This is a genomic window from Embleya scabrispora DSM 41855 (genome assembly GCF_000372745.1).
Classification (GTDB): Bacteria; Actinomycetota; Actinomycetes; order Streptomycetales; family Streptomycetaceae; genus Embleya; species Embleya scabrispora.
The window spans coordinates 1-42,769 of record NZ_KB889714.1 but is presented as its reverse complement, the minus strand read 5'-3'; the positions used below and the strand labels follow the sequence as shown (position 1 = coordinate 42,769).

Annotated in this window: 34 protein-coding genes and 1 pseudogene; 14 read left to right on the top strand and 21 right to left on the bottom strand. The window is 70.7% G+C overall.

The annotated features are described in order from the left end of the window. Positions 1–79 precede the first annotated feature (79 nt). The 8 genes and pseudogenes from A3IC_RS0143410 to A3IC_RS0143375 form a co-directional block, all read right to left on the bottom strand. Positions 80–2,236 carry a DUF6571 family protein gene (locus A3IC_RS0143410; RefSeq protein ID WP_020556338.1) on the bottom strand — a complete coding sequence of 719 codons (2,157 nt, stop codon included), beginning with the start codon at positions 2,234–2,236 and terminating at the stop codon, positions 80–82. A 2-nt stretch (positions 2,237–2,238) separates the two neighbouring features. Next, positions 2,239–2,616 carry a WXG100 family type VII secretion target gene (locus A3IC_RS0143405; RefSeq protein WP_020556337.1) on the bottom strand — a complete coding sequence of 126 codons (378 nt, stop codon included), beginning with the start codon at positions 2,614–2,616 and terminating at the stop codon, positions 2,239–2,241. 150 nt (positions 2,617–2,766) lie between these two features. Then, positions 2,767–3,765 carry a ketol-acid reductoisomerase gene (ilvC, locus tag A3IC_RS0143400; RefSeq protein ID WP_026219406.1) on the bottom strand — a complete coding sequence of 333 codons (999 nt, stop codon included), beginning with the start codon at positions 3,763–3,765 and terminating at the stop codon, positions 2,767–2,769. 140 nt (positions 3,766–3,905) lie between these two features. Then, positions 3,906–4,433, bottom strand: coding sequence for an acetolactate synthase small subunit (gene ilvN / locus A3IC_RS0143395; protein ID WP_020556335.1), 528 nt, complete (start codon positions 4,431–4,433; stop codon positions 3,906–3,908). A 42-nt stretch (positions 4,434–4,475) separates the two neighbouring features. Further along, positions 4,476–6,248: pseudogene (locus tag A3IC_RS0143390) on the bottom strand (acetolactate synthase large subunit); the annotation flags it as partial. Between the two features lie 274 nt (positions 6,249–6,522). Continuing rightward, a complete protein-coding gene (locus A3IC_RS59930) occupies positions 6,523–9,276 on the bottom strand; it encodes a putative bifunctional diguanylate cyclase/phosphodiesterase (RefSeq protein WP_020556333.1) in 2,754 nt (917 codons plus the stop codon). Between the two features lie 529 nt (positions 9,277–9,805). Further along, positions 9,806–11,377 (bottom strand): DUF2079 domain-containing protein, encoded by a 1,572-nt coding sequence (locus A3IC_RS59925; RefSeq protein WP_020556332.1) that lies wholly within the window; start codon positions 11,375–11,377, stop codon positions 9,806–9,808. Between the two features lie 87 nt (positions 11,378–11,464). Next, complete coding sequence (locus A3IC_RS0143375; protein WP_020556331.1) at positions 11,465–12,415, bottom strand: 2-hydroxyacid dehydrogenase; 951 nt, start codon at positions 12,413–12,415, stop codon at positions 11,465–11,467. A gap of 89 nt (positions 12,416–12,504) precedes the next feature. On the opposite strand from A3IC_RS0143375, the gene A3IC_RS0143370 reads away from it, so the two are divergent. Together A3IC_RS0143370 and A3IC_RS0143365 are read left to right on the top strand one after the other, a co-directional pair. Continuing rightward, entirely contained in the window at positions 12,505–13,665 is a 1,161-nt protein-coding gene (locus A3IC_RS0143370) for a PQQ-dependent sugar dehydrogenase (protein WP_245599825.1), read from the top strand. An 81-nt stretch (positions 13,666–13,746) separates the two neighbouring features. Beyond that, positions 13,747–15,534, top strand: a complete 1,788-nt coding sequence (locus tag A3IC_RS0143365) for a hypothetical protein (protein WP_020556329.1) — start codon at positions 13,747–13,749, stop codon at positions 15,532–15,534. A gap of 97 nt (positions 15,535–15,631) precedes the next feature. On the opposite strand, the gene A3IC_RS72785 is transcribed toward A3IC_RS0143365, so the two are convergent. From A3IC_RS72785 to gatC, 6 genes are all read right to left on the bottom strand, one after another. Continuing rightward, the gene (locus tag A3IC_RS72785) at positions 15,632–18,577 is read right to left on the bottom strand and encodes a helix-turn-helix transcriptional regulator (protein WP_026219404.1); all 2,946 of its coding nucleotides are present in this window, start codon (positions 18,575–18,577) and stop codon (positions 15,632–15,634) included. Between the two features lie 101 nt (positions 18,578–18,678). Then, the gene (locus A3IC_RS59920; protein ID WP_020556327.1) at positions 18,679–18,903 is read right to left on the bottom strand and encodes a hypothetical protein; all 225 of its coding nucleotides are present in this window, start codon (positions 18,901–18,903) and stop codon (positions 18,679–18,681) included. A 293-nt stretch (positions 18,904–19,196) separates the two neighbouring features. After that, positions 19,197–20,681 (bottom strand): Asp-tRNA(Asn)/Glu-tRNA(Gln) amidotransferase subunit GatB, encoded by a 1,485-nt coding sequence (gatB, locus tag A3IC_RS0143350; protein WP_191864094.1) that lies wholly within the window; start codon positions 20,679–20,681, stop codon positions 19,197–19,199. Between the two features lie 14 nt (positions 20,682–20,695). Next, positions 20,696–20,932, bottom strand: a complete 237-nt coding sequence (locus tag A3IC_RS0143345) for a hypothetical protein (RefSeq protein ID WP_020556325.1) — start codon at positions 20,930–20,932, stop codon at positions 20,696–20,698. 17 nt (positions 20,933–20,949) lie between these two features. Then, positions 20,950–22,443, bottom strand: coding sequence for an Asp-tRNA(Asn)/Glu-tRNA(Gln) amidotransferase subunit GatA (gene gatA, locus A3IC_RS0143340; protein ID WP_020556324.1), 1,494 nt, complete (start codon positions 22,441–22,443; stop codon positions 20,950–20,952). Positions 22,444–22,448: 5 nt separating this feature from the next. Continuing rightward, positions 22,449–22,745, bottom strand: coding sequence for an Asp-tRNA(Asn)/Glu-tRNA(Gln) amidotransferase subunit GatC (gatC, locus tag A3IC_RS0143335; protein WP_020556323.1), 297 nt, complete (start codon positions 22,743–22,745; stop codon positions 22,449–22,451). Between the two features lie 360 nt (positions 22,746–23,105). Here gatC and A3IC_RS0143330 point away from each other — a divergent pair, with 360 nt between their 5' ends. Beyond that, on the top strand, positions 23,106–24,026 hold the full coding sequence (locus A3IC_RS0143330; protein WP_020556322.1) for an alpha/beta fold hydrolase: 921 nt from the start codon (positions 23,106–23,108) through the stop codon (positions 24,024–24,026). Positions 24,027–24,114: 88 nt separating this feature from the next. Here the strand turns inward: A3IC_RS0143330 and A3IC_RS0143325 are convergent, their stop codons facing one another. Next, positions 24,115–24,447 carry a hypothetical protein gene (locus A3IC_RS0143325; RefSeq protein WP_020556321.1) on the bottom strand — a complete coding sequence of 111 codons (333 nt, stop codon included), beginning with the start codon at positions 24,445–24,447 and terminating at the stop codon, positions 24,115–24,117. Between the two features lie 35 nt (positions 24,448–24,482). Continuing rightward, a complete protein-coding gene (locus A3IC_RS0143320) occupies positions 24,483–25,328 on the bottom strand; it encodes a TetR/AcrR family transcriptional regulator (RefSeq protein WP_020556320.1) in 846 nt (281 codons plus the stop codon). A 140-nt stretch (positions 25,329–25,468) separates the two neighbouring features. Between A3IC_RS0143320 and A3IC_RS0143315 the strand changes: the two genes are divergently transcribed. From A3IC_RS0143315 to A3IC_RS63435, 8 genes are all read left to right on the top strand, one after another. Next, the gene (locus A3IC_RS0143315) at positions 25,469–26,068 is read left to right on the top strand and encodes an NADPH-dependent FMN reductase (protein WP_020556319.1); all 600 of its coding nucleotides are present in this window, start codon (positions 25,469–25,471) and stop codon (positions 26,066–26,068) included. A gap of 50 nt (positions 26,069–26,118) precedes the next feature. Beyond that, the gene (locus A3IC_RS0143310) at positions 26,119–27,771 is read left to right on the top strand and encodes an MDR family MFS transporter (protein WP_020556318.1); all 1,653 of its coding nucleotides are present in this window, start codon (positions 26,119–26,121) and stop codon (positions 27,769–27,771) included. Between the two features lie 70 nt (positions 27,772–27,841). Then, complete coding sequence (locus A3IC_RS0143305) at positions 27,842–28,846, top strand: uroporphyrinogen decarboxylase/cobalamine-independent methonine synthase family protein (RefSeq protein ID WP_020556317.1); 1,005 nt, start codon at positions 27,842–27,844, stop codon at positions 28,844–28,846. An 83-nt stretch (positions 28,847–28,929) separates the two neighbouring features. After that, positions 28,930–31,191, top strand: a complete 2,262-nt coding sequence (gene ligA / locus A3IC_RS0143300) for an NAD-dependent DNA ligase LigA (protein ID WP_026219403.1) — start codon at positions 28,930–28,932, stop codon at positions 31,189–31,191. 132 nt (positions 31,192–31,323) lie between these two features. Further along, positions 31,324–33,432, top strand: coding sequence for a putative bifunctional diguanylate cyclase/phosphodiesterase (locus tag A3IC_RS59915; protein ID WP_020556315.1), 2,109 nt, complete (start codon positions 31,324–31,326; stop codon positions 33,430–33,432). A 177-nt stretch (positions 33,433–33,609) separates the two neighbouring features. Beyond that, the gene (locus A3IC_RS0143290; RefSeq protein WP_020556314.1) at positions 33,610–34,227 is read left to right on the top strand and encodes a hypothetical protein; all 618 of its coding nucleotides are present in this window, start codon (positions 33,610–33,612) and stop codon (positions 34,225–34,227) included. A gap of 125 nt (positions 34,228–34,352) precedes the next feature. Next, positions 34,353–34,889 carry a SigE family RNA polymerase sigma factor gene (locus tag A3IC_RS0143285; RefSeq protein WP_020556313.1) on the top strand — a complete coding sequence of 179 codons (537 nt, stop codon included), beginning with the start codon at positions 34,353–34,355 and terminating at the stop codon, positions 34,887–34,889. Further along, positions 34,886–35,593 carry a hypothetical protein gene (locus tag A3IC_RS63435; RefSeq protein WP_020556312.1) on the top strand — a complete coding sequence of 236 codons (708 nt, stop codon included), beginning with the start codon at positions 34,886–34,888 and terminating at the stop codon, positions 35,591–35,593. The genes A3IC_RS0143285 and A3IC_RS63435 overlap by 4 nt, the downstream gene beginning before the upstream one ends. Before the next feature lie 31 nt (positions 35,594–35,624). Here A3IC_RS63435 and A3IC_RS0143275 read toward each other — a convergent pair whose 3' ends face one another. From A3IC_RS0143275 to A3IC_RS0143260, 4 genes are all read right to left on the bottom strand, one after another. Then, positions 35,625–36,047: a VOC family protein gene (locus A3IC_RS0143275; protein WP_020556311.1), complete on the bottom strand. Its 423-nt coding sequence runs from the start codon at positions 36,045–36,047 to the stop codon at positions 35,625–35,627. A gap of 182 nt (positions 36,048–36,229) precedes the next feature. Continuing rightward, positions 36,230–36,490, bottom strand: a complete 261-nt coding sequence (locus tag A3IC_RS0143270; protein WP_020556310.1) for a DUF397 domain-containing protein — start codon at positions 36,488–36,490, stop codon at positions 36,230–36,232. A gap of 73 nt (positions 36,491–36,563) precedes the next feature. Next, the gene (locus A3IC_RS0143265; protein WP_020556309.1) at positions 36,564–36,758 is read right to left on the bottom strand and encodes a DUF397 domain-containing protein; all 195 of its coding nucleotides are present in this window, start codon (positions 36,756–36,758) and stop codon (positions 36,564–36,566) included. Between the two features lie 4 nt (positions 36,759–36,762). Then, positions 36,763–37,578: a Scr1 family TA system antitoxin-like transcriptional regulator gene (locus tag A3IC_RS0143260; RefSeq protein WP_020556308.1), complete on the bottom strand. Its 816-nt coding sequence runs from the start codon at positions 37,576–37,578 to the stop codon at positions 36,763–36,765. Positions 37,579–37,707: 129 nt separating this feature from the next. Here A3IC_RS0143260 and A3IC_RS0143255 point away from each other — a divergent pair, with 129 nt between their 5' ends. From A3IC_RS0143255 to A3IC_RS0143245, 3 genes are all read left to right on the top strand, one after another. Further along, complete coding sequence (locus tag A3IC_RS0143255; protein WP_020556307.1) at positions 37,708–37,932, top strand: hypothetical protein; 225 nt, start codon at positions 37,708–37,710, stop codon at positions 37,930–37,932. A 188-nt stretch (positions 37,933–38,120) separates the two neighbouring features. After that, positions 38,121–39,311, top strand: coding sequence for an amidohydrolase family protein (locus A3IC_RS0143250; protein WP_020556306.1), 1,191 nt, complete (start codon positions 38,121–38,123; stop codon positions 39,309–39,311). Between the two features lie 44 nt (positions 39,312–39,355). After that, on the top strand, positions 39,356–40,006 hold the full coding sequence (locus tag A3IC_RS0143245) for an HAD family hydrolase (protein WP_026219402.1): 651 nt from the start codon (positions 39,356–39,358) through the stop codon (positions 40,004–40,006). A gap of 365 nt (positions 40,007–40,371) precedes the next feature. Here the strand turns inward: A3IC_RS0143245 and A3IC_RS0143240 are convergent, their stop codons facing one another. Further along, positions 40,372–41,562 carry a DUF2330 domain-containing protein gene (locus tag A3IC_RS0143240; protein WP_020556304.1) on the bottom strand — a complete coding sequence of 397 codons (1,191 nt, stop codon included), beginning with the start codon at positions 41,560–41,562 and terminating at the stop codon, positions 40,372–40,374. Positions 41,563–42,769 lie beyond the last annotated feature (1,207 nt).

The window sequence follows — 42,769 nt, the reverse complement described above, 5'->3', positions numbered from 1 at the left end:
GCCCCACCCCCACCGCGCACGCTCCCCACCCACGGCCCCGACTCCCCGCGCCCGCACCCGCACCCACACCCACACCCCCTCACTCGTGCCCCATAGCCTCCTGTGCCTTCCGTTGCCCCGTGGTGAAGTTGTTGTCCACCGTCAGGTCGTACCCCGGGATCTCGCTCTCTCGGCCGTGTTGACCGGCCCAGTCCGCGGCGATGGTCTGCATGTAGCCGCGTCCCCACGCGTGTTGGTCGGCGATCGTGCGGTCGGCCGCTGCGGAGGTGTCCACCGAGGCCTGCTGTGCGCTGTAGTCGGTGGTCAGTGCGACGATGCGGGACAGCGGTTCGGCCACCATCGTGGGCAGGGGGCTCATCTTGACCGCGCCGCCGACCACCGCGTTGGCGATCTTGCCGTTCCAGGCGACCTGGTCGTTGTACTCCTTGTCGCTGAGCACCTGTTGGTTGCGGATCGCCTCGGTACGGACCGCGTCCAACGCGCCGACCACCTGGGCCGACTGGGCCAGGTGCTGGTCGGCGGTCAGGCCGGCCGGCGGGTCGCCCTTGGCGATGCGTTCCAGGCCCACCGCGATGTAGGAGTGCTCGGCGTCGGACATCGCCTTGAACGCCTTGGGGTCCTCGGCGACCACGGCCATCGTGCGCAGCAGGTCGTGGTCGGGGGTGCCGCCGAGGAAGGTGGCCCGGGCCTCCCCCGAGTTCGGGAACAGCGGGTCCGGGCCCGCCGATCCGCCCGCGCGCTCGTTGCGCAACTCGTTGTGGATGTCCGGCATGTACGAGGCCATCGCATCGCCGAAGCTGTCCCGGTAGTCCTCGAAGTGGCCGCCGGGGCCCTCCTGCCCGATGATGTGCACCGCCTCGGCCATGATCCGGGCGCCGCCCTCGGTGTGTGGGCCGCCGCTCGTGGCGCCGGCCGGATGCCCGGTGGTGGCCGCCTCGAATGCCTTGCCGAACGCGTCGGCGGGCGAGCCCGCGCCGGTGTCCCGGCCCCAGTCGCGCTCCTTGAGCAGGTAGTGCAGATTCCCGCCGCTGGGGTCGAGCACCGTCTCGGCGGCGCCCGGGTTGCGGCCGAGCGCGTCCATCAGGCCCTCCAGCGCGTCGTAGCCGCGCCCCTCCCGGCCCTGTGCGTCGTCCATCAGCGGGAAGCGCTCGCGGATCACCGGGACCGCCTCGTGCAGATCCGGCTTGGACCGGTCGAAGGCGACCATGTCCTTGCCGATGTCACCGAGGAACTGCTTGTCGTAGTCGCCCTGGTGCAGCATGTTGCCGAGCAACTGGTAGCCGTACAGGTAGTGCTTGGGCATGTCGTTGAGCACGAACGTGCGGCTGCGGCCGGCCTCCTTGAGGCCCTCCACCCAGGTCTGGGTGACGTGCGGCTCGCCCTTGGGCTGTGTCGCGGTGGCCAGGTTGGTGCCCAGCGCGTCCTGGATCGCGCGCAGGTCGTCCATGGTGGTGCCGTCGGCGTCGTGGCCGGTCCACTTCTGGCCCCGGTTGACCACGCCCGCCTGGAGTTCGAGCAGGCCGTTGGGGCCGAGCGTGTTCATCAGGTTGGTGGCGAAGATCGACGACTTCTCGTTCCCGTGCAGCAGGTTGCGCAGTTCCTCCAACTCGGCCGGGCTCAGCGTGTCGATCCGCTTGGCCAGCGCCGCCGCCCGGACGGAGTCCGGCAGTTCACCGCCGCCGATCGCCTTCGCGTTGAACGCGGTCGCGCTCGCGCCGATGTCGCCCTTGAGCGCGGACGCGGCGCGGGCGTCCGCGTCGGTCGCGTCCACCAGGGCGCTCTTGAACTTGCCCTGGAAGTCCTCGGACAGTTGCTGCATGCGTGTGGTGTGCGCCTTGATGTCCTCGGGATCCGGCTGGTGTCCCTGCGGCTTGAGCGGGCCCCAGCTCAGCGATCCGTCGTCGTGCACCGCGAGTTCGTGCGCCTGTGCGTCGGCGATCGCGTCGGTGAGCTTCTTCTTCGCGGCGCCGATGTCGTCGGCGGCATCGCGCAGGATCGCGCAGATCGCCCGGTACTCGGTCTTGCCGCCCTCGAACACGTCGTCCAAGCCCCGGTATCGGGTCAACGTGGCCTGCGCGGCAGGGCCGTCCCACTGTCCGGTCACCGTCAGCGACCGCGAATCGGCCCGGATCAACTGCTGTTTGCGATCCAGCCAGGACGCGAAGTCGTAGAACTCCTGGGCGGAATCGCGCAGGGCCTCGGTCTTGAGATCGCGCAGCTGGGCGAAGCCGACCACGCTCAGATCACCTTCCCGCCGGCGAAGGAGGTGGTGACCGCGTGCTCGGTGTGGTCGTAGTTGTCCGCCATCGTGTACAGGCCGTCGGAGATCTCGGACAGATCGCGCCGCAGCCGGGCGGTCTGGTCCTTCCATCGGCCCTCGTTCAGCGGGCCGACCAACTGCCAGCCGCCGAAGGCGGCCTTGGTGTCGAGGGCGTCCGGGACCGGCAGTTCGGTGTTGATCTCGCCGCCGGTGGTCACCAACGTCTTGGCCGAGGTGCGCAGTTGCTGCGACTCGACCTTGGTGTGATCCACCGGGCCGCCGCCGTTCCCGGGCGGTATCACGCTCCGGGGCAGGTCCGGGTTGAGAATCGCGTAGATCCGTGAGGGGTCGCTCATGATCGCCGAGTCAAGCGATCCTGCGATGGCGATCGATACCGACGCGTGGTGAATCCCGCGTTAACGGCGGTGGCCCGATCCGGAAAGTGCCCCGGACCGATCCGGTCCGGGGCACTCACACCGCTGTGAAGGCGGGCAACTCGTCGAGGATCAGCCCTCGTTGGTCACCCAGCTCATCATCTTGCGGAGCTCCTTGCCGGTGGTCTCCAGCTTGTGCTCGGAGTCCGCCTTCACGTACTCCTTGTACTTGGGCAGACCCGCCTCGTACTCCGCCATCCACGCGGTCGCGAACGAGCCGTCCTGGATCTCGGCGAGCACCTTCTTCATCTCGGCCTTGGTGTCGGCCGTGATGATCCGCGGGCCGGTGATGTAGTCGCCCCACTCGGCGGTCTCCGAGATGGACCAGCGCATCTTCTCCAGGCCGCCCTCGTACATGAGGTCGACGATGAGCTTGAGCTCGTGCATGCACTCGAAGTAGGCGATCTCCGGCTGGTAGCCGGCCTCGACCAGGGTCTCGAAGCCCGCCTTGACCAGCGCCGAGGCGCCGCCACAGAGCACGGCCTGCTCACCGAACAGGTCGGTCTCGGTCTCCTCGGTGAAGGTGGTCTTGATGACGCCGGCGCGGGTGCCGCCGATGCCCTTCGCGTAGGAGAGCGCGAGCGCGAGGCCCTGACCCGACGCGTCCTGCTCGACCGCGACGATGCACGGCACGCCGCGACCTTCTTCGTACTGCCGGCGGACCAGGTGACCCGGGCCCTTGGGCGCGACCATGCACACGTCGACGTTGGCCGGCGGCTTGATGAAGCCGAACCGGATGTTGAAGCCGTGCCCGAAGAACAGCGCGTCGCCGTCCTTCAGGTTGGGCTCCACGGCCTCGGCGTAGACCTTCGCCTGGACCGGGTCGGGGGTGAGGATCATGATGACGCTGGCCTCGGCCGCGGCCTCGGCGGGAGTGACGACCCGCAGACCGGCCTCCTCGGCCTTGGCGCGGCTCTTCGAGCCCTCCAGCAGACCGACCCGCACGTCGACGCCGGAGTCCCGCAGCGACAGCGCGTGGGCGTGGCCCTGGCTGCCGTAGCCGAGCACCGCGACCTTGCGGTTCTGGATGATGGACAGGTCGGCGTCGTCGTCGTAGAACAGCTCGGCCACTTCGGGGTTCTCCTTCAAGACAGGGTGTTTCAGGGGCCACGCCCCGCTCGTCATCTTCGCAAATCACGAGCGTGGCGCGTGCCGCTGGTTTGAAATGTGGACCGTGACGGTCCGTCAGGACCGAAGTCCGGACATATCCGTCAGGCCGAGCGCTCGACCGACCGCAGGGAACGGTCGGTGATCGAGCGGCCGCCGCGACCGATCGCCACGACGCCGGACTGGACGAGTTCCTTGATGCCGAACGGCTCCAACATGCGCAGCATCGCGGCCAGCTTGTCGGGGCCGCCGGTGGCCTCGACGGTGACCGCCTCGGGCGAGACGTCGACCGTCTTGGCGCGGAAGAGCTGGACGATCTCCACCACCTGGGACCGCGTCTCGTGATCGGCGCGCACCTTGACCAGCAGCAGCTGGCGCTGCACCGACGCGGGCGGGTCGAGCTCGACGATCTTGAGCACGTTGACCAGCTTGTTCAGCTGCTTGGTGACCTGCTCCAACGGCAGTTCCTCGACCACGCTGACCACGATGGTGATCCGCGAGATGTCCGGATGCTCGGTGGTGCCGACGGCGAGCGAGTCGATGTTGAAGCCCCGACGCGAGAACAGCGCGGTGATCCGGGCGAGGACACCGGGCTTGTTCTCGACGAGGACCGAGAGGGTGTGCTTGGACATGATCGCTGGACTCCTATGCCTTCCTGATGCCCTGTCGGCCTGTCAGTCGTCCGAGTCGCCGAAGTCCGGACGCACGTCGCGTGCGGCCATCACCTCGTCGTTGGACGAGCCCGCCGCGACCATCGGCCACACCATCGCGTCCTGGTGCACGACGAAGTCGATGACCACGGGCGCGTCGTTGATCGACATCGCCTTGTGGATGATCTCGTCCAACTGGTCCGGGCTCTCGCAGCGCAGCCCGACGCAGCCCATCGCCTCGGCGAGCTTGACGAAGTCCGGCAGCCGGCGGCTCTGCAGGTCGGTGTTGGAGTAGCGCTCGTTGTAGAAGAGCGTCTGCCACTGGCGGACCATGCCCAGGGTGCCGTTGTTGATGATGGCGACCTTGATCGGGATGTCGTTGACCGCGCAGGTGACCAGCTCCTGGTTGGTCATCTGGAAACAGCCGTCACCGTCGATCGCCCACACCGTGGTGTCCGGCATGCCGGCCTTGGCACCCATCGCGGCCGGCACCGAGTAGCCCATCGTCCCGGCGCCGCCGGAGTTGAGCCAGGTGTAGGGCTTCTCGTAGCGGATGAACTGCGAGGCCCACATCTGGTGCTGGCCGACGCCGGAGGCGAAGATCGTGTCCGGGCCCGAGATCGCGCCGAGCCGCTCGATCACCAGTTGCGGCGACAGTGAGCCGTCCGCCGGCACGTCGTAGCCCAGCGGGTAGGTGTCGCGCCAGCGGTTGAGCGCGGTCCACCACTCCTGGTAGTCGCCGAACCGGCCGGCCTCGTGCTCGGCCTGGACCGCGACCACCAGGTCGGCGATCACCTCGCGGGCGTCGCCGACGATCGGCACGTCCGCGACGCGGTTCTTGGAGATCTCGGCGGGGTCGATGTCCGCGTGCACGATCTTGGCGTGCGGCGCGAACGTGTCCAGCCTGCCGGTGACCCGGTCGTCGAAGCGGGCGCCGAGCGCGAAGATCAGGTCCGACTTCTGCAGCGCGGTGACCGCGGCCACCGTGCCGTGCATGCCCGGCATGCCCAGGTGCTGCGGGTGGCTGTCCGGGAACGCGCCCAGCGCCATCAGCGTGGTGACCACCGGCGCGCCGGTCAGCTCGGCGAGGATCTTCAGCTCGGCCGACGCGTGCGCCTTGAGCACCCCGCCGCCGACGTACAGGACCGGACGCTTGGCCTCGCTGAGCAGCCGGGCGGCCTCGCGGATCTGCTTCGCGTGCGGCCGGGTGACCGGACGGTAGCCGGGCAGCTCGGGGGTGCCGTTCCAGACGAAGTCGGTGGTCGCCTGGAGCGCGTCCTTGGAGATGTCGACCAGGACCGGGCCGGGACGGCCGGTGGAGGCGATGTGGAACGCCGCGGCGATCGTGGGCGCGATCTCGGCCGGGTCGGTGACCAGGAAGTTGTGCTTGGTGATCGGCATCGTGATGCCGCAGATGTCCGCCTCCTGGAAGGCGTCGGTGCCGATCGCGGCACTGGCCACCTGGCCGGTGATCGCGACGATCGGCACCGAGTCCATGTGCGCGTCGGCGATCGGCGTCACCAGGTTGGTCGCGCCGGGGCCGGAAGTGGCCATGCACACCCCGACCTTGCCGGTGGCCTGCGCGTATCCCTCCGCCGCGTGACCCGCGCCCTGCTCGTGCCGGACGAGGATGTGGCGCACCTTCGTCGAGTCCATCATCGGATCGTAGGCGGGAAGAATCGCGCCCCCGGGGATGCCGAAGACCGTGTCCACCCCTGCGGCTTCCAGGGAGCGGATCAGCGCTTGGGCTCCTGTCACCTGATCGGTCATGCTTTCGTCTCTTCTCGATCTGAAGTCGGCATATCGAGTGGGGCGCGAGGCCCGGACCCGTCGGACTGCAACAAAAAACCCCCCGTGCCGTTAGGCAAGCGAGGGGGGCGCGCGAACCGACTCGGTGGTCAGTTCACGCGCTTCTCAAGTACGAGGATTCGGGTCTGCATGCCCGCGACTCTCCCTCCGCGCCCGTGTACGTGTCAAGCCGGCCCTTCGCACGTCTCAGTATTCGGGATTGTTTGTCCAGGACTGACGGGACGTCATGGTTTCGGCCGGCCCGCGTCCGGGCCCGAAAGCATCACACCTGCGGCCTGGACGCCTGGATCGGCAGCGCCGGGCGGACCTCCGGAAGCGGCTCGGGCCGCGGACCGCGGACCGCGCTGTTGCCCGGCGGCGTCTGGCCGAGCACGTCGAAGATCGCGTCCCCGGAGACCGCCGGATGGAACCAACTGCCCTGCCCGCGCTGGCACCCCATCTCCCGGAGTATGTCCACCTGCGCGTGGCTGTCGATGCCCGCCGCCACCAGGGTCAGCCCGGAATCCAGGCCGAGACGGACGATGGTCGAGGTGAGCACGGTCAGATGCGGACACGTGCCGACCTCGGCCACGAAGGAGCGGTCGATCTTGAGCGCGTCCACCGGCAGTCGGCGCAGGTACGTGAGCGAGGAGTGCCCGGTGCCGAAGTCGTCCAGGGACAACCGCACACCCCGTCGGCGCAGCACCGCGATCCGGCCCAGCAGCAGTTCGTCGCCGTCCGGCAGCACGTTGTCGGTGATCTCCAGGGTCAGTGCCGTGGCGGGCAGGTCGGCTACCCGCAGGGTCTCCTCCAGCACGTCCAAAAAGCCCGGCCCGGTGAGTTGGCGCGCGGCCAGGCCGACCGTGACGCCGATGTCGTGGCCGGCCGCGCGCCAGGTCGCGGCGGCCAGCGCGCTCTCCTCCAGCAGCCTGCGGCCCACCGGCGAGAGTCGGCCCTCGACGCCCGCGGTCAGTCGCACGTGGTCCGCCCGACCGGGCACGGCGCCGTCCTCGACCCGGCACAGCGCCGCCTCCACGTCGCGCACCCGGCCGGTGTCCAGGTCCACCACCGGCTGGTACGAAATGGCCAATCGCCCGTCCCGGTCCATCCGGCGCCGGCCCGCGGCCCGGGCGGCGCGGCGCTCCACGTCCGCGTCCATGTCCGGGGTGTACACCTCGACCCGGCCCTTGCCGCCGTCCTTGGCCCGGTACATCGCGGCGTCCGCGTGCCGCATCAGGTCGGCCGGGGCGATCCCGGGCGCGGAGAAGGCGATGCCGATGCTGGCCGCGACCCGCACCTCGCCGTCCGCGATCCGATACGGCGCGGACAGCGTGGACAGCAGCCGCTCGGCGATCTCCCGGATCGCGCGCGGGCCCGGATCGCCGACCAGGAGCGCGGCGAACTCGTCGCCGCCGAAGCGGGCCACGGTGTCGCCGATCCGGACCGCGTGTTCGAGCCGGCGCGCGGCCTGCACGAGCAGTTCGTCGCCCGCGGTGTGCCCGTAGTTGTCGTTGACCGCCTTGAACCCGTCCAGGTCCACGAACAACACCGCGACCGTGGGGGTGACCCCGCGCCGCTGGGCCAGCGCGTGCTGGATCCGGTCCTCGAACAGGGCCCGATTGGGCAGGTCGGTGAGCCGGTCGTGGAACGCGTCGTGCTCCAACTGGGTCTGTAGTTTGATCCGGTCGGTGACGTCGCGGCTGTTGAAGATCAGCCCGTCGCCGTAGCGGTTGACCGCCGATTCGGTGTGCAGCCAGGTGCCGCCGGCCGAGCGGATCCGACACTCCACCCGCACCATCGCGGGGTCCGCCTCGCCCACCGGCACCGCGCCGTCCAGGAACGCGCGTAGTTCGCGCTGCACACGCGCGCTCTCCTCGGGATGGATGAGCAACTCCAGCCGGGTGCCGACCAACTCCTCCGGCTCGAAGCCGTACACCCGGCGCACCGCGTGGCTGACGTACTGGAGCACGCCGTCGCCGGCCGCGATCATGATCACATCGCTGGAGCCCTGCACCAGGGACCGGAAGTGGCTTTCCTTGGCGGACAGTTCCTGGGCCATGAAGACGTTGTCGACGAGCGTGATGCCCTGCCGCAGGACCAGCGTGACCAGTACGGTCGCGCCGACTCCGAGCACCACCTTGTCCGGGGCGTGCCCGGCCACCGCGCCGCCGAGCACGCCCGCGGTACACACCGCGGCGGCGATGTAGGGGGTGAGCGCGGACAACATCGAGATGGTGCGATGCCGGGGTCGCTGGTGCGCCTCGACCCGCTCGCCGGTCCACGGCGCGATGGCGAGCAGCAGACTGCCCGCGAACCAACCCGCGTCCAACAGCCCGCCGGAGCGATATCCGCTGTTCAACCCGGGTGTGGTCCACAGCGCATCGCTCATCACGGTGACCGCGAGGCCCACCAGCGCCAGATTCAGTGCCGCGCGATCTCCCGAACCGGCCCGAAAGCGCAAGCCGAGGACCATGCTGATCATCAGGATGTCGAGCACCGGGTAGGCGAGGGTGAGCACGATCTTGATGACGTCCGAGCGGTCCCCGTTGGTGTTGCGGGCCAGCGCGAGACTCCAGCCGAGCGTGAACAGCGAGCCCGCGATCAGCCAGCCGTCCAGCGCCATGCAGGTCCATGCCGCGATGCCCCGCGGGCGCTGGGCCACCAGGACCAGGCCGACGATGGTGGGCGGCGCGAACAGCAGGAAGATCACGTCGGTGGGACCGGGCGTGGGCACCGGGACGTCGAGGACGACCTCGTACCAACCCCAGATCCCGTTGCCGAGCGAGACCATCGTGGCCGAGAAGGCGAACAGGGCCCAGGACAGCCGGGCCCTGCCGAATTCGTGCACGGACTTGAGTGCGCACGAGATCGCCGCGACGGCCGCGGCGGCCGCCAGGCCGAAGTCGCCCATGGCGAGCGACAGCGTCGGATTGCCCCAGCCCTGGAGCGCACCGATCGCGTACACGAGACACAGCGGCGCGATCAGGTACTTCAGCTGCCGCTGGGTAGGGGTGTCGGCCAAGATCAGCAGCCGCACCGGGTCGTCGTGGCTCGGCCACTCCGGCAGTGGTCCCCCGGCATTTCGCACTCCCCTCTGCCCGAAGTCGCCCTCACGACGCTTCATGGCACTGCACCGGCCCTCATACCCCGGCCGTGAAGCGGGGCGGTCGGCGCCGGCGCGACGGGGGTGCGACACCCGACCGTGCGCGTCTCTCAACGCCCCACGACTCGGACGATACACCAACCCGTCACTGTGAGCTTGTCTTTCTCAACACAGAGTAACTAATGATGCTCGGCATGGGAGTCCCTTCCCGCGCATTTGTGACAAACTCCCGACACCGGACGGAAAAAGGGGCGCTGATCAGGGCAAACCTGGGAGTTTCAGCGGTGGTCGGGCGGCCTTGCGGAAGGCTCGGAGGCATCCCGGAGCCCCACCGGGGCTCGGCGAGGGCTCGCCGCAGACCTCGACGGGCCGGGCCGGACGGCACCCCCCGGCGGCGGCTCGATCCGGTCGCGGCGAGCGAAGCGGGGCGGGCCGAGCCGGGCCGAGCCGGGGAAAACGGGCTTCAGCTGCGCTTGAGCAGGACCGCGCCCGGTTCGCGCGCGACCTCGGTGAAGCCCTGCCCGATCAGATGCTCGACCCAGTAGCGGGCCCAGTCCTTGTTGTCGCCCCACACCTCGATCGCCGCGTAGCCGGGGCCGGGCAGGATGGTCGGGAAGTCGGTCACCCGTCGTACCCGCGCGACCAGTTGCGGCGAGAAGCTCATGGTGGCCGACACCGTCGCATCGTCCGGAACCCGGTCGAGCACCTTGTGCGCCGAGTGCACCCGGTCCTGAACCGTCCAGGTGCGCTTGTGCAGCAGGTCCATCAGCGGGAAGTCGCGCGCGAACGCCAGCGACACCGCGAGCGGGACGATGGCGGCCTTGGCGGCGTACCGGCGCAACCAGTCCGCCCGCGACGCGCGCAACCGGACCACGCCGTCCACGAAGGCCGCGAACACGATCGGCATCAGCACCGCGCTGTAGTGGAAGTAGGTGCCCCAGTAGAACTCGTTGCCGGAGGTGAACCGCCACAACATGGTGGGCACGATCATCGCCAGGATCGGCGAGCGCAGCGCGATGAACCCGGTGGGCAGCAGCAGGGTGAACAGCGTCATCCACTTCGCGCTGGGCAACACCATCGACTTGGGCAGTTCGATGATCAGCTCGGTGATCGGCACCCGGCTCAGCGGTGTGCTGGGATCCGCGTTGCCGGAGCGCTGGGACGAGTCGAGGTTGCCCCAGAACGCGTACGTGTCGTTCGGGTTCATCGCAGGCAGCAGGACGAAGATCGCCAGCGCGAACGCGGAGACCCCGATCAGCACGTGAGCGGCGGCCAGTTTCCAGCGACGCAGCAGCACCAGCGGCACGGCCGCGGCGGCCAGGGTGAGCCCGAGGTCCTCCTTGACCAGGATCAGCGGCAGCCACCAGGCCAGCGCCTGAAGATGCCGGCCGAGCAGGAAACGATCCAGGCCGAAGGCCAGCAGCGGTACGGCGAACGCGATCTCGTGGAAGTCGAACGAGATGGCCGACTGAATGCCCCAGGACAACCCGTACGCGATGCCGAGCCCGGCGGCCCCGAGCGTGCCGAACGCGCGTGCGGCGATCCGGGTGATCGGTATCACCGAGGCGGCGACCAGGAACGCCTGGGCGACCAGCAGGGTGCTCGGGCCGGGGAAGATCCGGTAGATCGGGCCGAGCAGGGCCAGGATCGGGTGGAAGTGCTCGCCGAGCACGTTGAAGCCGGGCGCCCGGATGTCCGATACCGGCGCCTCGAAATTCGAGTACGCCTTGACCACCTGTTCGAACAGACCCAGGTCGTAGGCATGCGTCTCCATCCGGCGATGCCGGAGTACGGAGTGTGCGGTGTAGATCAGGAAGAAGCACGCCGCGAGCAGGTAGGGCAGTACGCCTGGACCGACTCGCAGGCGGGCCCGCTCGACCACTGCGCGCAGGCCGAGGTCGTGTTCACCCGTTCGGGGAGCGACCACGGGCCGTTCGACGACCGCCGATGCGGTCGGCGCGCCGACCGCATCGGCGCTGTGCGAGGCATCGAACCGCTCGTGAACAGCGCCGGACGCCGTCCCCCTGTCTTCCATGTCTCTCCATCCGGGTCGGCGTGCGCGGGCACACCGTACCGGTGTCGGCCCTGCCCGAGCAGAGCGCGATCGCACGGTTTCGGTTGCTCAGTCACGCACGATGTTCGCCGGAGCCATCCCTTCGGACCAGCGTTCGAGCTGCTCGCGGATCAGCCGCAGGGCGCGCGGCAGGAAAGCGGACGAGCTGCCACCGACGTGCGGGCTGATCAACACACCGGGAGCGAAGCGCAGTGGATGGTCGGCCGGCAGCGGCTCGGGTTCGGTGACATCCAGCGCCGCGCGGACCCGACCCGTACGCAGTTCGGTGAGCAGCGCGTCGGTGTCCACGACCGCGCCGCGCGCGACGTTGACCACGAGTGCGCCGTCGGGCAGCCGGCTCAGGAAGTCCGCGTCGACGAGACCGCGGGTGTCCGCGGTGAGCGGGATGGTGAGGATCACCACATCGGCGTGCGGGAGCAGCTCGGGCAAATCGGCCATCGCTCGGACCGGTCCGTGCGGGCCGAAGCGGGCGCTGCGGGCCACTCGGACCACGTCCACCTCGAAGCCCTGGAGCCGGCGGTCCACCGCCTCGCCGATCGCCCCGTAGCCGACGATCAGCACCCGCTTGTCGGCCAGCGCGGGATAGAACCCCGATCGCCACTCCCCCGCGTCCTGGCCGCGCACGAACGCCGGGATGTCGCGCAGCGCGGCGAGGGTCAGGGCGAGCGCGAGTTCGGCGGTGCTCGTCTCGTGGATGCCGCGGCCGTTGCACAGCGTCACGCCGGGCGGCAGGTAGGGCAGTACGTGTTCGTAGCCGGCGGTCAGCGTCTGGATCACCCGCAGCCGGGGCATCTCCGCGATCCGGTCCAGCGGAGGGCGGTCGAACATGTACGGCAGGACGTAGAACTCGACGTCGGCGGCGGTGTCGGGAACCGGGCCGCCGACGCCGTCGTAGACATCGACGATCGAGCCGGTGCCGTCGCCTTTGTCGAGTTTGCCGGGGAGGGGGGCGAGTTGCTCCAGGGGGTACGGGACCCAGATCCTGCCGTCGGTGACCATGGCACGAACTCTAAATGTCGTGTCGGCCCCCTCCCTCGCGGCCTCGATCCGCTTAGGGTCGAGGCATCTCGAGAAGGTGGTGTTTTCCGGTGCGCGCACGCCGTCCGAAGCCCCGTTGGCCCTGTGTGGCGCTCGCCGTCGCGGTCGCGGCCGGGCTCACCGCGTGCGGTTCCGACGACGACTCGTCGCACGGCGAGGCCACGGCTCGGCCCACCGCGCCGGTGGCCGCGACGCAGGCGCCGAACGTGCCGGCGGGGCCGACCGCGACCGGGGTCGTCGAGCCGATCGTCACCGGGGAGATCGCCCGGGATCTGAACACGCCGTGGGGCGTGGCACTGCTGCCGGATCGGGACGCGCTGGTGTCCTCGCGCGACACGGGCACGATCACCCGCCTCGGCCCGGGCACCGCGACGCCGGTGGTGGTGGGCACGGTGCCGGGTTCGGCGCATCGCGGGGAGGGCGGGCTGCTCGGGATCGCGGTGGCTCCGACGTTCGCGACCGACCACTTCCTGTACGCGTATCTCACCACCGCGCAGGACAACCGGATCGTTCGGATGACCTATGTACCGGGGCAGCCGTTGGGGCAACCCGAGGTGCTGCTCGCCGGGATCCCGGCGGCCTCGAACCACAACGGCGGCCGAATCGCGTTCGGCCCGGACGGCATGCTGTACGCGGGCACCGGCGAGGCCGGGCAGAAGGCGTTGGCCCAGGACGAATCCTCGCTCGGCGGCAAGATCCTGCGGCTCACCCCGGAGGGCCGACCGGCGCCCGGCAACCCGTTCCCGAACTCCCCGGTGTGGAGCCTGGGCCACCGCAACGTCCAGGGGCTCGCGTGGGATTCGACCGGCCGGCTGTGGGCGAGCGAGTTCGGCCAGGACACCTGGGACGAGCTGAATCTGATCCGCTCCGGCGCCAACTACGGCTGGCCGGTGGTCGAGGGCACGAGCGACAAACCCGAGTACGTGAACCCGGTCGCCCAGTGGGCCACGGACGACGCCTCGCCGAGCGGCATCGCCATCCTGGGCGACGTGGTGTACCTGGCGGGCCTCAAGGGCGAACGCCTGTGGCAGGCACCGATCCTGGGCTCCACCGTGGCCGAACCCAAGGCCTGGTTCCAGGGCAGGTACGGCCGGCTGCGCACGGTCGTGGCGGTCGGTCCGGGCGAACTGTGGCTGGTCACCGGCATGACGGACGGCCGGGGGACGCCCCGTAAGGGGGATGATCGGATCCTGCGCCTGGTAACAGGCTGAGCCTTGACGCGAGCCCTCTCCCGTCCGCCTCGGACGACGTCCGAGGCGGACGTTAGCGTGGGGACGTGAGGGAGGGGATCCATGGACCAGGGCCTGCTGTTGGTGCTGAGTGAGCTTGCCGAAGCCGACGTGGAGGGCGTGTTCGTACGGTTGGCGGGATTGCGCGGGCTCCACGCGATGGTGGCCGACGAGATGCGCGTGTCGGACGCGTTGGTCGAGACGATCGCCGCCCACGGCAGCGTCGGAGCGATCGTTCGGGCCGCGGCCAATCCGCGGCTGACGCCCGATCAACTGTGCCTTTTGATCGAGGCCGGCGGCGACCCGGTGGTGGCGGGGGCGTTCGTACCGGACGAGGAGGCCGAGGCCGGCCTTTGCGAGGAGGCCGCCGGCGACGCGGACGAAATTCTCGATCGCGGGCGACGGGAGTTGCGGCGGACGGGGGTTACGGCCGAGCGGGCGCTCGCGCTGCTGCGCGCACATCCCGTGCTCGCGCACACCGCCCGACGGGGCGGCTCCGCACGTGTGTTGCATGCCCCGGACGCGCCGGTGACCCGGACCGAGGCACTGGACCAGGTGGGCCCCGCGCTGCGGGCCGGGGTGCTGGCGCCACGCGAGATCCTGACCCGGATGCGGCCCGCGCGGGTCGCCGCCCAGGTGCTCGCGGTGGTCTCGCGCGAACACGCCTACGTCACCGGTGAAGTGGCGATCCACGAGTTGCTCAGGCCGGGGATCGTGACGACACTCGGCGCGAATCCGGCGGCATGGGCACACGTGGCCCGCACACTCGGGCGCTTCGCCGGCACCCTGCCGGAGTTGTTCGCGGCCGCCGCGGCGCACTCGGGTGAGGCCGCGATCGAGGTTCCCGCCGCCGTCCGCCCGTCCGTGGTCTTTTTGCTCCGCAGGCTGAACGCGGACGAACTGACCGCCCTGATACCGCATCTCGACCACGCGGCGGCGGCCGCACTGCTCCCGGGCAACGTTCCACCGCTGCCCAACGTCACCGAGGCGGCGCTGCGTTGTGGACATCCCGCGCTGCTCGAAGTGCTCGCCCAGCACCAAAGCCTCGGGCGGCACTACGCCGGACGTCTCAAGGACCTGGGCGACGACCACCTGGACCGTCTCCTGGTGGACAACCGCTCCGGCGTCACCGCCGAGTTGCGGCGCGAGATCTACGCCGGCCGGCGGGCCGACCGGCCCCGCGAGCCGATGCACCCCGACCTGCGGAGCCGGTTGATCGACGAACCGCACTTCGGGAGCGAGCCCGAGGCCTACGCGCTGTCCGGCGACCCGGCGCTGGTGGACCACGCGCTGCCGCAGTGCGAGGCGCGCAAACTGCGCCGGATCGACTGGATCGACATCGTGCTGAGCCTGTGGGAACGGGCCGATCCGACGGTGGCCGGCGACATCCTCGACCGGCACGGCGCACTGTTCCCGGACCGGATCCGCAGCACCGCCCGGGCCGCGCTGGCCGCCGAGGACCCCACCCCGCTGCGGGAGTTGCGGGCCCGCTGGGACCGTGGTCCGCGCGCCGAACCGCCCGTTCCCGAACATCGCCGGCCGCCCGCCGACCGCGTCCGCGACACTCCCCTGGACCAGTGGCACTCCTGGCTCTCCGCCGCGGTCACCGCCGGCGAATTGCCCACCGAGGAGGTCGTCCGGCACGCGCGCCCGGCCCGGCACGCGTTCGAGGCGCTGGTCTCGATCGACGCCTACCACTGGGCACCCGGCAATCCCCGCCCGGCGCTCGCGCGACTCGCGAAGCGGATCGGCGCGAATCCCGAGGCATGGGTCGTTCTCGCGGGGCTGACCGCCGACTTCTCCGGCACACTCGGTGAACTCGCCGACCTGTCCTGCGCGGCTGCCGGCTAGCGGCGGTTTGTTATCGGTCGGCGCCGGCCGTACCCCACCCGTTGCCTTGGCTGCGGAGGTCGGGTTTCACCGGCATCGGGTGGGCTGCTCCGGCCCTCTAGCCGTCGACCAGGTGCAGTCGGTGGGCCACGGCGGCGGCTTCGCCTCGGCCGGTGACTTCGAGCTTGGCCAGGATGTTGGACACGTGGACGCTGGCCGTCTTGACGCTGATGTAGAGCTCTTCGGCGATCTGTCGGTTGCTGCGGCCGTCGGCGACCAGCCGCAGCACGTCGATCTCGCGTGGCGTCAGGGTCGGCAGCGGCGTGCCCGGGTCGCCCTGGGCGGTGGGGGCCATCCGGGCGCGGCGGGTGAGCAGGTCGATGAGTTCGCGCAGGGTCTTGGCGTCCAGGAGGACGGCCACCTCCGCGGCGGTGGCCAGCGGGAGCGCGGCGGCGTCGCGGTCGCCGGCCGCGAGGAGGGTCTCCGCGTGCCGGAATCGGGCCCAGGCCGTGCGGTAGGGCTGCTCGGTCAGCTCCCAGGCGCACACGACCCGTCCCCACAACTCGGCGTCGTCGGTGCCGGCCGCCCGGGCCAGCTCGGCCTTGACCAGCGATGCGTACGCCGCGTCCAGCGCGCAGTCCACCGCGAGCGATCCGGCCATCGCCTCGATCCGGTCGGCGATGTCCTGGCGGGCCTTGAGTTCGGATTCGCGCGGACGCACGGTCGAGGTGCGCGCGTCCGCCTCGTTCGCGGCCGCGTCGGCGAGCAGCTGCCACATGTAGCGCTGGTGTCCCGGCGGGCAGCCGACCCCCTCCAGGGCCGCGACCAGCGCCTCGCGGGATTCGTCCAGCCGGCCCTGCGCCTCGGCCACCCGAATCTCGGCGCGCGCCAGCGGGATCGCGTATTGCGCCTCCACGTAGCGCGAGCCGGCGGCCAGCCGGGACCGCTTGAGATGCGCGGTCGCACCGCGCACGTCGCCCCGGGCCAGGCACAGGTCGACCAGTTGCAGTTCGAGATGGCGGGTGGTCTGCGGTCCGGGGTCCAGGTCGAGGGTCTTCTCCACCAGCGTCTCCAGGTCGGCCCAATCGCCGGCCGAGAGCAGCGACTCGGCGAGGTTGCCCAGCGCGAACGAGCCCGACGTGCGGGTGAGTCCGCGCTCGCCGGCGATGTCCATCGCGCGCCGCGCGGCCACCGCGCTCTCCCGGTGCCGGCCCAGCCCCTCCAGCAACGACGCCTTGTTGCTCAGGATGTGCACCAGGCTGTCCGGCTCGCTGCTCCTGATCGCGCCTTCCTCGGCCAGCGCGAGTTGCGCCATCCCCTCCTCGATCCGGCCGATCTGCACCAGGCCGCACGCGAGCGTCTTGCGCGCCTCCGCCTCGATGTCGGGGCTGTCCACGGTGCGTGCGCGCTCCAGCGCGAGCATGGCCTCGGCTATCGCCTCGCTGCCCTCGCCGTCGAGCATGCGGTCCCGGGCGATGTGCGCGAGCACCCGGGCCTGTTCCATCGACGGCGGCAGCCCCTCCAGGATCTGTTGCGCCCGGCGCAGCTCCGGCCTGCCCGAGGAGCGGCACAGGTTGCGCAGGCCGCGCGCCTTCTCCCGCCACAGGAACGCGGCCAATTCGGGTTCGGCGACCGGGTCCACCAGTTGGATCGCGCGCTTGCAGAAGTGGATGGCCAACTCGCGCTCGCTGCCCAGTCGAGCCGCGGTGACCGCCTCCATGTAGATGTCGAGCAGGCGACGACCGCTCAACTGCTCGGGATCGGGCACCTGCTCCCACAGCAGCAGCGCCCGCTCCAGCAGCCGGGTGCGTTCGTCGAAGGCATACCGCTCGCGTGCCGCCTCGGCCGCGGCGAGCACCGCGGGCAGCGCCTTGACCGCCTTGCCGGCGTGGAACCAGTAGGTCGCGATCCGCCCGCGCAATTCGTCGGCCGCGACCATGTCCGGGCAGCGCTCGAGCGCCTCGGCGAAGGTGGCGTAGAGGCGGACCCGCTCACCCGGCATCAGGTCCTCGCGGATCGCGGTGCGCACCAGCGAATGGCGGAACTGGAACTCCTCACCGACCGGCACCAGCACGTGCGCGGACACCGCCGTGCGCAGCGCCTCCTCCAGGCGATCCGGGTCCAGCCAGGAGACCTCGGTGAGCAGCCGGTGGCCGACGGTGACCCCGCCGATCGCGGCCAGTCGGATCACCTTCTGGGTGTCCTCGGACAACTCCTCGATCCGGATCAGCAGCAGATCACGCAACGTGTCGGAGATGCCGGTGAGTTGTCCGTCCCGGATGCTGCACGCGAGCTCCTCGACGAAGAACGCGTTCCCCTCGGACTTCTGAAAGATCTGGCGAGTCAGGCGCCGCGGCGGATCCTCGCGCAGGATGCCGCGCAACTGCTCGCCGACCTGGGCCCGGGTGAGCCTGGCCAGGTCGATCCGGGAGACGTTGTGCACCCGGTCCAGCTCGGCCAGGAAGGACCGCAGCGGATGCCGCCGGCCGACCGCGTCCGCCCGATACGTCCCCACGATCAGGATCCGGCCGGTGCGCAGCAGCCGGAACAGGAAGCCGAGCAGCTCACGGGTGGACGAGTCGGCCCAGTGCAGGTCCTCGATCGCGATCACGAGCGTACGGTCGCCGCCCAGTCGCTCCAGCAGGCCGAGCATCAGCTCGAACAGCCGGACCCGGTCGAACTCGCCGTCGCGCGCGATCGCGCCCGGCGCCAGGTCGGGCAGCAGCCACGCGAGGTCGCGCTCGCGCCCGGCGACCGCCTCGGCCAGTTCGGGGCCGATCCGGCGGGAGAGGGTGCGCAGCGCCGCCGAGATCGGCGCGAACGGCAGACTCTCCGCGCCCAGCTCCAGACAGCCGCCGACGGCGGTCACCGCGCCCTGTGCCTCGGCGCGCTCCAGGAACTCCTGGAGCAGGCGCGTCTTGCCGACGCCGGCCTCGCCCCCGACGAGCACGACGCCCGGCGTGCCCTCGTCGGCTTCGCGCAGGGCCGTGAGGAACCGCGCCATTTCCAATGACCGGCCTACGAACACGGGAGAAACAGAAGTACTCGCCACAGTGCCGAGCATGTCATGTTCCTCCGCTTCGCAGCCGGGGTTTTCACGCCCGGCGAAACCCGTTTGCGCAGGTCAACCAACAGGTTTCGGCGGGCGTGGCGGGCATCACGTGCTTACCGCGCGTGCAGGTGCAGACCGGATACCCTCCACCCGATCAGGCTGCGATCGGAGCTGAGCCCGCCGGCGCCTCGGCCGGTTCGCCGCTCCTCGCGCCGGGCCACCCGGGCCGCCTTGGCCGCACGCCGGCCGGCTCGCAGCGCCTCGCGGACCATGCGGTCCTGGTCGGCGGTCGCCCGCAGCTCGCGCTCACGGGCTCGGAACAGTTCGTACTCCAACATGGTGTCGACCTCCTGGTCCCCCGAACCGGTCGCTCCGGCTCGTGCTACGAGCCTCGCGTCCCAGGGGGCCCGCGGACATCGGTCGGATGCCGCATCCGCGGTGCTCGGCTCGTCCGGGATCGATCTAAGGCGCCTGGGGAGAACCCGATAAGGGGGTCGTACAGACCTCAGGAGAACCCCGGCCGAACATCGCGTCGCGGTGGTCCGCGGGCGCACACCGGGCAGATACGGCCGAGGGCCCTCGATCGCACCGCGATCGAGGGCCCTCCTCGGTGGGACCGAGTGGTGTTTCGTCAGGACACGCCCAGGCGCTCCAGGATCAGCTCGCGCACCCGGGCCGCGTCGGCCTGTCCGCGGGTGGTCTTCATGACCGCGCCGACCAGGGCCCCGACCGCCTGCACCTTGCCGCCGCGGATCTTGTCGGCGATGCCCGCGTTGGCCGCGATCGCCTCGTCCACGGCCGCGCCGAGCGCGGAGTCGTCGGAGACGACCTTGAGCCCGCGCGCCTCGACCACCGCGTCCGGCTCGCCCTCGCCGGCGAGCACGCCGTCGATCACCTGGCGGGCCAGCTTGTCGTTCAGTTCGCCGCTCTCGACCAGCGCCGCCACCCGCGCGACCTGGGCCGCGGTGATCGGCAGCGTGGCCACCTCGACGCCGCGCTCGTTGGCCCGCCGGGACAACTCGCCCAGCCACCACTTGCGCGCCGCGTCCGCGTGGGCCCCGGCGTCGATCGTGGCCAGGATCACGTCGAGCACACCGGCGTTGACCATCGACTGCATCTCGAAGTCGTTGACGCCCCACTCGGCTTGGAGCCGGGCGCGGCGCAGCGACGGGAGCTCGGGCAGCGTGGCGCGCAGCTCCTCGACCCACTCGCGCGAGGGCGCGACGGGCACCAGATCGGGCTCGGGGAAGTAGCGGTAGTCCTCGGCCTCTTCCTTGATCCGGCCTGCGGTGGTGCTGCCGTCGTCCTCGTGGAAGTGCCGGGTCTCCTGCACGATGGTGCCGCCGTCGGTCAGGACGGTGGCGTGCCGCTGGATCTCGAACCGGATGGCCCGCTCCACCGAACGCAGCGAGTTGACGTTCTTGGTCTCGCTGCGGGTGCCGAACTTCTCCCGGCCCTTGGGGCGCAGCGACAGGTTCGCGTCGCAGCGCATCTGGCCGAGTTCCATCCGGGCCTCGGACACCCCGAGCGCGCGGATCAGCTCGCGCAGCTCGGCCACGTACGCCTTGGCCACCAGCGGGGCCAGTTCGCCCGCGCCCTCGATCGGCTTGGTGACGATCTCGATCAGCGGGATGCCGCACCGGTTGTAGTCGAGCAGCGAGTAGTCCGCGCCGTGGATGCGACCGGTGGCGCCGCCCATGTGCAGCGACTTGCCGGTGTCCTCCTCCATGTGCGCGCGCTCGATCTCCACCCGCCAGGTCTTGCCCTCGACCTGGACGTCGAGGTACCCCTCGAACGCGATCGGCTCGTCGTACTGCGAGGTCTGGAAGTTCTTCGGCATGTCCGGATAGAAGTAGTTCTTCCGGGCGAAGCGGCACCACTCGGCGATGTTGCAGTTGAGCGCGAGGCCGATCCGGATCGCCGACTCGACCGCGACCGCGTTGACCACGGGCAGCGCGCCGGGCATGCCCAGACAGGTCGGACAGACCTGGCTGTTGGGTTCCGCGCCGAACTCGGTCGAGCAGCCGCAGAACATCTTGGTCGCGGTGCCCAGCTCGACGTGGACCTCCAGGCCCATCACCGGGTCGTAGGTCTCCAGCGCGTCCTCGTAGGACATCAGGCTGGTGGTACTCACAGGACGTCGGCCTCCGTCAGCTCTTCCTCGACCTCGCGCATGGCACGGATCAGCAGCGCGAAGCCGGTGACCACGGCGGCTGCGCTGATCACCGCGTCGGCCAGCTCCAGCTTGTCGTTCTTGCCGCGGGCCTCCTTGATCTGCTTGAGCACGCCGATCGCACCGAACAGCTGCATGCCGACGCTGAAGACCTTGGCGACGTTGCTCTTGGGGGCTTTCTTCTTCTTGGCCATATCGACTCCTCGAAAAGTCAGAGCGCGGGTGCGCGGTCGAGCAGCGGGGCACCCCAGCGGGACAGGTACGCGGCCTCGACGGCGGCGCCCACCCGGTACAGCCGGTCGTCGGCCATGGCCGGCGCGATGATCTGCAGGCCGACCGGCAGGCCGTCCTCGTCCGCGAGGCCGCACGGCAGCGACATCGCGGCGTTGCCCGCGAGGTTGGACGGGATGGTGCACAGGTCCGCGAGGTACATCGCCATCGGGTCGTCCGCGCGCTCCCCGATCGGGAACGCGGTGGTCGGCGTGGTCGGCGAGACGAGCACGTCCACCTGCCCGAAGGCGGCCTCGAAGTCGCGGGTGATGAGCGTGCGAACCTTCTGCGCCTGGCCGTAGTACGCGTCGTAGTAGCCCGAGGACAGCGCGTACGTGCCGAGCATGATCCGGCGCTTGACCTCGGCGCCGAAGCCGGCCTCGCGGGTCAGCGACATGACCTCCTCGGCCGAGTGCTCGCCGTCGTCGCCGACCCGCAGGCCGTAACGCATCGCGTCGAAGCGGGCGAGGTTGGACGACGCCTCCGAGGGGGCGATCAGGTAGTAGGCCGGCATCGCGTAGGTGAAGTTCGGGCAGGAGATCTCGACGATCTCGGCGCCCAGTTCGCGCAGCAGCTCGACCGCCTCGGCGAAGCGCGCCAGCACGCCCGCCTGGTAGCCCTCGCCGGCGAACTCCTTGACCACGCCGATCCGCAGGCCCTTGACGCTGCCGCTGCGCGCGGCCTCGACCACGTTGGGCACCGGGGCGTCGATCGAGGTCGAGTCGAGCGGGTCGTGCCCGGCGATCGCCTCGTGCAGCAGTGCGGCGTCGAGCACGGTACGGGCGCACGGGCCGCCCTGGTCGAGCGAGGACGAGAAGGCGACCAGGCCGTAGCGGGAGACGCCGCCGTAGGTGGGCTTGACGCCGACCGTGCCGGTGAGTGCGGCGGGCTGGCGGATCGAGCCGCCGGTGTCCGTACCGATCGCCAGCGGCGCCTGGAAGGACGCGATGGCGGCGGCCGAACCACCGCCGGAGCCACCGGGGACCCGGCTCGGATCCCACGGGTTGCCGGTCGGGCCGTACGCGGAGTTCTCGGTGGAGGACCCCATGGCGAACTCGTCCATGTTGGTCTTGCCGAGGATGACCACGCCCGCGTCCTTGAGCCGGCGGGTCAGCGTCGCGTCGTACGGCGGCTTCCAGCCGTCGAGCATTTTCGACCCGCACGTGGTCGGCACGCCCTTGGTGGTGAACACGTCCTTGAGCGCGAGCGGCACACCGGCCAGCGGGCCGAGCCGGTCGCCGCGCGCGCGGGCGTCGTCGACGGCCTTGGCCGCGGCGAGCGCGCCGTCCGCGTCCACGTGCAGGAACGCGTGCACCTTGGCGTCGACGGCCTCGATGCGGTCCAGGTGGGCCTGGGCGACCTCGACGGCGGTGACCTTGCCGTCGGCGATCGCGGAGGCGGTCTCGGCCGCGGTCCAGCGAATGGTCTCGGTCATGGCCGTCACTCCTCTCCCAGGATGCGGGGCACCCGGAAACGCTGCTCTTCGGCGGCCGGCGCACCGGACAGCGCCTCCTCGGGACTGAGCCCGGGGCGGATGACGTCCGGTCGCATGACGTTCGTCAACGGCAGCGGGTGCGAGGTCGGCGGGATGTCGTCGGCTGCGACCTCGGCGACGCGGGCGACCGCGCCGATGATGTCGTCGAGCTGCGCGGCGAGGTGATCAAGCTCCTCGGCCCCGAGCTCCAGCCGCGACAGCCGGGCGAGGTGGGCGACCTCCTCGCGCGTGATGCCAGGCATGCAGGCGGGTTCCTTCGGTTTCGTCGGGTGTGGGCGCCAAGTCTATTGCGAAGCCGGAACGGATTCCGTGACGGACCGACCGGCCCGGATCGCGTCCCGCCCAGGGCCGCCCGTCGGCCCTCGCGTCGGCCCCGCACCGCCGGCCAGGTGCGTGCATTTCCGGCCGGATGGCACATCTCGTCGAACAACCCGGAAGTAACTTCACTCAAATGCCAACTTCCGTTACCGACTGGGTAAGAGAACCTTGCGAAGCCACTCTCCGGTCTGCGTCCCCCCGCGTCGATCGGCCTTTCGCACAACTCTTGGGCCCGGCGTCCGAGAGCGCGCTCGTCAAGAACTCGGGGCTTGGGAGGGGACACGATGGCCGCCATCGTGCTGGTACACGGGATCGCGCAGGAATACAGGTCGGCCCACACGCTCGAGGAGGAGTGGGTCCCACGACTGGCCCGGGGAGTGAAGGCCGCGGGGTTTCCCGAGGTCGCGGATCGTCTGTGGAAGTACCGCCACACCCGTCGCGGGATCGACGCGCGGATGGCGTTCTATGGTGACCTGCTCCGCCGACACCCGTCGCAGGGCGAGATGATCGACGAGGACATCCAGCACGAGGTGACCGCGCGCATCGGTCGCGAATGGCTGGATCGCGCCGCGGTTCGCGGTTCGGTTCCGCCGGAACGGCAGCGCGCGGCAAGGGAGATCGCCCGCCTGGAGGGCGGGCCGGGGGAGACGGGTCGCACCGTCGTGCTCTCCCCCACGTGTGGGCTCGCCGGGTTGCGCTGGTTCGCCGCCGACGGACCGGGCTCGGCCGGTGGCTTCGTGAACAAGGCGCTGACCCAGCTGACCCGATACCTGACGGATGATCAGACCCGGAATCGGGTGCTCGATCGAGTCGGTGCCGAGATCGGCTTCGACACCAAGGTGGTGATCGGGCACTCGCTCGGTGCGGTGGTCGCCTACGAACTCGCCCACCGGCTGCGCAGACCGCTGCCGCTGTTGATCACGCTCGGGTCGCCGCTCGGTCCGGACACCGTCGTCGACTCGTGGGTGCGACCGCAGCCCGCGCAGCCGCCGGCGTTCGTCGAGAACTGGGTGAACCTGGCCGATCGTGACGACCTCGTGGCCGCCGATCCCACTCTGTCGCGGATGTTCCCGGTCCCCGCGGAGGGTGGGCCGGTGCTGCGGGGTGGTTACACCGGTGAGCATGGGGCGGAGCCGCACAAGGCCTGTTTCTACCTTCAACGGCGCGAGATAGGCCGGAGTGTGGGGTTGGCCTTCGGTTCCTGAGATCGGGCCGTGCGGGTGGGCCGTGCGGGTGGGCCGTGCGGCCGATCGGGCAAGGGCTTCGGTGTGGCCGGCCTGCGGCCTGCTGTCCTCAGGCGCCGGACGGGCTACTTGGCCTCAAACGCCGGCCGGGCTGGATTTTGGCTCGGCCGGCGTTTGAGGTTGCCGGTCGGGCTGGATTTCGGTCCGGTCGGCGTTTGAGGTTGCCGGTCGGGCAGGCCCGATTCATGCCGGTGGTCGGCGCGTTCGCGAGGGCTCGCACCTCGCCCTTGTCGATGCTCAACGCGACCAGGCCGACCAGCCGGCCCTTCGCGTGTTCGGCCACCGCCGCGTCCGCCGCGCGTTGGAGCCGCGGATCGATCGTGGTGGCCACCGGACCACCACCGGCGGCGGCCGGCTTCGGCGCGCCGAACTCGGCTGTCACAAATGTGTCATATGTACATGGACGCGGGCGCGACCCTACCTCGCGGGTCGGATGCCCAGGCGGGTGGCGAGGCCGTCGAGGATGCAGTCGAGGGCGGTCTCGAATTGCCAGCGGGCGTCGTCCTTGCGGCGGGCGGCGCCGATATACGCGCGGAAGGCGGGGTAGCGGCCCGTGCTCATCAGGTAGGTCATCTCCGGAGCCAGGTGCGTGCGCAGCGCGTGGCCGTCGGCCGCGCCCTGCACCGCCATCAGCCGCAGGGTGGCCACCTCGGAGGCGGTGCGGCCTTGGACGTACGCGCCGACCGTGTCCACCGCGACCATCATCTCGTCGGGCGAGAGGTCGAGTTCGGACAGCGCGGCCATCCCCCACTCCGCCGCCGCCAGCCGGTGCGGGGTGAGTGAGATCGCCGCGCGGGCCGACGGCAGTTGCACCAGCCACGGATGCCGCAGCACGATGTCGCGCGTGCTCGTCGCGAGCGTGCGCAGCGTCGCGCGCCAACCCGCGCCGGTCTCGGGCGCGGCCATCTCGCCGTAGACCCGGTCGACCATCAGCTCCAACAGGTCTTCCTTGCCCGCCACGTACCGATAGGCGGCCATCGGCGCGACGCCCAACTCGGTCGCCAGCCGCCGCATCGTCACCGCATCGATGCCCTCCGCATCGGCGATCGAGACCGCGACCTCGGCGATGCGATCCGGAGTGAGCACGGTGCGCGGAGCCGGTGGCGGGTTCTCCAACCGCTCCCACAGCGAGACGCGCCGCTCGTCGCCGGAACCGGGACCGGAATCGGAATCGGAAACGGAAACGGAAACGGCACCCGCGCCCGCGCCCGTGGCGCCCGGTCGCGCCTCGACCGGCGACGACTTCTTCTTCTGGCCGGCCATGACGGCTCCTCCGGGGTGCGCTGCAACGACGCGTACAACGTATCAGGAGTAGACGCCGTATCCGGAGTAGACGATGTACACGACCATGTGTACGTTGTATTTCATCGGATACGTTGTACACAGCCCATCGAGGAGCAACCATGCCCGCCATCACTCCCGCCCCCCTGCGCCTCGCGATCATCGTCGGCAGCACCCGGGACGGCCGCTTCGCGCCCACCGTCGCCGCATGGACGCGCGCCCGCGCCGCCGAGCGTGCCGACCTGACCGTGGACGTGGTCGACCTGGTCGAGACCCCGCTGCCCACCGTGTTCCCCGCCTTCGGGCAGCCGCCCGCGCCCGGCACCGCCGAGTCGCTCGCGAAGGTGTCGCCCCGGCTGGCCGCCGCCGACGCGTTCGTGATCGTCACGCCGGAGTACAACCACAGCTTCCCGGCCGCGCTGAAGAACGCCATCGACTGGCACAACCCGGAGTGGCACGCCAAGCCGGTCGGCTTCGTGTCCTACGGCGGGGTCTCCGGCGGACTGCGCGCGGTCGAGCAACTGCGGGTAGTACTGGCCGAGTTGCACGCGGTGACCGTGCGGGACACGGTCAGCTTCCACGGGCACTGGGACAAGTTCGACGCCGAGGGCGACGCGGTCGACCCCGCCTCGAACGCCGCCGCTAAGACCATGCTCGACCAGCTCGTGTGGTGGGCGCACGCCCTGCGCGACGCCAAGGCCGTTCGCCCGTACGCGGCCTGACGCCCCGTCGACACCATCGAACCCGACCGAGTCAGCACGGGGGCAACGCCATGCCGCAGAAAACCGACACCACACCCACCAGGATCCCCTTCGGCATCGTCGGCCTGGTGCTCGGCATGTTCCTGGGCATGCTCGACGGCACCATCGTGGGCACCGCGCTGCCCACCATCGTCGGCGACCTCGGCGGCCTGGACCGGCTGTCCTGGGTGGTGACCGCCTACCTGCTCGCCGCCGCCGCGACCACCCCGATCTGGGGCAAGCTGGGCGACCTCTACGGTCGCAAGGGCGTGTTCATGGCCTCGATCGGCGTGTTCCTGGTCGGCTCGATGCTCTCCGGAATGGCCCGGGACATGAACGAGCTGATCGTCTTCCGCGCCGTCCAGGGATTGGGGGCGGGCGGCCTGATGGTCGGCGCGTTCGCGTTGATCGGCGCGCTCGTGCCGCCGCGCGACAGCGGCCGGGTACAGACGCTGTTCGGCGCCATCATGCCGATCGCACTGGTCGGCGGGCCGCTGCTGGGCGGCTTCCTCACCGATCACCTGAACTGGCGCTGGGCGTTCTACGTCAACGTGCCGGTCGGCCTGCTCGCCCTGGCCATCGTCGGCGTCGGCATCCGCCTCGACACCGTGCGGATCAAGGCCCGCATCGACGTCGCGGGCGCCGCGCTGCTCACCACCGCAATCATCGCCCTGACCCTGCTCGCCGGTTGGGCGGGCAGCACCTACGCGTGGACCTCGCCGCGGATCCTCGGCCTGGCCGGGCTCGCCGCCGCCACACTGGCCGCATTCGTCCCGGTCGAGCGGCGCGCCGCCGAACCGATCATCCCGCCGCGGCTGTTCGCCGACCGCAACTTCGCCCTCGCCCAAGTGCTGAGCTTCCTGGTCGGCGCGGTGATGATCACCGCGACCAACTACCTCCCGCAGTACATGCAGTTCGTCCGCGCCGCCTCGCCCACCGCGGGCGGACTGCTGCTCCTGCCGCTGATGTTCGGCATGCTCGGCGTGCAGATCTCCATCGGCCGACTGATCAGCCGCACCGGTCGCTACCGTCGGTACCCCATCCTGGGTGGCGCCGTGATGATCGTCGGCGCACTCGCCCTGCTCGGCCTGCGCGTAGGCACCCCCACGGCCCTGGCGTCGGCGCTGACCCTGGTGATCGGGATCGGCGTGGGCTTCCTGATGCAGAGCACGATGTTGATCACGATGAACAGCGCCGATCCGCGCGACCTGGGCGCGGCGAGCGGTACCGCCACCCTGACCCGCACGATCGGTGGCTCGCTCGGCGTCGCGCTGCTCGGCGCGGTGTACGCACACCGCCTCGAAGCCGCGCCGGGCCCGCAGGAGGCCGGTCGAGCCGACCTGACCCCCGCGATGCTGCGCGAGTTGCCCGCTGCCGCCCGGGAGACCTTCCGGTCGGCGGTGACCGGCGGCCTGCACGGAGTGGCGATCGGGCTGGCGATACTGTCCGTACTCGCGTTCGGATTGTCCTGGTATATCCGCGAGGTCCCGCTGCGCTCGGCCGCCGGCGCACCGGCCCGACCTCTCGCCTCCGACCCCGCGCCCGAATCCGCCTCCGACCCCGCGCCCGAATCCGCCTCCGTCCCCGCGCCGGACTCCGCACCCGACGTCGCGTCCGACTCCCCAACCGAATCCGCGTCCGACACCGCTCCGGTGGCCGACAAGGTGCGCACCGGGTCGAACTAAGCTTCCGGACGTGGACACCCCAGAACGTACTTCTCCCTGGCCACCCGGCAGCGCCACCGGGGTCGGTTCCATGCCCGGTGAGGACATCCGCGAGACCGTCAAGATGGTGCTCGGCCTGCTGACCGACCTGCCGCACCTGCCCGAGCTGCCCGCCCGCGGGCCGGGCGCCGACCTGACCGGCCGCTCGGCCGGGATGCTGGTCGACCTCTACACCGACGTACAGCCCTCCGGGTGGCGCTTCGTGGACCGCCCCGGGCGCGACCACCGCCGGGCCCGCTCGTACCTGGGCCAGGACCTGGACGCGCTGGAGGAGTTCACCCAGGGCTACACCGGTCCGCTCAAGATCCAGGTAGCGGGCCCGTGGACGCTCGCCGCCACCATCGAACTGACCTACGGCGACAAGGCGTTGGCCGACCCGGGTGCGTGTCGGGACCTGGCCGTGTCGCTCGCCGAGGGCATCCGGCTGCACGTGGCCGAGGTGGCCCGGCGGATCCCGGGGGCCGACCTGGTGCTGCAACTGGACGAGCCCGCGCTGCCCGGCGTGATCGCCGGCGACGTGCCCACCGCGAGCGGTTTCGGCCGGTTGCGTGCCGTGGACAAGGCGGTGGTTCGCGACACGCTGCGCGACGTGATCGCGGGCGCGGGGGTGCCGGCCATCGTGCACTGCTGCGCCCCCGGCACGCCGATCACCCTGCTGCGCCAGGCGGGCGCGGCGGGCGTCTCGCTCGACTTCTCGCTGCTGCGACAATCCCAGAACGAATCGATCGGCGAGGCGGTCGAGGCCGGCTTCCGTTTCTTCGCCGGGGTGGTGCCCGCTCTGGCCCCGGAGAGCGACGCGTCCGAGGTCAAGCCCGGTGTGGGAGCGCGTCCGCTGTCCGACCCGCCCGGTACCGTCAGGTCTGTCGGAACGTTGTGGAACAGGCTCGGTTTTCCGCCGGAGTCCCTGGCCGAAGCCGTCGTGGTGACCCCCACGTGTGGCCTCGCCGGTGCTTCTCCGGCACATGCCCGAGCCGCCCTGTCCCACAGCGTGGCTGCCGGCCGGGTGCTTCGGGACGACCCCGAAGGCGCCATGTAGCGAAACGCGGCGGCGCGCCTCGGCACTCCGCCCGCGCGACGCCGCGAACCTCATTCGAACTGGTGGCGCTGGAGGGCGACGACGTGGCTGGTGCGACGACCGGAGTGGACGAGATCCCGGCCGAGGTGCGCGAACGCGCCGCGACCCTCGCCCGTGAGCTGGAGGAGCACCGCTTCCGCTACTACGTGAAGGACGCGCCGGTCGTCAGCGACGGCGAGTTCGACGCGCTGATGCGGGAGCTGGAGGCGATCGAGGAGCAGTACCCGGCGCTGCGCACGCCGGATTCGCCGACCCAGAAGGTCGGCGGCACGTACTCGACCGACTTCACCTCCGTGGACCACCTGGAGCGTCTGCTCAGCCTCGACAACGCGATGAACGAGGAAGAGCTCGACGAGTGGGACGACCGTCTCACCCGCGAGCTGGGCACGGGGGCGTTCCACTACCTGTGCGAGCTCAAGATCGACGGGCTGGCGGTCAACCTGCTCTACGAGAACGGCCGGCTCGTGCGTGCCCTGACCCGCGGAGACGGGCGGACCGGCGAGGACATCACGCCGAACATCCGCACGATCGCGGAGATCCCGACGCAGTTGCGCGACGACGGCGGGCACGACGTTCCCGAGCTCGTCGAGATCCGGGGCGAGGTGTTCTTCCCGATCGAGAAGTTCGACGAGCTGAACGCGCAACTGGTGGCGGCGCGAACCGCCGCCGAGCGGGAGAACGAGGAGCGGCGCGCCCAGGGTCTGGCCGTGAAGGCGCTTCCGCCGCAGCCCTTCGCCAACCCGCGCAACGCCGCCGCCGGATCGTTGCGGCAGAAGGACCCGCGGGTGACCGCGTCCCGCCCGCTGCACATGATCGTGCACGGCATCGGCGCCCGTCGGGGCTTCGACATCGACTGCCAGTCGCACGCGTACGAGCGCCTGCGCGCGTGGGGGTTGCCGACCGCGCGGCACAACAAGGTGGTCGACACGATCGACGAGGTGAAGGAGTTCGTCCGCTACTTCGGCGAGCACCGGAACTCGGTCGAGCACGAGATCGACGGCATCGTGATCAAGGTCGACGAGATCCCGATCCAGGGCCGGCTCGGCGCGACCTCCAAGGCGCCTCGGTGGGCGATCGCGTTCAAGTACCCGCCGCAGGAGGTCAACACCAAGCTGCTCGACATCGAGGTCGGCGTCGGCCGCACGGGCCGGGTGACGCCCTACGCGGTGATGGAGCCGGTGGCGGTGGCGGGGTCGGTGGTGGCCTACGCGACGCTGCACAACCAGAACGTGGTCAAGGCCAAGGGCGTCTGGATCGGCGACACCGTGGTGCTGCGCAAGGCGGGTGACGTGATCCCGGAGATCCTCGGTCCGGTCGCCGATCTACGCCCGGCGGACGCCCGCGAGTTCGTGATGCCGACCGAATGTCCGGAGTGCGGAACCGAGTTGCGGGCGATGAAGGAGGGGGACGTCGACGTACGTTGCCCGAACGCCCGGTCGTGTCCCGCACAGTTGCGCGAGCGGTTGTTCTACCTCGCCGGCCGCAAGGCGCTCGACATCGACGGCATGGGATATGTCGCGGCGACCGCGCTGACCCAGCCGTTGGAGCCGGCCGATCCGCCCGTGGTCAACGAAGGCGACCTGTTCTCGCTGACGGTGGAGCAGTTGCTGCCGATCAAGGTGGTCGTGCGCGAACAGCGGACCGGCATGCCCAAGATCGACGAGAAGACCGGCGAGCCGAAGGTCGTGACGTTCTTCGCCAACCAGAAGGGCGAAGCCAAGCAGACGGTCGACACGTTGTTCAAGGGCTTGGAGAAGGCCAAGACCCAACCCCTGTGGCGCATCCTGACCGCGCTCTCCATCCGACACGTCAGCGACACCACCGCACGGGCCATCACCAGCGGCTTCCATGATCTGGACCGGCTCGCCGCGGCCTCCGAGGAGGAGATCGCCGCGGTCGACGGCGTCGGCCCGATCATCGCCAAGGCGGTCACCGAGTGGTTCGCCGAGGACTGGCACCGCGAGATCATCGAGAAGTGGCGCGCGGCCGGTGTACGACTCGCCGAGGAGGGCGCCGACGAGGAGAAGCCGCCCGGCCCGCTTGACGGAATCGTGACGGTCGTCACCGGAACTCTCACCGGGTATACCCGGGACAGCTCCAAGGAGGCCCTGGAGCAGCGCGGCGCCAAGGTGACGGGTTCGGTCTCGAAGAAGACCGACTTCGTCGTCGTGGGCGACAACCCCGGGTCCAAATACGACAAGGCCGTGCAACTGGGTCTGTCGATCCTCGACGACGAGGGCTTCGCGGTACTCCTGGCCGAGGGGCCCGAGGCGGCCCGCGCATGGGTGGCCGAGCGCGCCGGCTGATTCCCCTCCCTCGCACCGCCGGAACGACCTACCCTGGGCGGGAGCTTGCCCACCCGGCGGGCTCGGTGCCCCACAGGCGTACCCGTCCCGGCGCCCGGGATGCCGCCCGACGAGGCCGCAGGGAGCAGGCGCATGGGTCGGATCGGCAGGACGGACCTGTCGCGACTGGCGCGACCACGCGCGTTCTTCATCCACACCGGGGCAGTGGCGCTGGTCGGCCTGCTCGCGCTCGTCGTGCCACCCGGGATCGCCGTGGCCGACGGTCGTTGTCCGGTCCCGCTGACCCCCGGCGTGTGGATCATGCTCGCGCTGGTGTCGATCGACGGCGTGTACACGGCGCTCACGCGCCGGGGGTTGTACATCCCCGGCGCGATGCCGTCGATCGCCATCACCTTCGGCCTGCTGCTCGTGCACGGGTGGCAGGTCGCCGCGCTGTGGCAGACCGTTCCGGTCCTGGTGTCCGGCCTGCTCAGAGGCGATTCGTGGTGGCGAATCGGCTACACGATGGGCCACTACGTACTCGCCTTCGTCGCCGCCGACCTGGTGCTCGGGCTGTTCGACATCGAGCCGGGTCCGGACGAGGCCCGCGGGCTGCGCGTGGTGGACTTTCCGGTGGTCGCGCTGGCCGGGCTCGCGATGGCGGCCGTGTCGCAGACGTCCGGCTGGCTGGTCCGCGCGAGTTGGCGCGGGGCGAGTGTGTTCACGCTGGTACGGGCCGAGTTACGGGCGCGCATGGTCTCGCACGGCGCGCTGATCGGCCTGTCCCCGCTGATCGCCGTGGTGGCCACCGAACAGCCCTGGCTGCTCCCGCTGTTCGTGCTCCCGCTGCACACCCTGTACCGCAGCACGATGGTTCGCTTCGACCGTGAGCAGGAGTCGCGGCACGACGCGCTCACCGGCCTGCCGAATCGGCGGCTGTTACTGGAGCGCGGCGAGGAGGCGCTGGGTCGGGCCGGCGGGCGCGGCGGCCGGGTCGCACTGTTGCTGCTCGACCTGCATCGTTTCCACGAGGTCAACGACACCCTCGGCCACGTCGCGGGCGACCGGCTGTTGCAGCAGGTCGGCGCACGGCTGGAGACGCTGGTCCGCCCGGGGGACACGGTGGCCCGCCTCGGCGGCGACGAATTCGCGCTGCTGTTACCGGGGTTGGACATGGGCACGGATCGCCGGACCGCGCAGGAGGTGGTCATGGGCCTCGCCCATCGCATCGTGGACCGCCTCGGCGAGCCGTTCGATCTGGACGAGTTGACCCTGGACGTGGAGGCCAGCGTCGGCGTGGCGATCTTCCCGGACCACGCCAGGGACGTCCTGGGGTTGCTCCAATACGCCGATGTGGCGATGTACTTGGCCAAACGCTCCCGCAGCGGTGTGGAGCTCTACGACAACTCGCGTGATGTGAACACCCGGGACAAGCTGCTGCTGCTCGGTGACCTGCGCCGGGCGTTGGACAACCACGAGGTCGAGCTGCACTATCAGCCGAAGATTCGGCTCACCGACGGCCGGGTGGACGGCTGCGAGGCACTGGTGCGTTGGCGGCATCCGACCCGGGGGCAGGTCTCGCCCGAGGAGTTCGTCCTCCTGGCCGAACAGACCGGGCTGATGCCCCGACTCACCCGATACGTGGTGGACGTCGCGCTGGACCAGGTGGCGCGCTGGCATGCCGAGGGCATCGACGTCCCGGTCGCGGTGAACATCTCCGCCCGCGACATCCATGTGCCCTCGTTCGCCGACTCGGTGGCGGCGGGACTACGTGAACACGACGTGGCCGCAGGCGCGTTGCAACTGGAGATCACCGAGCGGGTATTACTGGAGGAACCGCAGCGGGCCGCCGAATCGCTGGACGCGCTGCGCCGGTTGGGCGTGCGGTTGTCCCTGGACGACTTCGGTACCGGCTACTCCTCGCTCGTGCACCTGCGGCACATCCCGGTGAGCGAGATCAAGATCGACCGGTCGTTCGTGGCCCGCCTGACCATGAACGAGGAGGACGCCGCGATCGTCTGCTCGATCGTGCAACTGGCCCACTCGCTGGGCCTGCGCGTGGTCGCCGAGGGCGTCGAGGACGAGGCCACCTACCAACGCCTGCGCGAACTGGGCTGCGACGCGGCCCAGGGCTGGCTGATGTCCAAGGCGCTCCCGAGCGACGAGGCCACCGCCTGGCTCCTCCGCCACGGCGCGGGCGCACACGCGACCCCCGCCGCACCGACCGAGCTCCACCACCACCGGCGCGCGGACGTCGGCTGAGCCGTGCGCCGACGGGGCGGAGCCGAACACGGTTGCGTCGCAGCCCGCGGCGCGGAGGATCCGGCAGAGATTCGTCCTCGGCCGTGCAACGATTCCCGGGATCGTCCCGTCAGGAGGGGTGGCCGGGTCGAAGATCCGGCCCAAGTCGCTTTCCGCACGGACGATCGGAGCATCCCGATGAACCTTTCCTCGACCACGCGGCGCAGCCGCACCCGCATACTCGCCGCCACCGTGGGCGCCGCGGCCGTGGTCGCCCTGGGCGGTGTGGCGTTCGCCTCGGGCGACACCGCCCCCAGGGCCACCGCACCCTCGGCCGCCGCACTCCCGGTTGCCGCGCCGGCCGGGACCGCCGCATCGACCCCCCGTGTCGTGGCCGCGGACGAGCGCGTGGACGTCGGCAACGGCAACACCACGTGGCTCACCGCGGGCGGACACCACATGGTCAACGCCGCGTCGGCGCCCGGCGTCGACCATGGCCAGTCGATCCTGGGCGACAACTTCCCGGCCCAAAGCGTCAACGTGCGCGCGTTCGCCAACACGAACTCCAGTCTGTACACGGGCGCCTATCGAGGCGACGGCGAGGTCGCCAGGGTCACCGTGGAGGTGGCGGGCCAGTCGCTGGAGGCGCGGGTCCTGACCCTGGCCGGCACCCCGGGATGGGCCGTGTACTACGTCGACGGACCCGCCGCACCGCCTGCCAAGCCCAAGGGCGCGCCGCCGGTGGCCGCCTCGGTCAAGGTCTACGCCGCCGACGGCACCGTCCTGGCCGAACTGACGCCGCCGCCCACGAACTAGCTCCATCCGCTTGGTAGGAACGATCACGTTCCGCGGGCTCGCCGGCGCGGGTCGAGCGCTCGACCCGCGCCGGCGAGCCCGCCGCCCGGAACGGACCCCGGCCGGGCCATCCCCGGAGGACTTGCTTGAAAACCACGAAGGACGAGGAGTTCCGCGACTTCATGACCAGCCGATGGCCGCGCCTGCTGCGCACCGCGTTCCTGCTCACCGGTGGCCACCACCACGACGCGGAGGACCTCGCCCAGAGCACCCTGGCGCGGGTCTACGCGAAGTGGGACCACGTGCGCGGCAGCGACAACATCGACGGCTACGTACGGCGGATCATGGTCCACGTGCACACCGACCGGCACCGCCGGACCCGGATCCGGGAGTGGATCACCACGCGCGTGCCGGAGACCCCGACCGCCGACCGCACCGCCCGGCTCGACGAACGCGACGTCCTGATGACCGCCCTCGCCCGCCTGCCGGCCCGGCAGCGCGCCGCCGTGGTGCTGTGCTATTTCGAGGACATGTCCCAAAGCGAGATCGCGGCCGCGCTCGGCGTCGGATTGGGCACCGCGAAGAGCCAGGTCTCGCGCGGCCTGGCAAAGCTACGGCGGGACGGTGCGCTGAACGCTCTCCGCCCCGCGGCCGACATCACAGCACGGAAGGCGGCCCGATGAACGAGGAGCACGACGTACTGCGCGAACTGCTCGACGAGTCCGCCACGCGGGTCACGGTGGGCAGCGCACCCGTCGAGGCGACGATGCACCGCGGCCGGGTCCTGCGGGGGCGCCGTCGAGCGGCGCAGGTGGCCGCAGCGGTCGCCGCGGTGTGTGCGCTGGGATTCGGCGTGGGAATCGGCCTCGGGTCCACGGACACGGAGCGCGGTGCGGCCGCTTCGCCGCCGGCGACGCCCTGGCTGCCACGGCCGATGCCGCCGCCGGAACCGGTGGTGGTCGAGCCCGAACAACGCGTCGACCTCGGCCACGGCGTCACCGTGCGGCTCACCGCGGACGGCGAGTACGCGACCGGCTCCACGCCGGGCTCCGACCTGGTGAAGAGTGTCATGGGCGACAACTTCGCGGTCGGCAGCGTCAGTTTCGGCGCCTTCGGCCACACGGCAACGATCCTGTACGTAGGCGCCTATCGCGGCGAGCCGCCGGCCGCCCGGATCACGGTGACCGTGGCCGGCAGCGTCCTCGACGCGCAGATCCTGACCCTCGCCGGAGATCCCGGCTGGTCGGTCTATTACGTCGAAGGCCCCAGCCCGCAGCCGACCGAGAAGGCCGGCAGCCCGGCGCCCGCCACCTCTGTCGACGTGTACGCCCGCGACGGTCGTCGCCTGGCGACCTCCGCCGCTCCCCCGACGAACAATCAGCCGTGACCGGATCGCCCCGGCCCACCCTCGAACCGCCTCACTCCGCTTCGCCCGCCGCCCGCTCCCGTTCCAGCACCGCGGCACGGTCCGCCTGACTCGCCTCGATACAGAACTCGTTCCCGGCCGGGTCAGCGAAGACCACCCAGCCCCGGCCGTTCGGCTTGCGCCGGTCGTCGACGATCACACCGCCGAGCGCGAGCACCCGCTCGACCTCCTCCTCGCGCGAACGCCCGGGCTCCAGGTCGAGATGCACCCGGTTCTTGAGCGTCTTCGCCTCCGGCACCCGCACGAACAACAGCGTCACCTGTCCGGCGGGCGTGTCCAGACCGACCTCGTCGTCACCGGGCGAGTCGTCCGCGTCCACCGGGAGATCGAGCACCTGCCCCCAGAACCGCGCGAGTTCGTAGGGCTCGTGCGGCGGAGCACAGTCGAAGGTGATGTGCCGGATGGTGGAACCCACGCGATCTCCCAAAGTCCGGGAACGAACCGACCACCACCCACCGAACACCAAAGCGAGCCGCTCCGCTCGGCAATTTTCCCAGGACCGGCACCAGGCGGCCACGACAAAACCACCCGACGCTCCGCCGCCAGCGATCCGGGCTCCGCCGCCCCACGAAATAGGCGGCGGAGCCCGGTGGTTCGTCAGGCCGTGCGCAGGGTGGCCAGCAGGGCCGACCACGAGGCGGGGGTAATGGCGAGATGGCCGAGGGCGGGGGCCTTGCTGTCGCGGACGGGGACGGCTGCGAAACCGTCGGCGACCTCGACGCAGTCGCCGCCGTTGTCACTGCTGTGGGTGCTCTTACGCCAACGCACGTGGGTGAACTCGGCGACCTCGACGCAATCGCCACCGTTGTTGCTGCTGTGGGTGCTCTTGCGCCAACGCTCGGGCGTGGTGCCGGACATGGGCTCACGATTCCTTTCGCGGGCGGTCCTGGGTCCGCCGCCCGCGAAGTGGGCGGCGGACCCAGGTGGTTCGTCAGGCCGTGCGCAGGGTGGTCAGCAGGGCCGACCATGAGGCGGGGGCGATGGCGAGATGGCCGAGGGCGGGGGCCTTGCTGTCGCGGACGGGGACGGCTGCGCAGCCGTCGGCGACCTCGACGCAGTTGCCGCCGTTGTCACTGCTGTAGCTGCTCTTGCGCCAACGCTTGGTCGGGCTTGCGTTTGTGATCATGGGCTCACAGTTTCTTCAGCGTGGAAACGATCAGGTCGACTGACTGCGTGGGCGAAAGAGCATCGGCGACGAGCAGATCGTAGGCTCGCTGAGCGGCCTTCACACAAGCCGGTTCTGCCAGGATCTGCCCTTGCAAGAATCCGTCCACGTAGACCACGTCTGGTCCTTCATCCAGCGTAAGCGCGGCGAACGGTCCGCCGACCCCTGCGTGACCTCCCGATTCGTACGCAAGTACCTGAATCACAAAGCGCGGCAGGCGCGCCAGCTCGACCAGATGTTCGAGTTGTTCCCGCATAACCTCCCGGCTGCCCCAGACACGTCGCAGCACAGTCTCATCGAGCACTGCACGGAACTCGGGTGGGTCATCACGATCGAAGATGCGCTGTCGTTGAATTCGTGCGGTGACCTGCTCCTCAAGCTCGTTCGAATCCGGACGCCGAGCGGCGTAGATCGCTCGCGCATACCGCTCCGTCTGAAGCAATCCCGGCATGACCTGCACCTCGAACGACCGGATGATCGCCGCAGCCTCCTCCAACTCCACGAACGGCCTGAACCACGCCGGGTACGCGTACCGGATCACCAGCGGCCACAGCCGTTGGAACCGGTCGCCCGTCCCGAAGAGTTCGTCGGCCAGCTTCGAGAGGTCCTCCGTCGGCAACCGCTTCGCCGACTCGATCTTGTTGAGCAGCGACGGTGCCATCCAGGCCCGTTTCGCCATCTCGCGCTGAGTCATCCTGATGCGCTCACGCTCGCGCCGGAACTCGGTCGCATAGAACGTGAGTACGGACGCCGAGGGGTCCAGTTCGGTGGCAGCGGACACATTGCCCCCAGAAAGGGTTGAAAGCGAACGAAGTCAATCCCCGGCCCCTGCCGATCGTAGATGCCCATCGTCACGCTTGGCGTACAAACAACTGCATTGAGCTTGTATGCCAACGAAAGGCGCATCGACATGAGCGGCCACCGCCGGACGTCCGTCGCATCCCAACTCGCCTCCACGGACGGCGAACCGTATCCGGAACCGCCGGGCAGCGGCATCATGATCGCCGTCTACCGGGTGGGCCCGGACGGCACGCGGGTCGTCGTACCGCCCCAACTCCACAAGCGTTCCTCGCGCGATCCGTGGCCGAGCCCGAACCCGCCCTGTACGTGCTCGCCCGACTGTCCGATGCGGTGAACTTCGCGCTGTGAACCGCCCGTCGCCGCAGGGCCGGACGGCCGCCGACCGGTCATGGCCCGGTGGCGGAGGGGCCGGGCCACACACGCCGGGCCCGGCCCCCTTCACGGTCGGCGCTCCCGACTCTCCGGACATTTCGCGGCTAGGGTTGCAGTGTCAGGAATCGGCCCGAAGGGACGTGGGATGACATGTTGGTGATCCGAGCCGCACGCGCCTTCGACGGTGAACGGGCCGTCCCCGGACCGGTGTCCGTCTTCGTGGCGGACGGCCGAATCGTCGGAGTGGAGCCCGGCGCAGCCCTCGTCCCGGACGGCTGGCGCTCGGTCGAACACCCCACGGCGACCGTCCTCCCCGGCCTGTTCGACCTGCACAGCCACCTCGGCGGCGACAGTCGAGACGGCGCGCTCGACCGGCTGCCCGACTACTCCCCCGACGAACTCGACGCCGTGATCAACGACTCGTTACGGCGCGAACTGGCCGCCGGGGTGACCGTGGTGCGCGATCTCGGCGACCGCGACTGGTCGGTGTTGCGGCGGCGCGATCGGGCGGTCGACGACCTGCCCGCGCCGACGATCCTGGCCGCCGGGCCGCCGATCACCAGTGCCAAGGGGCACTGTTGGCGGTTCGGCAGCGAAGCGGTCGGCCCCGATCAACTGCGCGCGGCCGTGCGGGAGCGGGCCGAGCGCGGTGCGGACGTGGTCAAGGTGATGGGCAGCGGCGGCACGATGACCCCGGGTACCGACGTGATGCGCTGTCAGTTCACCCTGGCGGAACTGCGCCTGATCGTGGACGAGGCACACGCCGCCGGCCTGCCGGTGACGGTGCACGCACACAACCTGCCCGCCGTCGAACAGGCCCTCGCCGCGCATGCCGACGGCATCGAGCACTGCACCTGCCTGACCGACCGAGGCGTCGAGATCTCCGACGACCTGCTGCACCGGCTCGCTGCGCGGCGGGTCGCCGTGTGTCCCACGCTCGGTACGGATCCGGACGCGCTCCCGCCGCCGACCGTACGGGAGTTGCTGGAGCGCCTCGGAGCGACCCGGGAGGTCCGGATCGCCCACGTGGCTCGCGCGCACCGGGCCGGGGTCCGCATCGTCTCCGGAGCCGACTCGGGGATCAGCGCCGCCAAGCCACACGGGAGCCTGCCGGTGGCGATCGCCGATCTGGTCGCCGGCGGCGTCCCGGCCGCCGAAGCCCTCGCGTCGGCCACCTCCGTCGCCGCCGACGCGGTCGGCCTCGGCGGGCGCAAGGGCCGCCTTCACACCGGCCACGAGGCCGACCTCCTGCTGTGCGACGGCGACCCGCTGGACAACATCGAGGCGCTCACCGCCGTCACGGCGGTCATGGTCGGCGGCACCTGGGCGGATCTCGCCTGAGGGCCGTCCCATAATGATCTCCAGGCTCCTGGCATGATCTCGGCGTGACGAGTGAGCTTGGGCAGCCCGGCCCCGGAAAGTGCGTCCTCTTCGACGTCGACGGCACGTTGATCGACGCCGCGGACAACCAGCGCCGGGTCTGGGCAACGTGGGCGGGGCGGTACGGACTGGACCCGGATGACGTCCATCGGGTGGCGCTGCGGACGCGGCCGATGGAGACCTTCACGGCAGTTGCTCCGGACCGGGATCCAAGGGAGTGTCTGGCCGCACTGCACGAACTGGAGGACGAGGACGTCCGGTCCGGCGTCTACGCGGCTTTCGACGGTGCGTCGGAGCTGCTGGGCACCCTGCCGTCGGGGGCGTGGGCACTGGTGACCTCGAACTACGAGCACCGGGTGCGTGGGCGATTTGCTCGCGCGGGTCTGCCGGTCCCGCACATCATTGTGGACGCCGCCGCGGTATCGGAAGGTAAACCGTCGCCCGTGCCCTACCTGGCGGCCGCCGGACAACTCGGTGCCCGACCCGAGAACTGCCTGGTCATCGAGGACGCCCCGGCTGGAGCCGAGGCAGGACTGCGGGCCGGCATGACGGTGTGGGGGGTCAACGCCGCGGTTGCGGTGGCCGGCGTACACCGTCATTTCGCGAGCCTGCGCGAGGCGGTCCCCGCCATCCTCGCCTTCGCCCGACCGGAGTAAATCAGCCGGAGTCGGATGATCACAGTGTGGCCGGTGTGATCACGGCCTCGGAGTCGTCACCGGATAGCCCCGTTCACCGGCTGAGCCCTCACCGGTTCGCCCGGGTCGGTGGCTGAGCGATCCGAGAACCAGCGGTACTCCATCCACCATCGGGTGGTCATCGCCGGCACCCGTCTTCTCGTCGTGCCCGGCCGGCCCGTGCCCGGCAACGCAATATCCGAGGAATCCGGTGCAAGGCCGCCGTCGGCACCACGACGACGATCGCCGACGGCGGCCACCCCGGAAGTTCGACGCGTACGCGGCGGGAAGCCCGACGAGCCGCCGAACAGCGCGGCGCGCCAAGCTCCGCCGCGCAGGATGGTGGATCAGTTCGGCGCGTACGTCGGGCGCGGCGGGATCGGCCCGGGTGCGATCGGGGGCCGGCGGGCGATGCGGCGTCGCCGCCACACGAGGACCGCGACGAGCAGCACGACGAGAGTGCCGAGCACCGACAGGAGCCAGACCGGGATCCCGGCGACGGTCAGCAATTCGTCGCTGTAGGTGGCCCGTTGATAGCCGTCGTCACGTGCCGTCGGACGCAGTTCGTGGTCGTCGACGATGCGCGCCGGAGTCGGGAAGTTCTGGTCGATCGCGGTCAGGAAGGCCGGCTTGCCGTCGATCGGCGCCAACCGCTCCGCAACACCCGCCTGCTGCCCCGGGCCCGCCGATCGCCCGGTGTCCGGCCGGCCCGCGTACAGCACCTCCGGCGTCGCGCCGCCGATGTCCGAGCGCGGCTGCATCCGGTGGGCGGCGACCACGTACAGCCGCAAGTGCTGTGGCACCTTGGCCAGTTGGGACAGCCGCATCGGATAGACCAGGCGATCCGAGGCGAAGCTCAGGTGCAGCGGATCCAGGCTGCCGCGCAGCGTGGCCGGCCGGGTGCCGCTGCCGGCGGGCGCCTCGGGCGCGAGCCGGATCGCCACGTACTCCCAGTGTTGCCGCACGTACGGCTCCAGCGCGGTCGCGAGCGCGGCGGGCAGGTGGAAGCCGTTCTGCGTGAGCCACCTCCCCAACGCCTGCGGGTCGTCGGCCACGAGCCGCGCGACGTCGAACGGGCCCAACCGCTCGCGCCCGACCACCTCGACCCCGCCCGGCGCCGGCGGCGCCCCGGAACGGAGGGACCGATCGCCGCCCGAATCGCCGCCGGACCGGGGCCAGTCACCCGGCCTCGGCCAGAAGTAGTGCCGGACCCGCTCGACGGGCGCCGCCACGCGCTCCAACTCGTCGAACATCGCGCTGTTCCCGAGCGTCACGCTCGCCCGCGACGGCACCGGCATGATCCACGCCGCCTGCTCCGCGTCCCCCGACACGGTCAGCTGCATGTCGATCTCCTCGACGCGCCCGTCCCAGCGCACCACGGAGGTCTCCTGACCCACCGTCAGCGTCCGGCCATTCGCCGGCACCGCCGCCCCACACCCGCAAGCCCATGCGGGTTGCGCAACCATCAGCACCTGGATCGACACCACCGCCAACAACAGCCGCAGCACCCGGTCCCACCAGGCCCCCCGTACACCCATCACGCACGCACCATCCCCATCGCCGTACAGCCGAACACCTCTGCGACGCAACACCGGCCAATCCGGTTCCACGCCACGCAAAGCGCAAGAGGCGGGGCACGGGCGCGCGGAGGGCGGGACGCGAGCGCCGAGGCGAGGGGCGGAGGCGAAGAGGCGGAGCGCGGAGGGAGGCAGGCTGCGAAGCGCGGAGGCGGAGACGGACGCGGGACGCGAAGGCGAAGCCGGCGCCCAGCGTGGGGGGTTGGGGGGTAGGCGGGGGCGGAGCCGGGGGGTGTATTCGACAACTTTTGGATGGGCGGGATCAACTTTCGATACTGCCGTGTCCGTGTCGGGGCCGGCATCGTCGGTGGCGCCTAGACAGCCCGCACGGTGCCGAAGGCGGTGCGGGCAGCGCCGTGCGGGCACCCATCGGCCCCCGGGTACACCCCCGGCTCGGGGGCCGACCCCCGGGACCGACAAGGGTGGCAGCGCCCCCACCGGTGCCTACCCGGCGGGCGCCGCAGCGCGCGGGGCGCGGAACCCCCGCCCATCCTCACCCGCCGCCGCAGACGCGCTCCCGCGTAGCCGCGTCCACGGCGGCGGGCAGGCCGCCCTCGCCTACCTGCGGACTCGCCAACGTGCCCGGCGCGGGCGGCCTCTCGTCCAAGCGGAGATACACCTCCCGGCCCCATGGGCGATCCCCTGCGCGGACGTACACGGCGCCCCACACCTCGTACGTCCGCACCACTTCGCCCAGTTGTAACCCGGCCTGGGCCAACTGCTCGGCATCGACCTCGAAAGCTTGGGACATTCTTTCCTCCCCCATGGTTGGTCCACCAATCTGGAGAAAAGCTAGCGGCCCAACCCCACGGCCGGAAAGGACGCACGGCAACGGCCCCCCCCCCCCGCTGATGGCTTGGCCGCAAACACGAGCTGGGTCGCCCCCAATTCCCCGACCCCGGCCACCCCCCGGCGCGTCAGCGCCCCCGACCCGCGCGAGACCTCGTGATCGACGCGCGAAGCGCGGAGAGCGGCGGAGCCGCAAAACGTGGACTTCGTGACCCGGAGCGAAGCGGAGGGACACGAAGTCCCGAGCGAGGGGCCGCTTTTTCTTGGAGGAGCGAAGCGGGGGAAAGAAAAAGCGGCCCCTCGCGAGCCGGCGCCGAAGGCGCCCAACAAGCAGCACCGCCCCCGTCACGACTCCGGCCACCCGCACCGCCCGCCCCCG

What these genes read in the sequence shown, in the direction of transcription:
- A3IC_RS0143405 (WP_020556337.1), bottom strand. Translation starts at nt 2,616, where the DNA reads ATGAGCGACCCCTCACGGATCTACGCGATTCTCAACCCGGACCTGCCC.
- ilvN (WP_020556335.1), bottom strand. Translation starts at nt 4,433, where the DNA reads ATGTCCAAGCACACCCTCTCGGTCCTCGTCGAGAACAAGCCCGGTGTC.
- A3IC_RS59925 (WP_020556332.1), bottom strand. Translation starts at nt 11,377, where the DNA reads ATGGAAGACAGGGGGACGGCGTCCGGCGCTGTTCACGAGCGGTTCGAT.
- A3IC_RS0143375 (WP_020556331.1), bottom strand. Translation starts at nt 12,415, where the DNA reads ATGGTCACCGACGGCAGGATCTGGGTCCCGTACCCCCTGGAGCAACTC.
- A3IC_RS0143365 (WP_020556329.1), top strand. Translation starts at nt 13,747, where the DNA reads ATGGACCAGGGCCTGCTGTTGGTGCTGAGTGAGCTTGCCGAAGCCGAC.
- A3IC_RS72785 (WP_026219404.1), bottom strand. Translation starts at nt 18,577, where the DNA reads ATGCTCGGCACTGTGGCGAGTACTTCTGTTTCTCCCGTGTTCGTAGGC.
- A3IC_RS59920 (WP_020556327.1), bottom strand. Translation starts at nt 18,903, where the DNA reads ATGTTGGAGTACGAACTGTTCCGAGCCCGTGAGCGCGAGCTGCGGGCG.
- gatB (WP_191864094.1), bottom strand. Translation starts at nt 20,681, where the DNA reads ATGTCCTACGAGGACGCGCTGGAGACCTACGACCCGGTGATGGGCCTG.
- A3IC_RS0143345 (WP_020556325.1), bottom strand. Translation starts at nt 20,932, where the DNA reads ATGGCCAAGAAGAAGAAAGCCCCCAAGAGCAACGTCGCCAAGGTCTTC.
- gatA (WP_020556324.1), bottom strand. Translation starts at nt 22,443, where the DNA reads ATGACCGAGACCATTCGCTGGACCGCGGCCGAGACCGCCTCCGCGATC.
- gatC (WP_020556323.1), bottom strand. Translation starts at nt 22,745, where the DNA reads ATGCCTGGCATCACGCGCGAGGAGGTCGCCCACCTCGCCCGGCTGTCG.
- A3IC_RS0143330 (WP_020556322.1), top strand. Translation starts at nt 23,106, where the DNA reads ATGGCCGCCATCGTGCTGGTACACGGGATCGCGCAGGAATACAGGTCG.
- A3IC_RS0143320 (WP_020556320.1), bottom strand. Translation starts at nt 25,328, where the DNA reads ATGGCCGGCCAGAAGAAGAAGTCGTCGCCGGTCGAGGCGCGACCGGGC.
- A3IC_RS0143315 (WP_020556319.1), top strand. Translation starts at nt 25,469, where the DNA reads ATGCCCGCCATCACTCCCGCCCCCCTGCGCCTCGCGATCATCGTCGGC.
- A3IC_RS0143310 (WP_020556318.1), top strand. Translation starts at nt 26,119, where the DNA reads ATGCCGCAGAAAACCGACACCACACCCACCAGGATCCCCTTCGGCATC.
- A3IC_RS0143305 (WP_020556317.1), top strand. Translation starts at nt 27,842, where the DNA reads ATGCCCGGTGAGGACATCCGCGAGACCGTCAAGATGGTGCTCGGCCTG.
- A3IC_RS59915 (WP_020556315.1), top strand. Translation starts at nt 31,324, where the DNA reads ATGGGTCGGATCGGCAGGACGGACCTGTCGCGACTGGCGCGACCACGC.
- A3IC_RS0143290 (WP_020556314.1), top strand. Translation starts at nt 33,610, where the DNA reads ATGAACCTTTCCTCGACCACGCGGCGCAGCCGCACCCGCATACTCGCC.
- A3IC_RS63435 (WP_020556312.1), top strand. Translation starts at nt 34,886, where the DNA reads ATGAACGAGGAGCACGACGTACTGCGCGAACTGCTCGACGAGTCCGCC.
- A3IC_RS0143270 (WP_020556310.1), bottom strand. Translation starts at nt 36,490, where the DNA reads ATGTCCGGCACCACGCCCGAGCGTTGGCGCAAGAGCACCCACAGCAGC.
- A3IC_RS0143265 (WP_020556309.1), bottom strand. Translation starts at nt 36,758, where the DNA reads ATGATCACAAACGCAAGCCCGACCAAGCGTTGGCGCAAGAGCAGCTAC.
- A3IC_RS0143255 (WP_020556307.1), top strand. Translation starts at nt 37,708, where the DNA reads ATGAGCGGCCACCGCCGGACGTCCGTCGCATCCCAACTCGCCTCCACG.
- A3IC_RS0143250 (WP_020556306.1), top strand. Translation starts at nt 38,121, where the DNA reads ATGTTGGTGATCCGAGCCGCACGCGCCTTCGACGGTGAACGGGCCGTC.
- A3IC_RS0143240 (WP_020556304.1), bottom strand. Translation starts at nt 41,562, where the DNA reads ATGGGTGTACGGGGGGCCTGGTGGGACCGGGTGCTGCGGCTGTTGTTG.